Annotated in this window: 57 protein-coding genes and 2 pseudogenes (2 of these 59 only partly in view); 34 read left to right on the top strand and 25 right to left on the bottom strand. The window is 60.2% G+C overall.

Translation table 11 applies throughout. The features are described 5' to 3' along the window. From JJD66_RS15470 to lptF, 9 genes are all read right to left on the bottom strand, one after another. On the bottom strand, positions 1-1122 hold the 5' portion of the coding sequence (locus JJD66_RS15470; protein WP_200648521.1) for a multicopper oxidase family protein. 261 nt of this gene lie to the left of the window's left edge; only the first 1122 of its 1383 coding nucleotides appear in the window; its start codon is at positions 1120-1122; its stop codon lies off the left edge, out of view. A 225-nt stretch (positions 1123-1347) separates the two neighbouring features. Then, the gene (pdxJ, locus tag JJD66_RS15465) at positions 1348-2091 is read right to left on the bottom strand and encodes a pyridoxine 5'-phosphate synthase (protein WP_003188860.1); all 744 of its coding nucleotides are present in this window, start codon (positions 2089-2091) and stop codon (positions 1348-1350) included. 51 nt (positions 2092-2142) lie between these two features. Beyond that, a complete protein-coding gene (gene recO, locus JJD66_RS15460) occupies positions 2143-2829 on the bottom strand; it encodes a DNA repair protein RecO (RefSeq protein WP_200648520.1) in 687 nt (228 codons plus the stop codon). A gap of 155 nt (positions 2830-2984) precedes the next feature. Beyond that, on the bottom strand, positions 2985-3887 hold the full coding sequence (era, locus tag JJD66_RS15455) for a GTPase Era (RefSeq protein WP_005785147.1): 903 nt from the start codon (positions 3885-3887) through the stop codon (positions 2985-2987). After that, positions 3880-4569 (bottom strand): ribonuclease III, encoded by a 690-nt coding sequence (gene rnc, locus JJD66_RS15450; RefSeq protein ID WP_003188856.1) that lies wholly within the window; start codon positions 4567-4569, stop codon positions 3880-3882. The genes era and rnc overlap by 8 nt, the downstream gene beginning before the upstream one ends. Positions 4570-4713: 144 nt before the next feature. Then, entirely contained in the window at positions 4714-5568 is an 855-nt protein-coding gene (gene lepB, locus JJD66_RS15445; protein WP_200648519.1) for a signal peptidase I, read from the bottom strand. A 5-nt stretch (positions 5569-5573) separates the two neighbouring features. Further along, positions 5574-7373, bottom strand: coding sequence for a translation elongation factor 4 (lepA, locus tag JJD66_RS15440; protein ID WP_032877619.1), 1800 nt, complete (start codon positions 7371-7373; stop codon positions 5574-5576). Positions 7374-7630: 257 nt separating this feature from the next. Next, positions 7631-8710, bottom strand: a complete 1080-nt coding sequence (gene lptG / locus JJD66_RS15435) for an LPS export ABC transporter permease LptG (protein ID WP_105225871.1) — start codon at positions 8708-8710, stop codon at positions 7631-7633. Continuing rightward, a complete protein-coding gene (gene lptF, locus JJD66_RS15430; protein WP_034128657.1) occupies positions 8703-9821 on the bottom strand; it encodes an LPS export ABC transporter permease LptF in 1119 nt (372 codons plus the stop codon). Before lptF ends, lptG begins: the two co-directional genes overlap by 8 nt. Positions 9822-10105: 284 nt before the next feature. On the opposite strand from lptF, the gene JJD66_RS15425 reads away from it, so the two are divergent. From JJD66_RS15425 to rlmF, 5 genes are all read left to right on the top strand, one after another. After that, positions 10106-11596 (top strand): leucyl aminopeptidase, encoded by a 1491-nt coding sequence (locus JJD66_RS15425; RefSeq protein WP_200648518.1) that lies wholly within the window; start codon positions 10106-10108, stop codon positions 11594-11596. Positions 11597-11647: 51 nt separating this feature from the next. Then, a complete protein-coding gene (locus JJD66_RS15420; RefSeq protein WP_198714872.1) occupies positions 11648-12076 on the top strand; it encodes a DNA polymerase III subunit chi in 429 nt (142 codons plus the stop codon). 7 nt (positions 12077-12083) lie between these two features. Continuing rightward, positions 12084-12458, top strand: coding sequence for a DNA polymerase III subunit chi (locus JJD66_RS15415; protein WP_200648517.1), 375 nt, complete (start codon positions 12084-12086; stop codon positions 12456-12458). A 210-nt stretch (positions 12459-12668) separates the two neighbouring features. Beyond that, positions 12669-15515: a valine--tRNA ligase gene (locus tag JJD66_RS15410; RefSeq protein ID WP_200648516.1), complete on the top strand. Its 2847-nt coding sequence runs from the start codon at positions 12669-12671 to the stop codon at positions 15513-15515. Between the two features lie 239 nt (positions 15516-15754). Then, the gene (gene rlmF / locus JJD66_RS15405; RefSeq protein WP_034128662.1) at positions 15755-16771 is read left to right on the top strand and encodes a 23S rRNA (adenine(1618)-N(6))-methyltransferase RlmF; all 1017 of its coding nucleotides are present in this window, start codon (positions 15755-15757) and stop codon (positions 16769-16771) included. Positions 16772-16955: 184 nt separating this feature from the next. Here rlmF and JJD66_RS15400 read toward each other — a convergent pair whose 3' ends face one another. Next, on the bottom strand, positions 16956-17237 hold the full coding sequence (locus JJD66_RS15400; RefSeq protein WP_003188840.1) for an HU family DNA-binding protein: 282 nt from the start codon (positions 17235-17237) through the stop codon (positions 16956-16958). Between the two features lie 396 nt (positions 17238-17633). Here JJD66_RS15400 and yejK point away from each other — a divergent pair, with 396 nt between their 5' ends. Both yejK and JJD66_RS15390 read left to right on the top strand, forming a co-directional pair. After that, positions 17634-18638 (top strand): nucleoid-associated protein YejK, encoded by a 1005-nt coding sequence (yejK, locus tag JJD66_RS15395; protein ID WP_003171997.1) that lies wholly within the window; start codon positions 17634-17636, stop codon positions 18636-18638. Further along, positions 18638-18988, top strand: a complete 351-nt coding sequence (locus JJD66_RS15390; protein WP_058409893.1) for a glutaredoxin family protein — start codon at positions 18638-18640, stop codon at positions 18986-18988. The genes yejK and JJD66_RS15390 overlap by 1 nt, the downstream gene beginning before the upstream one ends. Positions 18989-19124: 136 nt before the next feature. Here the strand turns inward: JJD66_RS15390 and JJD66_RS15385 are convergent, their stop codons facing one another. The 6 genes from JJD66_RS15385 to JJD66_RS15360 all read right to left on the bottom strand — a co-directional run bounded on the left by JJD66_RS15385 (position 19125) and on the right by JJD66_RS15360 (position 25280). Then, positions 19125-21365 carry a TonB-dependent receptor gene (locus JJD66_RS15385; RefSeq protein ID WP_200648515.1) on the bottom strand — a complete coding sequence of 747 codons (2241 nt, stop codon included), beginning with the start codon at positions 21363-21365 and terminating at the stop codon, positions 19125-19127. 155 nt (positions 21366-21520) lie between these two features. Continuing rightward, on the bottom strand, positions 21521-22498 hold the full coding sequence (locus tag JJD66_RS15380) for a FecR family protein (protein ID WP_198714876.1): 978 nt from the start codon (positions 22496-22498) through the stop codon (positions 21521-21523). Continuing rightward, the gene (locus JJD66_RS15375) at positions 22495-23073 is read right to left on the bottom strand and encodes an RNA polymerase sigma factor (RefSeq protein ID WP_105225865.1); all 579 of its coding nucleotides are present in this window, start codon (positions 23071-23073) and stop codon (positions 22495-22497) included. Before JJD66_RS15375 ends, JJD66_RS15380 begins: the two co-directional genes overlap by 4 nt. A gap of 7 nt (positions 23074-23080) precedes the next feature. Further along, entirely contained in the window at positions 23081-23407 is a 327-nt protein-coding gene (locus JJD66_RS15370) for a DUF3325 domain-containing protein (protein WP_105225864.1), read from the bottom strand. Continuing rightward, complete coding sequence (locus JJD66_RS15365) at positions 23407-24981, bottom strand: PepSY-associated TM helix domain-containing protein (protein ID WP_200648514.1); 1575 nt, start codon at positions 24979-24981, stop codon at positions 23407-23409. Before JJD66_RS15365 ends, JJD66_RS15370 begins: the two co-directional genes overlap by 1 nt. Next, positions 24978-25280, bottom strand: a complete 303-nt coding sequence (locus tag JJD66_RS15360; RefSeq protein ID WP_200648513.1) for a DUF3649 domain-containing protein — start codon at positions 25278-25280, stop codon at positions 24978-24980. Before JJD66_RS15360 ends, JJD66_RS15365 begins: the two co-directional genes overlap by 4 nt. A gap of 171 nt (positions 25281-25451) precedes the next feature. On the opposite strand from JJD66_RS15360, the gene JJD66_RS15355 reads away from it, so the two are divergent. From JJD66_RS15355 to fecA, 3 genes are all read left to right on the top strand, one after another. Further along, positions 25452-25940 carry a sigma-70 family RNA polymerase sigma factor gene (locus JJD66_RS15355; RefSeq protein ID WP_014717061.1) on the top strand — a complete coding sequence of 163 codons (489 nt, stop codon included), beginning with the start codon at positions 25452-25454 and terminating at the stop codon, positions 25938-25940. Beyond that, entirely contained in the window at positions 25937-26878 is a 942-nt protein-coding gene (locus JJD66_RS15350) for a FecR domain-containing protein (RefSeq protein WP_105225861.1), read from the top strand. Before JJD66_RS15355 ends, JJD66_RS15350 begins: the two co-directional genes overlap by 4 nt. A 91-nt stretch (positions 26879-26969) precedes the next feature. Next, entirely contained in the window at positions 26970-29306 is a 2337-nt protein-coding gene (gene fecA, locus JJD66_RS15345) for a TonB-dependent Fe(3+) dicitrate receptor FecA (RefSeq protein WP_198714880.1), read from the top strand. Between the two features lie 91 nt (positions 29307-29397). Here fecA and JJD66_RS15340 read toward each other — a convergent pair whose 3' ends face one another. Beyond that, complete coding sequence (locus JJD66_RS15340) at positions 29398-30270, bottom strand: LysR family transcriptional regulator (protein ID WP_127880860.1); 873 nt, start codon at positions 30268-30270, stop codon at positions 29398-29400. Positions 30271-30374: 104 nt separating this feature from the next. Here JJD66_RS15340 and JJD66_RS15335 point away from each other — a divergent pair, with 104 nt between their 5' ends. After that, a complete protein-coding gene (locus JJD66_RS15335) occupies positions 30375-31886 on the top strand; it encodes an MFS transporter (RefSeq protein ID WP_200648512.1) in 1512 nt (503 codons plus the stop codon). 54 nt (positions 31887-31940) lie between these two features. Here JJD66_RS15335 and JJD66_RS15330 read toward each other — a convergent pair whose 3' ends face one another. Together JJD66_RS15330 and JJD66_RS15325 are read right to left on the bottom strand one after the other, a co-directional pair. Further along, positions 31941-32351 carry an HPF/RaiA family ribosome-associated protein gene (locus tag JJD66_RS15330; protein ID WP_003188815.1) on the bottom strand — a complete coding sequence of 137 codons (411 nt, stop codon included), beginning with the start codon at positions 32349-32351 and terminating at the stop codon, positions 31941-31943. A gap of 213 nt (positions 32352-32564) precedes the next feature. Continuing rightward, the gene (locus JJD66_RS15325; protein WP_054897740.1) at positions 32565-33512 is read right to left on the bottom strand and encodes a LysR substrate-binding domain-containing protein; all 948 of its coding nucleotides are present in this window, start codon (positions 33510-33512) and stop codon (positions 32565-32567) included. A gap of 137 nt (positions 33513-33649) precedes the next feature. Here JJD66_RS15325 and JJD66_RS15320 point away from each other — a divergent pair, with 137 nt between their 5' ends. From JJD66_RS15320 to JJD66_RS15225, 20 genes and pseudogenes are all read left to right on the top strand, one after another. Further along, on the top strand, positions 33650-35026 hold the full coding sequence (locus JJD66_RS15320) for an L-serine ammonia-lyase (protein ID WP_054897739.1): 1377 nt from the start codon (positions 33650-33652) through the stop codon (positions 35024-35026). A gap of 61 nt (positions 35027-35087) precedes the next feature. Next, positions 35088-35762: pseudogene (locus JJD66_RS15315) on the top strand (aromatic amino acid transport family protein); the annotation flags it as partial. Positions 35763-35967: 205 nt separating this feature from the next. Continuing rightward, the gene (locus tag JJD66_RS15310; protein ID WP_200648511.1) at positions 35968-37356 is read left to right on the top strand and encodes a tyrosine-type recombinase/integrase; all 1389 of its coding nucleotides are present in this window, start codon (positions 35968-35970) and stop codon (positions 37354-37356) included. Further along, positions 37353-37652 carry a hypothetical protein gene (locus tag JJD66_RS15305; RefSeq protein ID WP_200648510.1) on the top strand — a complete coding sequence of 100 codons (300 nt, stop codon included), beginning with the start codon at positions 37353-37355 and terminating at the stop codon, positions 37650-37652. The genes JJD66_RS15310 and JJD66_RS15305 overlap by 4 nt, the downstream gene beginning before the upstream one ends. A gap of 240 nt (positions 37653-37892) precedes the next feature. After that, positions 37893-38240 (top strand): hypothetical protein, encoded by a 348-nt coding sequence (locus tag JJD66_RS15300; RefSeq protein ID WP_170059212.1) that lies wholly within the window; start codon positions 37893-37895, stop codon positions 38238-38240. A 51-nt stretch (positions 38241-38291) separates the two neighbouring features. Further along, on the top strand, positions 38292-38558 hold the full coding sequence (locus tag JJD66_RS15295; RefSeq protein ID WP_170059213.1) for a hypothetical protein: 267 nt from the start codon (positions 38292-38294) through the stop codon (positions 38556-38558). Positions 38559-38717: 159 nt separating this feature from the next. Beyond that, positions 38718-39047, top strand: coding sequence for a hypothetical protein (locus JJD66_RS15290; protein WP_170059214.1), 330 nt, complete (start codon positions 38718-38720; stop codon positions 39045-39047). Positions 39048-39411: 364 nt separating this feature from the next. Continuing rightward, entirely contained in the window at positions 39412-39792 is a 381-nt protein-coding gene (locus tag JJD66_RS15285; protein WP_200648509.1) for a Rha family transcriptional regulator, read from the top strand. Further along, on the top strand, positions 39746-40258 hold the full coding sequence (locus JJD66_RS15280; protein ID WP_200648508.1) for a hypothetical protein: 513 nt from the start codon (positions 39746-39748) through the stop codon (positions 40256-40258). Before JJD66_RS15285 ends, JJD66_RS15280 begins: the two co-directional genes overlap by 47 nt. A gap of 311 nt (positions 40259-40569) precedes the next feature. Continuing rightward, positions 40570-41109 (top strand): HNH endonuclease, encoded by a 540-nt coding sequence (locus JJD66_RS15275; protein ID WP_200648507.1) that lies wholly within the window; start codon positions 40570-40572, stop codon positions 41107-41109. A 149-nt stretch (positions 41110-41258) separates the two neighbouring features. Then, positions 41259-41480, top strand: a complete 222-nt coding sequence (locus tag JJD66_RS15270) for a hypothetical protein (protein ID WP_200648506.1) — start codon at positions 41259-41261, stop codon at positions 41478-41480. A 101-nt stretch (positions 41481-41581) separates the two neighbouring features. After that, entirely contained in the window at positions 41582-41800 is a 219-nt protein-coding gene (locus tag JJD66_RS15265; RefSeq protein ID WP_200648505.1) for a hypothetical protein, read from the top strand. Between the two features lie 97 nt (positions 41801-41897). Further along, positions 41898-42911 (top strand): hypothetical protein, encoded by a 1014-nt coding sequence (locus JJD66_RS15260; protein WP_200648504.1) that lies wholly within the window; start codon positions 41898-41900, stop codon positions 42909-42911. A gap of 90 nt (positions 42912-43001) precedes the next feature. Continuing rightward, positions 43002-43337: a hypothetical protein gene (locus JJD66_RS15255; RefSeq protein WP_200648503.1), complete on the top strand. Its 336-nt coding sequence runs from the start codon at positions 43002-43004 to the stop codon at positions 43335-43337. A 204-nt stretch (positions 43338-43541) separates the two neighbouring features. Next, positions 43542-43985, top strand: coding sequence for a hypothetical protein (locus JJD66_RS15250; RefSeq protein WP_200648502.1), 444 nt, complete (start codon positions 43542-43544; stop codon positions 43983-43985). 133 nt (positions 43986-44118) lie between these two features. Beyond that, on the top strand, positions 44119-45198 hold the full coding sequence (locus tag JJD66_RS15245; RefSeq protein WP_200648501.1) for a hypothetical protein: 1080 nt from the start codon (positions 44119-44121) through the stop codon (positions 45196-45198). 287 nt (positions 45199-45485) lie between these two features. Next, the gene (locus JJD66_RS15240; protein WP_200648500.1) at positions 45486-46085 is read left to right on the top strand and encodes an HNH endonuclease signature motif containing protein; all 600 of its coding nucleotides are present in this window, start codon (positions 45486-45488) and stop codon (positions 46083-46085) included. Positions 46086-47036: 951 nt separating this feature from the next. Beyond that, entirely contained in the window at positions 47037-47645 is a 609-nt protein-coding gene (locus JJD66_RS28490) for an HNH endonuclease signature motif containing protein (protein WP_200648499.1), read from the top strand. Positions 47646-48108: 463 nt separating this feature from the next. Next, a pseudogene (locus JJD66_RS15230) lies at positions 48109-48741 on the top strand (HAAAP family serine/threonine permease); the annotation flags it as partial. 277 nt (positions 48742-49018) lie between these two features. Next, positions 49019-49336, top strand: coding sequence for a DUF3509 domain-containing protein (locus JJD66_RS15225; protein ID WP_200648498.1), 318 nt, complete (start codon positions 49019-49021; stop codon positions 49334-49336). On the opposite strand, the gene JJD66_RS15220 is transcribed toward JJD66_RS15225, so the two are convergent. Beyond that, positions 49333-49821, bottom strand: a complete 489-nt coding sequence (locus tag JJD66_RS15220) for a phosphate-starvation-inducible protein PsiE (protein ID WP_200648497.1) — start codon at positions 49819-49821, stop codon at positions 49333-49335. The genes JJD66_RS15225 and JJD66_RS15220 overlap by 4 nt on opposite strands. Positions 49822-50107: 286 nt before the next feature. On the opposite strand from JJD66_RS15220, the gene JJD66_RS15215 reads away from it, so the two are divergent. Next, a complete protein-coding gene (locus tag JJD66_RS15215) occupies positions 50108-50368 on the top strand; it encodes a YebG family protein (RefSeq protein WP_003188807.1) in 261 nt (86 codons plus the stop codon). 55 nt (positions 50369-50423) lie between these two features. On the opposite strand, the gene JJD66_RS15210 is transcribed toward JJD66_RS15215, so the two are convergent. Beyond that, a complete protein-coding gene (locus JJD66_RS15210; protein WP_200648496.1) occupies positions 50424-51443 on the bottom strand; it encodes a Glu/Leu/Phe/Val dehydrogenase family protein in 1020 nt (339 codons plus the stop codon). 188 nt (positions 51444-51631) lie between these two features. Here JJD66_RS15210 and JJD66_RS15205 point away from each other — a divergent pair, with 188 nt between their 5' ends. After that, positions 51632-52435: a SirB1 family protein gene (locus JJD66_RS15205; protein WP_200648495.1), complete on the top strand. Its 804-nt coding sequence runs from the start codon at positions 51632-51634 to the stop codon at positions 52433-52435. A 99-nt stretch (positions 52436-52534) separates the two neighbouring features. On the opposite strand, the gene JJD66_RS15200 is transcribed toward JJD66_RS15205, so the two are convergent. The 4 genes from JJD66_RS15200 to hmgA all read right to left on the bottom strand — a co-directional run bounded on the left by JJD66_RS15200 (position 52535) and on the right by hmgA (position 57325). Further along, a complete protein-coding gene (locus JJD66_RS15200; protein ID WP_057976134.1) occupies positions 52535-53851 on the bottom strand; it encodes an MFS transporter in 1317 nt (438 codons plus the stop codon). 252 nt (positions 53852-54103) lie between these two features. Continuing rightward, entirely contained in the window at positions 54104-54739 is a 636-nt protein-coding gene (gene maiA, locus JJD66_RS15195; protein ID WP_198714884.1) for a maleylacetoacetate isomerase, read from the bottom strand. A 12-nt stretch (positions 54740-54751) separates the two neighbouring features. Continuing rightward, positions 54752-56038 carry a fumarylacetoacetase gene (fahA, locus tag JJD66_RS15190; protein ID WP_054921080.1) on the bottom strand — a complete coding sequence of 429 codons (1287 nt, stop codon included), beginning with the start codon at positions 56036-56038 and terminating at the stop codon, positions 54752-54754. 3 nt (positions 56039-56041) lie between these two features. Continuing rightward, the gene (gene hmgA, locus JJD66_RS15185; RefSeq protein ID WP_200648494.1) at positions 56042-57325 is read right to left on the bottom strand and encodes a homogentisate 1,2-dioxygenase; all 1284 of its coding nucleotides are present in this window, start codon (positions 57323-57325) and stop codon (positions 56042-56044) included. Positions 57326-57445: 120 nt separating this feature from the next. On the opposite strand from hmgA, the gene JJD66_RS15180 reads away from it, so the two are divergent. Next, positions 57446-57487: the start of an IclR family transcriptional regulator gene (locus JJD66_RS15180; protein ID WP_054897733.1), read on the top strand. The gene runs 738 nt beyond the window's last position; only the first 42 of its 780 coding nucleotides appear in the window; its start codon is at positions 57446-57448; its stop codon lies beyond the right edge, outside the window.

Here is a 57487-nt window from a genome sequence, read left to right as displayed (position 1 = left end):
CAGCTTGGCAATCGGGCGGTCGGCGCAGGTCTTGTCGGTGATATCCCAGGCCTGGCCGTTGATCTGCCACAGGCTGGGCGGCTTGCCGTTTTCGACATTGACCGACACCGAGCCGACCCATTCGAAATTGAAGTTGAGTTTCTCGGCATTGGCCAGGTCTGGCTCGGCAACCGGGTTGGCCGGCAGTGCCGGTGGCCATGCGGTAGGCGCGTCAGTATTGGCGACAGAGCGGAAGGTGCCAAGGCGCACCGGGCCGTTGCGCAGCGACAGTTCTTCGCCCGCCGGTGGCGCCTTGATCGCCAGGCAAATGCGCATGCCCGGGCCCAGCCAATATTCCTTGCCCAACGGGCGCGGCTCGATGGGGTTACCGTCCAGGGCATAGATCTGCGCTTCGACGCCAGGAATATTGAGGCGATAAGTCAGGGTGTTGTCGAGGTTGAGCAGGCGCACGCGAGTGATTTGCCCGGCAGGTAGCTCGATGACTGGCTGGGGCACGCCATTGATAGTCGAGAGCCGCCCGGCCGTGCCGCCACGCGCCGCTTCACGGGGGATGCTGAACTCGACAAATGCGCCCTCTTCGTCGATGTGCCAGTTCTTCAGGCTCAAGGTGCGTTCGTACTGGAAACCGGTGGGTTCGCGCTCTTCCACGATCAACGGGCCGACGAGGCCACGGCCGAGTTCTTCGCTGCTGCTCACGTGAGGGTGATACCAGTAGCTGCCGGCATCAGGCACGCGGAATTTGTAGTCGAAGTATTCGCCAGGCAGCACCGGCAATTGCGAGACGTAGGGCACGCCGTCCATCTCCAGCGGCAGGCGGATGCCGTGCCAGTGGATGGTAGTGGCGACTGGCAGATGGTTGATAAAGCGCACCCTCAGCCATTCGCCTTGGCGCACCCGCAACTCGGTGCCCGGCGCCGATGGGCCGAACGCCCAGGCCTGGGTCTTGTGCCCTGGCACCAACTCTACGTCCAGGGGCGCAGCGATCAGCTCGTAATCGTGCCCCGCCTCGGACTCGGCGACTTTCCCCAGCCAGTAGCGGTAGCCACCGCCGGCACCGACGCCTACTACGGCCAGACCAGCAAGACCACCCAGGATTTGACGACGGGAGAAGGATCGGGACACAACAACCTCGCGTATCTGCCGCAGGCCAAGGGCCCGCAAAGGGCTGATACGATACACCTGCGTCGGCTAAACAGTAAGGCTTCGCATTGCCGCACATTGAAAACACCGAAGACTCATCGTGTGGGAGCTGGCTTGCCTGCGATTGCAGTGGGCCAGCTACGAATACGTAAACTGACGCTCCGCTATCGCAGGCAAGCCAGCTCCCACATTGATCTTCATTGTTTATCAGTGCTTGGCAGCGGCCAGAATCAGGGCTTTCATCTCGGCCACTGCGCCTTTGAAACCGACGAACAACGCGTGCGCCACCAGGGCGTGGCCGATATTCAGTTCGTTGATGCCCTTGATCGCAGCCACGGCTTCGACGTTGTGGTAATGCAAGCCATGGCCGGCATTGACGATCAAGCCTTCGTTGAGCCCGCAGTTCACGCCGTCGATGATGCGTTGCAGCTCGTCGGCCACTTCGGTCGGCGTGGTGGCATCGGCATAACGACCAGTGTGCAACTCGATCGCCGGGGCGCCGACACGGCGTGAGGCTTCGATCTGGCGTTCGTCGGCATCGATAAACAGCGAGACTTCGCTGCCGATCCGCGACAGGCGCTCCACCGCGGCCTTGATCCGTGCTTCCTGGCCGGCGACGTCGAGGCCGCCTTCGGTGGTCAGCTCCTGGCGGGTTTCCGGTACCAGGCAGATATGCGCCGGGCGGATGCGCTCGGCGAACGCCATCATTTCTTCGGTCACGCCCATTTCGAAGTTCATGCGGGTTTGCAGCACGTCCTTGAGCAGCAGTACATCGCGCTCCTGGATATGGCGGCGGTCTTCGCGCAGGTGCACGGTGATACCGTCGGCGCCCGCTTCTTCGGCGTCCAGCGCGGCCTTGACCGGGTCAGGGTAACGGGTGCCCCGGGCCTGGCGCAGGGTGGCGACGTGGTCGATGTTGACGCCAAGAAGAATGCGATTGCTGGTGGTCACGGAAGCGCTCCTGAAAAGGGAAAGAATCGGTGCACAGCATACACGGGGATGTCAGGGCTTTCGAAACAACTCGCGACTGACCAGCGGCCGCCCGCCCAGGTGCACGGCCAGGGCCTGGCGCATCAGGCGCTTGGCGGCGGACAGCGCACCGGGAGCGTGCCAGTCGGCTTCGCTCATGGCCAGCAGTTCGGTGCCCTGAAACAGGCCGGGCTGCAGCAGGTACACGCGCTCAAGCCCCGCGTCGACTTGCAGGCGATACATGCCATCGGCAGCGATGGGCTCGCCGTGCAAGTCGTTGGCCAGTTCGAAGCCGTAGCCAAGGTCGTCGAGCAAGCGCCATTCGAAAGCGCGCAGCAGCGGTTCCAGCGGACGGCCTTCAGCAAGGGCGAGCAAGGTAGCAGCGTAGTGATCGAAGACCGCCGGGTGCGGGTCTTCGGCGGGCAACAGGCGAATCAGCAGCTCATTGAGGTAAAGGCCGCTGAACAGCGCATCGCCATTCAGCCAGGCCGAGGTGCCAACGCTTTCCAGGCGGCCGACGTTTTTCAGCTCGCCCTTGCCGCGAAACTCCACGTCCAGCGCCACGAACGGCCGCGCCAAGGTGCCCGCCTTGCCCCGTGCGCTGCGCAAGACTGCGCGCAGTCGGCCTTGGGGGGTGAGGAAGTCCACCAACGCACTGGTTTCGCGGTAGGCGCGGCTGTGCAGGACGTAGGCGGGTTGGCTGGGGGGTGGGGCGGACATGAGGCTCTCTCGCAGAACGTGAAACAGCGCCGATCCAATGTGGGAGCGGGCTTGCCCGCGATGGCGGCGTCACAGTCAACATCTCTGCTGAATGTTACATCCTCATCGCGGGCAAGCCCGCTCCCACAAGGTTTTTGCAGTGTGTTCGAGACCCGTTACAGGTCGCCATAGCCCAGAGAGCGCAACGCACGCTCATCATCGGACCAGCCACCCTTAACCTTCACCCACAGGTTGAGCATGATCTTGGAGTCGAACAGCAGCTCCATGTCCTTGCGCGCTTCGGTGCCGATGCGCTTGATACGCTCGCCCTTGTCACCAATGATGATTTTCTTCTGGCCGTCACGTTCGACGAGGATCAGCGCATGAATATGCAAGGTCTTGCCCTGCTGCTTGAACTCTTCGATTTCGACGGTGATTTGGTAAGGCAGCTCGGCGCCCATCTGGCGCATGATTTTCTCGCGGACCAGTTCGGCGGCAAGGAAGCGGCTGCTGCGGTCGGTGATCTGGTCTTCCGGGAAGAAGTGCTCGTTTTCCGGCAGGTAACCGGCGATCACACGCTCCAGGGCTTCGAGGTTGTGGCCGTGCTGGGCCGAGATCGGCATGATCTGGGCGTTCGGCAGTTGTTCCTGCAACCAGGTCAGGTGCGGCATCAGCTCGGCTTTGTCTTCGATACGGTCGGTCTTGTTCAGCGCGACGATCAACGGGCCGGTCACGTATTGCACACGCTCAAGAACCATCTGGTCTTCATCGGTCCACTTGGTGCGGTCGACCACGAAGATCACCACGTCGACGTCTTTCAACGCGGCCGAGGCGGTCTTGTTCATGTAGCGGTTCAGGGCTTTCTCGCCACCTTTGTGCATGCCAGGGGTATCGACATACACCGCTTGCACGTTGCCTTCGGTCTTGATGCCCAGCATGTTGTGGCGGGTGGTCTGGGGCTTGCGCGAGGTGATCGCGAGCTTCTGGCCGAGGATGTGGTTGAGCAACGTGGACTTGCCCACGTTCGGGCGGCCGACGATGGCAACATAGCCACAGCGTGTTGCGGTTGAATCAGTCATGGCCATTCTCCACGCCCAGGGCAATCAGTGCTGCAGCGGCCGCTACCTGTTCGGCAATACGACGGCTCACACCCTGACCTCGGCTTTTTTCGTTCAATAAGGTGATTTCACATTCCACGAAGAACACCCGGCAATGGGGTTCGCCCTGGATATCCACCACTTCGTAGCGTGGCAGTTCGCAACCGCGGGACTGCAGGTACTCTTGCAGGCGAGTCTTGGGATCCTTGTTGGTATCTACCAGCGTCAGGCTTTCGATTTCCGAGGCCAGCCAGGCGACAACGCGCTCCTTGGCCGTCTCCATGCCTGCATCGAGGTAGATCGCACCGATCAAGGCTTCCAGCGCATCAGCCAGGATTGACTCGCGACGGAAACCGCCGCTTTTCAACTCACCGGAACCCAGCCGCAGGTACTCGCCCAGGCCAAAGCCTCGGGCCAGCACGGCCAGGGTCTCGCCTTTCACAAGGCGTGCGCGCAGGCGCGACAGCTGGCCTTCTCGCGCTTGGGGGAAGCGCTCGAACAGCGCCTCGCCGGCGGCGAAATTGAGGATAGCGTCACCGAGGAATTCCAGGCGCTCGTTATTGCGCCCTGCAAAGCTGCGGTGTGTGAGGGCAAGGACCATCAATTCCTGGTCCTTGAAGGTGTAGCCGAGCTGACGCTCGAGACGACTTAGAGAAACGGTCACGGTTTATCCATATCTAGTTGATGGCACCGGCGGCCATCGACGATTGACGCAGTGTTCAAATTCAAATCCTGATGGGTACCGGGCATCGGAAAATGTCCAAGCCCCAGAAAAGCATTCGGCGCTGTGTTCACAGCGCCGCTTGTATTACTTGATCAGCCCGACCCGCGAGAAGTTCGGCAGGTGGCTGAGCTTGGGTTCCGGCCAACTCATCCAGACCGCGAAGGCTTTGCCGACAATGTTCTCGTCGGGCACCATGCCCAGAAGGTCCTTGGGAATATTGGGGTCATCCCAGTAACGGCTGTCGTTGGAGTTGTCGCGGTTGTCGCCCATCATGAAGTAGTGCCCGGCAGGCACTTTCCACTGGCCATCCGGCATCGCGCGGTAGCGGCTCATTTCCTTGCGGATTTGGTGCTCCACCGCACCGAGTTTTTCCTGGTACAACTCGGCGCTGCCCAAGGTATTCGGCTCGGCGCCCAACAGCTTCTCGGCCACCGACTCACCATTGATGAACAGGCGCTTGTCGCTGGTGTAGCGCACCACGTCGCCCGGCAGGCCGACGACACGCTTGATGTAGTTGACGTTCGGGTCGCTTGGGTAGCGGAACACCATCACATCGCCGCGCTGCGGGTCACCCACCGGGATGACTTTCTTGTCGATCACCGGCAGGCGAATGCCGTAGGAAAACTTGTTCACCAGGATGAAGTCGCCCACGTCCAGGGTGGGTTTCATCGACCCCGAAGGGATCTGGAACGGCTCTACCAGAAACGAGCGCAGCACCAGCACGATGAACAACACCGGGAAGAACGACTTGCCGTACTCAACCACCAAGGGCTCTTTGTTCAGCTTCTCGACCACCACCGCATCGGGCTGGCTGACGCTGCCCTGATAGGAAGCGATGGCCGCCCGACGACGCGGGGCGAAGAACACCAGATCGAGCAACGCCAGGAGACCACAGACGGCAACGGCAATGACCAGCAACAGCGGGAAATTTAGTGACATAGGACCTAACTATCCAACCTGAGCACCGCAAGGAAGGCTTCTTGTGGAACTTCCACGTTGCCTACTTGCTTCATGCGTTTTTTACCAGCCTTTTGCTTCTCAAGCAGCTTGCGCTTACGGCTTACGTCACCGCCGTAGCATTTGGCCAGTACGTTCTTTCTGAGAGCCTTGACGGAAGTCCGTGCAATGATCTGCCCGCCGATGGCGGCCTGGATCGCGACGTCGAACATCTGGCGCGGAATCAGTTCTTTCATCTTCTCGGTCAGTTGGCGACCTTTGTAGTGCGCGTTGTCCTTGTGCACGATCAGTGCCAAGGCATCTACCTTGTCGCCGTTGATCAGCACATCCAGTTTCACCAGATTAGCCGATTGGTAACGATCGAAATGGTAGTCCAGCGAAGCATAGCCGCGACTGGTGGACTTGAGACGGTCGAAGAAGTCCAGGACCACTTCGTTCATCGGCATATCGTAGGTCACTTGTACCTGGGTACCGAGGAACAGCATGTCGCGCTGCACGCCACGTTTTTCGATGCACAGGGTAATGACGTTGCCCAAGTGTTCCTGCGGTACCAGGATATTGGCCCGCACGATCGGCTCGCGCATGTCTTCGATGGCCGACAGGTCCGGAAGCTTGGAGGGGTTGTCGACGTAAATCGTTTCACCGGTTTTGAGCAGCAACTCGAAAATAACGGTTGGCGCGGTGGTGATCAGGTCCAGGTCGTATTCGCGCTCGAGGCGCTCCTGGATGATCTCCATGTGCAGCATGCCCAAGAACCCGCAACGGAAGCCGAAGCCCAGGGCGTCGGAGCTTTCCGGGGTGTACTGCAACGACGAGTCGTTGAGGGTCAGTTTTTGCAGGGCTTCGCGGAAATCTTCGAAGTCATCGGAGCTGACCGGGAACAGGCCGGCGTAGACCTGTGGCTGGATGCGCTTGAAGCCGGGCAGCACGTCGACGTCTGGCGTGGAGCTCAGGGTCAGGGTGTCACCCACTGGTGCACCGTGAATATCCTTGATGCCAGCGATGATGAAGCCGACTTCACCGGCTTTCAGATCAGTGGTCGCGGTGTGTTTCGGGTTGAATACACCGACGCTGTCCACCAAGTGGATCTTGCCGGTGGACTTGACCAGGATCTTGTCGCCCTTCTTCACACGGCCGTGGCGCACGCGTACCAGGGAAACAACGCCCAGGTAGTTGTCGAACCAGGAGTCGATGATCAACGCTTGCAGCGGATCTTCGTAGTTGCCGGTCGGTGCGGGAATGGTGTGCACCAGGCGTTCGAGCACTTCGTCGACACCCAGGCCGGTCTTGGCGCTGCAGGTGACGGCGTCGGTGGCGTCGATGCCGATGATCTTCTCGATCTCTTCCTTGACGCGCTCAGGCTCGGCCTGGGGCAGGTCGATCTTGTTGAGCACGGGCATGACTTCCAGGCCCTGCTCGATCGCAGTGTAGCAGTTGGCAACCGACTGCGCCTCGACGCCCTGGCCGGCATCGACCACCAGCAACGCGCCTTCGCAGGCCGCCAGCGAACGGCTGACTTCGTAGGTGAAGTCAACGTGGCCTGGGGTGTCAATGAAGTTCAGTTGGTAAGTAATGCCGTCTTTGGCCTTGTAGTACAGCGTGACGCTGTGGGCCTTGATGGTGATCCCGCGCTCGCGTTCGAGGTCCATGGAATCCAGTACCTGGGCTTCCATTTCACGCTCGGCAAGGCCGCCGCACATCTGGATAAATCGATCGGCCAGCGTCGACTTGCCATGGTCAATGTGGGCGATGATGGAGAAATTGCGGATATGACTCAAATCACTCACGGATCAACACTCAAAAAGGCTGCAGGCAGATTGCCCGCTGAAAAATAGCCGGGAATTGTACCTGATGCTCAGGCCAGACGTCATCTTTGCTGACCAATACAAAAAAGCCCCACTTTAATGGGGCTTAAAACTGTAGGAGCGAGCTCGCTCGCGAAAATCGCCAACGATAACGCGCTTATTCTGGATAAACGCGGCGTTTCGCAGACTTTCGCGAGCAAGCTCGCTCCTACAGTGAGTGGCATTTCGCGAGCGCGGCTTCAACCCGCCCGGCGCAGCAGCCAGAACCCGGCCACGGCGCAGATGGCCGTCGGCACCAGTACTGCAAACAGCGGCGAGAAACCGAATACCAGGCTTGATGGCCCGAGCAAATCCTGGGCGATGCGGAAGGTGAAGCCCACCAGCACACCGGTGAATACCCGCTGGCCCAGGGTCACGGAGCGCAACGGCCCGAAAATGAAGGAGATCGCCATCAACACCAAGGCCGCGGTAACCACCGGCTGCAAGACTTTTACCCAGAACGCCAGCCAGTAGCGGCCATTGTTCAAACCCTGCTCCTTGAGGTAGTGGATATAGCTCCACAAACCGGAGATCGGCAGGGCTTCCGGCACCATGACCACGGTGTTGAGCAATTCCGGCTTGAGGGCGATATCCCACTGCTCGGTCGGCACATTGACCACTTCGGTGCTGGACTGGGTGCCCTGGCCCACGTTACGGAAGTGCGTGGTGGTGACGTCGCTCAGTTGCCATTGCTCGCCACTGTACTGCGCGCGCTTGGCGAAGCTGGACGACAACATGTGCCGTTCTTTGTCGAAGGTGTAGCGGGTCACCCCGATCAACAGGCCACCCGGCTGCACGGCGTTGATGTGGATGAACTCGTCACCCTGGCGGTGCCACAGGCCGTGCTTGGCGCTTTGCGCATCGCCCGAACCCTGGGCCAGGGCGCGATTGGCCTGGGCGGTAGCTTCGGACGGTGGCGCAACGTATTCACCGATCAGCACGCTGCAGGCCATCAGCAGCAGCATCGGCTTCATCACCGCCCAGACGATACGGCCGATGGAAACCCCGGCGGCGCGCATGATGGTCAGCTCGCTGTTGCTGGCCAGGGTACCCAGGCCGATCAGACAGCCAATCAGCGCGGCCATTGGCATCATGTCGTAGAGGCGGCGCGGCGCGGTCAGTGCGACGTAGCTCAGCACGTCCGTGACTGTGTAAGTGTCAGTAACATTGCCCACTTCATCAATGAAGGCGAACAGCAAGGCCAGGCCGAGAATGATGCCCAGTACCGCCAGGATGGCGATCAGTACGCTAATGCCGATGTAGCGATCAAGCTTAGCCACGGGCCAACTCCTTCAGGCCACGACGGCTCTTCATTTTCAAACGGATAGGTTCCCAGTAGAGCAGCCCCAGGCCGATCATCAGGAAAACCCCGTGCACCCACCACAGGCCCAAGGCCGGTGGCAACTTGCCCTTCTCCAGGGAACCACGGGCAGAAATCAGGATGGTCAGGTAGGCCATGTACAGCAGGATCGCTGGCAGCAACTTGAGGAAACGCCCTTGGCGCGGGTTGACGCGCGACAGCGGCACCGCCATCAGGGTCACGATAAACACCAGCAGCGGCAGGGACAGGCGCCATTGCAACTCGGCGATGGAGCGCAACTCCGGGCTGCCGAACAGCGATGAGGTGGGCAGTGCGTCGCGGTCGGTGACCTCGTCACTGATCTCGGCCTTGGGCAGCATGACGCCATAGGTGTCGTACTTGATCGCCCGATAATCCGCCAGGCCAGGGCTGCCGTCGTAGCGGTAGCCGTTTTCCAGGATCAGGTAGCGATTGCCATCGGGGCGGATTTCCTGGCGACCGCTGTCGGCCACCAGGATCGAAATACCCCGATCCTTCTGGTTCTGACCGAGGTTCTTCTGGGAGATGAACACGCCGCCAAGGTTGGAGCGGTCGTCGGTCATGGTTTCGGTGTAGGTCACCCGCGAACCGTCGCTGAGCGACTGGAAGCGACCGGGCTCGAGGGTGTCGAACTCAGTCATCGCATCCTGCTTGTTCAGCAGCAGCTGGAACTGCATGGCCCCCTGGGGCGCCAGGCTCATGCTCAACCAGGCCACCACCAGGGCAACACCGGCGGCAGGCACCATGGTCATGGCCAGCAGGCGCTGCTGGCTCATGCCGGTGGCCGACAGCACGGTCATCTCGCTTTCCAGGTACAGCCGGCCATAGGCCAGCAATATGCCGAGAAACAGGCCAAGCGGCAGGATCAACTGGAGCATGCCGGGCATCCGGTAGCCCATGATCAGGAACAGTGAGCCCGGATCCAGGGCGCCAGCGGCGGCTTGGGCCAGGAACTTGACGAAACGACCACTCATGATGATGACCAGCAACACCGCACTCACGGCACTCAGGGTCAACAGGACTTCGCGGGACAGATAACGGAAGACAATCAAACCAGACACTCCAGGGTTGTCAGGCTAAGGCGGCCAAACAAGCAAGCATACCGAGTCGACCCGTTTACCACGGGCCGGCTAAAAAGATGGCGCATTATCCTGTGATTGACCGCGCCTGTCACGGAGCTTACTCATGCGCACGCACAAAGCGTGCGCCAAGGGTTGTCAGGCTCCGCTGGCGAGGTTCAAACTGCGGCCTTTGTCGCTGGCGGTTTACAACGCTGCCGAGCTTTAAAGCCGGAGTACAAGCTCCCGGCTCACAGACCTTGATAAGGGACCCGAAAATGGAATTGGTTGTAAAAAGCGTTAGCCCCGAAACGTTGAAAACCGCCACCCTCGTGGTCGCTGTCGGCGAAGGCCGCACACTCGGCGTCGCCGCCAAGCAACTGGACGAACTGAGCGGCGGCGCTATCAGCGCAGTGCTCAAGCGCGGCGACCTGGCCGGCAAGGTCGGTCAGAGCCTGTTGCTGCAGAGCCTGCCCAACCTTAAAGCCGAGCGCGTTTTGCTGGTGGGCGTGGGCAAGGATGCCGAACTGGGCGACCGTCCGTTTCGCAAGATCGTCAGCGGTATCCTCACCATCCTCAAGGGCCTGGGCGGCAGCGATGCGGTGCTGGCGCTCGATGAAATCGTGGTCAAGGGCCGCGACAGCTACGGCAAGACCCGCCTGCTGGCCGAGTCGCTGGTGGACGGCGGCTATATTTTCGACCAGTTCAAGAGCCAGAAAGCCGAACCCCGCGCCCTGAAGAAAATCACCCTGCTGACCATCAAGGCTGCCCAGGCTGAAGTCCAGCGCGCCGTCACCCACGCCCAGGCCATCGCCAACGGTATGTCGTTCACTCGCGACCTGGGCAACCTGCCGCCGAACATCTGCCACCCGACATTCCTGGGCGGACAGGCCAAGGCATTGGGCAAAGAGTTCAAGGGCCTGAAGGTTGAAGTGCTGGACGAGAAGAAGATCAAGGACCTCGGCATGGGCTCGTTCTATGCCGTGGGCCAGGGCAGCGACCAGCCGCCACGCCTGATCGTGATGCAATACAACGGCGGCAAGAAGTCCGAGAAGCCTTACGCCCTGGTAGGTAAAGGCATTACCTTCGATACCGGCGGCATCAGCCTCAAGCCCGGTGCGGGCATGGACGAGATGAAGTACGACATGGGCGGCGCCGCCAGCGTGTTCGGCACCCTGCGTGCCGTGCTGGAACTCAAGCTGCCGATCAACCTGGTGTGTATTTTGGCCTGTGCCGAGAACATGCCGAGCGGCGGCGCGGCTCGCCCAGGCGATATCGTCACCACCATGAGCGGCCAGACTGTGGAGATCCTCAACACCGACGCCGAAGGTCGCCTGGTGCTGTGCGACGCGCTGACCTACGCCGAGCGCTTCAAGCCCCAGGCGGTGATCGACATCGCGACCCTGACCGGTGCCTGCATCGTGGCCCTGGGCTCCCACACCTCGGGCCTGCTGGGCAACAACGACGAACTGATCGAGCAACTGCTCAGCGCCGGCAAGGCCGCCGACGACCGCGCCTGGCAACTGCCGCTGTTCGATGAGTACCAGGAACAGCTCGACAGCCCGTTCGCCGACATCGCCAACATTGGCGGCCCGAAAGCCGGCACTATCACGGCGGCCTGCTTCCTGTCGCGCTTTGCCAAGAACTTCAACTGGGCCCACCTGGACATCGCCGGCACGGCCTGGACCAGCGGCGGCAAGGACAAGGGTGCAACCGGCCGTCCGGTGCCCCTGCTGACCCAATACCTGCTGGATCGCGCCAAAGCCTGAAACTGAAGATGCCGGGGCGGCCATCCCGCCGCCCCGGTCTCAGGAACCGCAATGACCCAAGTCGACTTCTATATATTGCCCAGCGCCGATCCTCTCGCGCGCCTGGATTTTGCCTGCAAACTCACCGAAAAAGCCTGGCGCATGGGCCACCGCATCTACCTGCATTGCAGCGATGCCGCCCAACGCGATGAGCTGGATGCACGCCTGTGGCGCTTCAAGGGTGAAAGTTTCGTGCCCCACGGCCCCGCCGAATCCGAACCCGAAAGCCTGGTAGTCCTGGGTTTGGGGGAAAGTTGCGGCGATCACCATGACTTGCTGGTCAACCTTGACCTGAAAGTACCGGCCTTTGCCAAGGCATTCGCCCGTGTGGCGGAAGTGGTGGTGGAAGACCCGGCTATTCGTCAGGCTGCGCGGGAGAGTTTCCGTTTCTACCGTGAACAGGGCTATCCTCTGCAAGATCACCGGCTACAACGACTTTGAGTACATGATGGACACTCCCAACCCGCTGAAAAAAGACGAACACCTGCTGGACGACCTGGAGTCGATCCGTCAGTTGCTGGGTGATGACAACTTGCAACCGCCGCTGCTGACCGAGACGGTCGAGGGTGAGGTTCAGATTCCGCTGTTGTTCGACATGGTCGGCGGCAAGCCTGCCGCGCCGGCACCTGCGATTGCAGAACCCGCTCCAGCCGCCGAAAAAGCCCCCGACGCCCTGCTGCTGCACCTGGACAACGAACTGCGCGCCGCTGCGCAATTGATCATGCAGGATGTGATCGATGACTTTGCGCCGCATATCGAGGCCGAGATCAAGCGTCGGATGGATGCGCGGATGGAGCGGTTGCTCAGCCAATACCAGAACTGAAAGTGCCCCCCATCCTTGTGGGAGCTGGCTTGCCTGCGATGGCGGCGCATCAGTCGCCGAAGATGCTGACTGAGACACCGCCATCGCAGGCAAGCCAGCTCCCACATTAATTCTGCATCGGTCTTAACCGTCTTCGCCTCGCCCTGGCCCCTATCCCCCGTTATACTTGCCGGCTTTCCTGAATAAATGCCAACTAGGGTCCCGCCGCGCATGGATAAGACCTACCAGCCCCACGCTATCGAAACTTCCTGGTACAACACCTGGGAGTCCGAGAACTATTTCGCCCCACAAGGTGCGGGCGACTCGTACACCATCATGATTCCGCCACCGAACGTCACTGGCAGCCTGCACATGGGCCATGGCTTCAACAATGCGATCATGGATGCGTTGATCCGCTTCCGCCGCATGCAGGGTCGCGACACCCTGTGGCAACCGGGCACCGACCACGCCGGTATCGCCACCCAGATGCTGGTGGAACGCCAACTGGAAGCCACCGGCCAGAACCGTCACGACCTGGGTCGCGAGAAATTCCTGGAGAAAGTCTGGGAATGGAAAGACCAGTCCGGCGGCAATATCAGCCGTCAGATCCGTCGCCTGGGTTCGTCCGTAGACTGGAGCCGCGAGCGCTTCACCATGGACGACGGCCTGTCCGAAGCCGTTAAGGAAGCCTTCGTGCGCTTGCATGAAGACGGCCTGATCTACCGCGGCAAGCGCCTGGTCAACTGGGACACCAAGTTGCACACGGCCATTTCCGACCTTGAAGTGGAAAACCACGACGAAAAAGGCTTCCTGTGGAACCTCAAGTACCCGCTGGCCGACGGCGCCAAGACCGCTGAAGGCAATGATTACCTGATCGTCGCCACCACGCGTCCGGAAACCATGCTCGGCGATGCCGCCGTCGCCGTTAACCCGAACGACGAGCGCTACCAGGCGCTGATCGGCAAATTCGTCGAACTGCCACTGGTTGGCCGCCGTATCCAGATCATCGCGGATGACTACTGCGACCCTGAGTTCGGCACCGGCTGCGTGAAAATCACCCCGGCCCACGATTTCAATGACTACGAAGTCGGCAAGCGCCATAACCTGCCGCTGCTGAACATCTTCGACAAAAATGCCGCCGTATTGCCGGCCTGCCAGGTGTTCAACCTGGACGGCACGCTCAACGACAGCATTGACGGCAAGATCCCGGCCGAATACGCAGGCCTCGACCGTTTTGAAGCGCGCAAACAAATCGTTGCCGCCTTCGACGCTGCCGGTTTGCTGGTCAGCGTTGACGACCACGGCCTGAAAGTGCCGAAGGGCGACCGCTCCGGCACCGTGATCGAGCCGTGGCTGACCGACCAGTGGTACGTGTCCACCAAGCCGCTGGCAGAACCTGCGATTGCCGCCGTGGAAGATGGCCGCATACAGTTCGTGCCCAAACAGTACGAAAACATGTATTTCTCGTGGATGCGCGACATCCAGGACTGGTGCATCAGCCGTCAGCTGTGGTGGGGCCATCGTATTCCGGCGTGGTACGACGAATCGGGCAAGGTCTATGTAGGCCGCGACGAAGCCGAAGTGCGTGCCAAGCACAACCTCGGCGCGGACATCGCGCTGCAACAGGACAACGACGTACTGGACACCTGGTTCAGTTCGGGCCTGTGGACCTTCTCGACCCTGGGCTGGCCGCAGCAGACCGAGTTCCTGAAGAAATTCCACTCCACCGACGTGCTGGTCACCGGCTTCGACATCATTTTCTTCTGGGTTGCCCGGATGATCATGCTCACCATGCACCTGGTGAAGAACGAAGACGGCACCCCGCAGGTACCGTTCAAGACCGTGTACGTACACGGCCTGGTACGCGACGGCCAGGGCCAGAAGATGTCCAAGTCCAAGGGCAACGTCCTGGACCCGCTGGACATCATCGACGGCATCGACCTGGAAACCCTGGTGCAGAAACGCACCTCGGGCCTGATGCAGCCGAAGTTGGCGAAGAAGATCGAAAAGCAGACCCGCGACGAGTTCGCCGACGGCATCGCCAGCTACGGCACCGACGCCCTGCGCTTCACCTTCTGCTCGCTGGCCTCCACCGGTCGCGACATCAAGTTCGACATGGGCCGCGTCGAAGGCTATCGCAACTTCTGCAACAAGATCTGGAACGCGGCGCGCTACGTGCTGGACAAAGGCGAAGACTGCGGCCAGAACGGCGAAGCCTATGAGCTGAGCCTGGCTGATCGCTGGATCATCTCGCAGCTGCAACGCACCGAAGCCGAAGTGACCCGCCAGCTCGACCAGTTCCGTTTCGACCTGGCCGCCCAGGCCCTGTACGAGTTCATCTGGAACCAGTATTGCGACTGGTACCTGGAATTGTCCAAGCCGGTGCTGTGGGACGAGAACGCCCCGGTCGAACGCCAGCGCGGCACCCGTCGCACCCTGGTGCGCGTGCTCGAAGTGGCATTGCGCCTGGCGCATCCGTTCATGCCGTTCATCACCGAAGAAATCTGGCAGCGCCTGGCGCCGCTGGCCGGTATTGAAGGCAAGACCATCATGCTGCAACCTTGGCCAGTGGCCAACGAAGCGCGCATCGATGAGGCCGCCGAAAGCGATATCGAATGGCTCAAGACCCTGATGCTCGGCACGCGCAACATCCGCGCCGAGATGAACATCGGGCCGGGCAAGCCATTGGCCGTGTTCGTCAAGAATGCCAGTGCCGAAGACCAGCGCCGTCTCAGCGAGAACGATGCGCTGCTCAAGAAGCTGGCCAAGCTGGAGTCGATCACCGTATTGGCTGCCGATGCCGAAGCACCGCTGTCTGCCACCGCGCTGGTCGGTGACATGGAAGTACTGGTGCCCATGGCCGGCCTGATCGACAAGGGCGCTGAACTGGCCCGTCTCGACAAGGAAATCGCACGCCTGCAAGGCGAAGTGCAGCGGGTGGGCGGCAAGCTGTCCAACGCGGCATTCGTCGACAAGGCGCCGGCAGAGGTGATCGAGAAAGAACGCGCCAAGTTGGCCGAGGCTGAACAGGCCTTGGGCAAGCTGGCGGAGCAACATGCGCGAATTTCCAGCCTGTAAGGGGAAACCGTGTAGAGAAAGAGGCCTTCGGGCCTCTTTTTTTTGTCCAGGAAAACCACACCATTTCCCAATTAAAACCCTATCCCTGTAGGAGCTGGCTTGCCTGCGATACTGACGACTCGGTGTATCAGGCAGACCGAGGTGATGCTATCGCAGGCAAGCCAGCTCCCACATTTGACCGAGTTGTGTTCAGGAATGTGTGACAATGCCCACCACATTGAGCCAACACCAGAATCATCATGACCGCCCCCACTACGCCCAAACCACCGCGCAAGAAGCCTAAAACCGCCGCCACGGCCAAACCCGTCGCGCCGCGCAAAGAGGCCACACTGCACCCGCGCAACCGCCACACGGGCCGTTACGACTTCCCGGCGCTGATCAAGACCACGCCGGAACTGGCGCAGTTCGTGATCATCAACCCCTACGGCAAAGAGAGCATCGACTTCGCCAGCCCGGATGCGGTGCGGGTGTTCAACCGGGCACTGTTGAAGTCTTTCTACGGCATCCAGCATTGGGACATCCCTGCCGACTACCTGTGCCCACCGGTGCCGGGGCGTGCCGACTACGTGCACTTCCTCGCCGACCTACTGGCCAGCGTCAACGACGGCAAGATCCCGCGGGGCTCGATCGTCAAGGTGCTGGACATCGGTATGGGCGCCAACTGCGTGTACCCGCTGATTGGCTATATGGAGTATCGCTGGAACTTCCTGGGCTCGGAGGTCGACCCGATCGCCGTGTCCGCCGCCAAGGCCATCGTGCAGTCCAACGACCTGAGCAAGGTCATCCAGCTGCGCCAGCAACCCAACCCCAAGCAGATCCTGTTGGGCCTGCTGGAGCCGGGTGAGCGCTTTGACCTTACGATGTGCAACCCGCCGTTCCATGCATCCATGGACGAAGCCACCAAAGGCAGCGAGCGTAAATGGCGCGCCTTGGGCAAGGCCGACCCGAAACGCAAGTTGCCGGTGCTTAACTTCGGTGGTCAATCGGCCGAACTGTGGTGTGAAGGTGGCGAAGCGCGATTTGTGACGCAATTGATCGCCGAGAGCGCGCATTTTGCCCATAAAGTGCTGTGGTTCAGCACCCTGGTGTCCAAAGCGTCCAACCTGCCGGCGATCGAAACCGCGCTGAAAAAAGCCGGCGTGCTGGAAAGCCAGGTGGTGGAGATGTCCCAGGGGCAGAAGCAGAGCCGCTTTGTGGCCTGGACATTCCAGACCAAGAACGAGCAGCAGATCTGGCGCCAGCGCTGGGTTCGATAAGAATCATTGTGGCGAGGGAGCTTGCTCCCGCTGGGCAGCGCAGCGGCCCCAAAATCCTGGGAGCGCTGCGCACTCCAGCGGGAGCAAGCTCCCTCGCCACAATAACCGCGCTCTACACTCAAATCGCAGGCAATAAAAAACCGTGCCCGGATCACTCCGAAGCACGGTTTTTTTTTGCTGCGTCTTACTTGTTAACAGCGTCGGTCAGGCCTTTAGCCACAACCAGCTTGATAACTTTCTTGGCAGCGATTTCGATGGCAGCGCCAGTCGAAGGGTTACGGCCAGTACGGGCAGGACGCTCGGTCACTTTCAGTTTGCCAACGCCTGGCAGAGTGATTTCGCCGCCATTTTCCAGCTGATCAGCAACAACTTGGCTCAGTTGGTCCAGCAGAGCGCGCACGGTAGTTTTCGGTGCGTCTACTGCTTCAGCCAGGTCAGCGATCAGTTGGTCTTTAGTAATAGCCATTGTGGTGTTCCTTCCCTATCAAATTCATATGGATTGCAGAGTGCAGTGTCAGCCGTCGAGCCCGACCGTCATGGCCTGGCATCCCCGGCCATAACCACGGAGATCGGGGTTATAGATGCTTGAAACGGGGATTGGTTCGACCTGACAAATGCTGAATGCACGCTTAACGCCGAGACTTGGCGTAAGACGGGGCAAAACTAGCACAGAGACGGGGAAATATCCGCCTCAACATACCCATTTGGTCAGCTTTATCGCTCTAAACCGTGAAAAAAAGGCATATGGCCAGTGGGAGGGCGTGCAAAATGCCGTTCGGGGCACGTCTTGACCAATGGGTGCGGTACACTGGGCGACTTTTCGGGGAGGCCAACCGCTCCCCTTCAACCAGCCGAGAAGCCTATGCCGATCCGTCATTGCATCGTCCACCTGATCGACAAAAAACCCGACGGCACACCCGCAGTTCTTCACGCCCGCGACTCGGAGCTGTCCGAGTCCGCCGCCATCGAGAACATGCTTGCCGACCTCAACGAGAGCTACAACGCCAAACAAGGCAAGGCCTGGGGTTTCTTCCATGCCGAGTCCGGCGCGCACCCGTTCAGCGGTTGGTTGAAGGAATACTTTGACGGTGGCCAGGACTTCACCACCTTCAGCCGCACGGCGGTAGAGCACCTGCAAAAGCTGATGGAGGAATCCAACCTCTCCACCGGCGGCCATGTGCTGTTTGCCCATTACCAGCAAGGCATGACCGACTACCTGGCTATCGCCCTGCTGCACCACAGCGAAGGCGTGGCAGTGACCGACGAGCTGGACGTGACACCCTCGCGCCACCTAGACCTGGGCCAACTGCACCTGGCGGCGCGTATCAACGTCTCCGAGTGGCAGAACAACAAGCAGTCCAAGCAGTACATCTCCTTCATCAAAGGCAAGAACGGCAAGAAGGTCTCGGAGTACTTCCGCGACTTTATCGGCTGCCAGGAAGGCGTGGATGGCCCGGGCGAAACCCGCACCCTGCTCAAGGCGTTCAGCGATTTCGTTGAAAGCGAAGACCTGCCCGACGAGTCCGCCCGCGAAAAAACCAAGACCCTGGTGGACTACGCCAGCAGCCAGGCCAAGCTCGGCGAACCCATGGGCCTGGAAGAGCTCTCCGGGCTGATCGATGAGGATCGGCCAAAAGCCTTCTACGACCATATCCGCAACAAGGATTACGGCCTGTCGCCGGAGATTCCGGCCGACAAACGCACCCTCAACCAGTTCCGCCGCTTCACCGGGCGCGCCGAGGGCCTGTCCATCAGCTTTGAAGCGCACCTGCTGGGCGACAAGATCGAGTACGACGAAGCCGCCGGCACCTTGATCATCAAGGGCCTGCCGACTCAACTGACCGACCAGCTCAAGCGCCGTAACTGATGCTGGGCGGGGTGCTCAAGAAAGTCCTGCTGGTGTTGCTGGTGGTGGTTGCGATCCAGAACTGGGGCAAGGTGGAGCGGCTGTTCAACCCGTCCCAGGTGGCGCCCGAGCACGTACGTGCCTCTGCGCGGGTGGTGCTCTATGCCACCGAGTGGTGTGGGTACTGCAAGCAGATCCGGCGTTTTCTGGACCAGAAGGGTATCCCGTACCAGGCCGTCGATATAGAGAAGGATGCCGAGGCGCGCAAGGCGTATGAGGCACTGGGCGGTGGCGGGATTCCGTTTGTGGATGTAAACGGCACCTTGATTCGCGACTACGACCCCGAAGCAATCATGGCCGCATTGAAGTAACAGGCAATCAAATGTGGGAGCTGGCTTGCCTGCGATGGCGGTGTAACAGGTTCAATACCTGTGACTGACACACCGCTATCGCAGGCAAGCCAGCTCCCACACACGTCAGCTCTGCACATTGGGTTGTGTGGTGGCCTTAGAAGTTGGCTTCCAGAGACACCATCGCGGTGCGCTCTTCGCCGACGTTGTAATACGCCGTGCCCGCCCCCAGCCCGTTGACCGGCGCCGAGTTGAACGCCACGGTACGCGCCGAGCTCAAGTACTCTTTGTCGAACACGTTGAGCATCGAAAACCGCAGTGCCGCCGACTTGATGACCTTCTTATCCACCGGCAAATAAATACCCGCATTCAGGTCAAACACGGTACGGCCTTCGATCTTCTCCTTGTTGGTCAAATCGCCATAGAAGCTGCCGACATATTTGCCTGCAATGTTGCCGTAGAACCGCGAATCGTCATACCCGAACACCAGGTTGAACATGTTTTCCGGCACGTTGGCCAATTGCTTGCCCGAGGTTGGTAGCAGCACGTTCTTGCTGAGCAGGTCGTCCTTCTGCTCAGACTGGGTGTAGGTATAGGACGCGTAGTAATTGAAGTTGTGCGGCAACAGGCCGCTCCATTCCAGCTCCAGGCCTTTGTTATCGACAGTGCCGACGTTGAGCACCATGTAGTCACCGCTGGCGTCGGTGGTAGAGACCTGGCGATCCTTGAAGCTGATGTAGAACAGGGTCGCACTCAAGGCCATATCGTCTTCGGTGTAGCGCCAGCCCAGTTCCTGGTTCCAGCTCAACTCGGACTTGAGGCTGACGGAGTCGCCCTTGTTGTACAGCACGTAGTTGGGCGGCGTGCGCATATTGCGGGTGACGTTGTAGAACGCCTGGTTGCTTTCATCGACCTGGTACTTGGCGCTGAAGTTGGGCAGGAACTGGTGGTAGCGGGTGTTACGCTTTTCCGGCGTGTCGTACAGGCTGCCGAGGTTGTTGCCGTCACGCTCGACATATTGGTAGGCCACGCCGCCAACAAAACTCAGGTCCGGTGTGGCTTGCCAGTTGTCCTGTACCCAGAGCTTCTGCGCGGGAGTGACGGTGTAGTAGTGGCGGCCCTGGACCGTAGCGCCGTTTTTGTCGACCACCTGGCCGCCGCTGCTGTAATCGCCCCACACATCGTCGGGGGCACCTTCGTTGTTAATGCCGATAAAGGGCTGGGTCTGGCGCTGGCGTGCGCGTTCGTACCAGTAGCCATAGTCCAGGCTGTGTTCTTCGTTGATGTCCCACTTCATTTTCGCCGTGAAGCCAGGGCGCCAGGTCTCGGTCCACGAAGGGCGGTAATAGTTGGCCGATTGCAGGTTACTCAGGTCGTAGTTGCCGGCCTTGTCGGACCTGGGCCCCAGGTTGGAAGCCGTCTGGCCGCTGAAGCTGCCACCGTTGGCCCAGTAGTAATACGGCGTGAGCGTCAGCGACAAATTGTCCTGCAGTTGCCAGCGCTGGGTCAGCGTGGCGTTGACGCTTTCGAATGGGTTGCGGTTGAGCTTGTAGGACGCCGACAGCAAACCAGCCTTGTACACCGGGCTTTGCGCGTAATCCTTACGCCGTCCTTCGGTGCCGAACTGCGCCTTGCTAAGGCTGTTGTAGTTGTAGTTTTCCTGCTTGTTGTACTTGATCGTGGCCAATGTGGAGTTGCCGTTATCCCCTTCGAACAGGCTGCTCCACTCGATTTTGTCGCTGCGCAGAGTGCCCTTGCCGCGCCATTTGTCACCTTCCAGGTGGGATGCCGACACCCAGGTTTTCAGGCCCCCAAAGTCACCGGTGTTCGCTCGCACGAAGGTCTTGCGCAGGGCGTTGGCACCGACGATCTGTTTGGCGAAAACTCCGGCGTCCTTGCTCGGCCGGATGGTGATCATGCCAATGTTGCCGCCGCTGGAGCCGATGTGCGGGCCGTCGGCCTCGGAGGAACCTTGAGTGGCGAACACTTCGGCCAGGTTTTCCGGGTCGCCTAACTGATTGGAGTACACACTGTAGTTGCCAGAATCGTTGATCGGCACGCCGTCCACCGAGACGCCGACCTGGTCGGAACTCATGCCCCGCATGGTAAAACTGGTGCCACTGGTGCCGCTGGCGTCATCGCTGGAAACATTGATGCCCGGCGTGTACTTGAGCTTGTCGATGGCGTTGGCGGTGGCCGACATTTCGTCCATGGCTTGCTTGGTCACCGTCGAGCGTGCCTTGGCACTTTCTTCGAGAATCATGTGGCCGCTGCCAAGGGTTTGCTTGCCGGCGATGTTCACCGAGCCTACATCCTGGGCATCATCGGCCAAAACCAGCGGCGCAAAGCCGCCCAGGCCCGATGCGAGGAGCAGGGCATAAAGAGTGTTGTGGTTCACGTGTAGATCCCTTACTGACATTGTTGTGTTGTATGGGGCAGATGCGAGCTTCCTGACCACTTGTTCAGGAACCCAGGGATGATCCACGGCACGTGTAACCGTTTGGTGACAGGTTTTGGCGATTGCGATGAAGGTTCGATGAAGGCGCTGCAGGCCTAGCGCAGCACAATCATGCGGCCCAACAGGCTGTGCTGTTCAAAACCCAGCACCGCTTGCAAGGCGTTCAAGACCGCTACAGGGTCCTGGCTCGGAAAGCTGCCGCTGACGCGTTTGGCGGCCATGTCCTCGTTAAGCAGAAGAATTCGACCGGGGTAATAACGCCTCAGGTCCTCGACCACATCGGCCAGGGGGGCCTTGTAGTAGTTGAGCCAACCCTCGCGCCAAGCCAGGCGTGAGGCGCTGTCGACCCCATGCAAAGGGTCGGCAATACCGTCGGCGTAGGCCACTTGCTGGCCCGCTGTCAGCACCTGTTGCTGGCCCTGTTTGGAGGGCGTCACGCCCACACGGCCGGACAGCACAGTGACCTCGGCGCCGTCAGGTTGCAGGCGCACTTCAAACTGCGTGCCCAGTACTCGCGTTTCACCGCCGCTAGCCTCCACCACGAAGGGTTGGCCGGTGTGGGTCACACTGAAAAAACCTGCACCACGGCGCAATTGGATGTGCCGTTCGCCCTGGCTGAAATCCACGGCGATCGCACTGTCGGCGTCGAGGGTGACCTTGGATTGATCGGCCAGGGTGAAGGTCTTCACCTCCCCCGGCGCCGTCACATAATCGGCGCCCCACTCATCGAGCCAGCGTGACGGCTGCCAACCGACGCCCATCGACACCATCAGCAGCAAGCAGGCGGCAACGGCCAAGGCACCAGACCAACGCGCTACCCGGGGGCGTTTGGAGGCGTTGATCGTGTTGAGGTAGCCCTGCAAGGCGAGCGCGTCCTCATCGGCCAGTTGCCGCGCCGGTACTTCGCTTAATTCCCAGAGCACCTGGGCTTGGGAGTATGCCTCGACGTGTGCGGGATCTGCGCGTAACCAGCGGCTGAACGTGGCCTGGTCGCCGCTGCTGGGCTGGTCATGCAGCAGGCACAACCAATCGAGCGCGGCCTGTTCCTGGGCGGGCGTGGGCGTGACGTTCACGGGGCGTTCCCTGGCGTGCGTGGAGGCGATGGTTCGCGAAGGCTGGCCTTGCAGGCTTCGAGGGCGCGCATCATATGTTTTTCCACGGCGCTTTGGGACAGGCCCATGGCCTTGGCAATTTCGGCGTACTTGCGGCCGTGGATGCGGTTAAGCAGAAAAATCTGGCGAGTGCGTTCGGGCAAGCTGCGCAAGGCGGCTTCCACATGACGCAGATCATTGCCCGCCTCCAGCGCCGCCTGGGGTTCGCAGCCTTGGTGGTCGGATTGTTCCGGTAGCCAGCCTTCGCTGCTGCGCGCCCGTGCGCTTTCGCTGCGCAGGTGGTCGATGGCGATGTTGCCGGCGCAGCGCAGCAGGTAGGTGCTCAGCTCTTCGACCTGCACCAGCGGGCGACGCCAGAAGCGCAGGAACAGATCCTGCACCAGGTCGGCTGCCGTGGCGCGGCAACCCACACGGCGGCTGACCAACGCCTCCATTTGCGAGCGCTGGGACAAAAACACCTGCAGGAAATGCGCGCGTCCACCCGCTGCATCCGGGTGCGGAGTGTTCTGAGGAGATTGCGGTGGTTGGGTCCTCATGGCCGGCTCAAGAGAGGGCGAACGCCGCAACAGGGCTGGCCAAAAGAGCGAGCCCCGCGAGGCTCAAGGCCAGCCTCGGCCGATACGGCAACAGCAACACCAGTAGCAAGGCGCTGAGCATCAACACCGCGCACCACTCCACCAGGCCCTGACTCCAACCGGCGCCCAGCACCGACGGCCAGATCGACACGCCCAGCAGCAACCAACCGCCCACCCGCAACCCCAAGCGCCGAATGGGCGTGGGTTTGCTGTGCAGCAGTTCGCCGTGGTGACGGTCGGTGGACAAGCACAGTGCCATGAACCCGGCGTAGCACATCAATAGCGCCAGAAGCATCAGTTGGCCTGCTGCTTGAGTGTTAACCCGCGGGCACGCTCAGCCTTGGGTAGCGGCGCGCTGCGGTGGTGCATCTTCCAGGCTGCCCAGGCGAGGAACACGCCACTCGCCAGGCAGGTGAGGTCGAAGCCGGCCATGGCCCAGTCGCCACTTGGCACGGAGACGCCCAAGTGGTGCGAGGTGGTGATGGCGTTAAGCAATGGAATGGCGGCAAACAATAGCGCGCCGAGCCTCAGTTGCTCGACCCAGCCCTGGCGACCGCTCCGCAGCAAGGCGTGCAACAGGCTCAGGCCCCAGGCGATAAAGAACGCCTGCACTTCCCAGTCCGAACGCTCGGTGAAGCTCACCGGCAACAGGCGGTTGGCCCAGAAAAACGCTGCAATGGCGATCATCAATCCGGACATGCTGGCGATATTCAGCACCTCCACCAAACGCAGTTCAAAGGGCATCACCGAGGCCTTGGCGTGTTTGAGCTGGCGTTTACCCAGCCAGATCACCAAGCCTGTGCCGATCATCGCCGTGCCCGCCAGCCCGCAGATAAAGTACAGCCAGCGCAGCGCCGGACCGGCGAAATGGCCCATGTGCAAACCGTAGAAACTGCCACCAACGACCGCTGGCAACGATGGATCGGCACTGGCCCGCAACAGCTCGCCAGTGGTGCCGCTAAACGACAACGTACTGCCCGACGCATGCACTACGCTGTCGGAGCCGGCGCGGAACACATTGACCGAGGCGTTGACATCGCCGGGGTTGTTGACCGCCACACGGCCCACATGCCCGCCCGCCCACTGTTCCCGCGCCTGCTGGTACATCGGCATCAACGGCAGCAGTTTGCCCGGCTGGCCGAGGGCCGGCGCATTGTCAGTAGCGGGGAACAGCTCACTGAAAAACGCCCGGCTGTCTTCACCGTAGGACGCCACGATGGGCGCAGGCATGACCATGCTCATGAAAATCACCAGGCTGCTGTAGGTGATCATCAGGTGAAATGGCAGCACCAGCACACCCACCGCGTTATGCCCGTCCAGCCAGGAGCGCTGGCCTTTGCGCGGTCGGAAGGTGAAAAAGTCCTTGAAGATTTTCTTGTGGGTGATGATGCCGGTGATCAGCGCGACGAACATCACCATGGCAGCGATGGTCGACAGCCAGCGGCCCCACGGGTAAGGCATTTGCAGTTGGAAGTGGAAGCGATAGAAGAACTCGCCGCCCTTGCTTTCCCGGGCCTGCACCGGTTGGCCGGTGACGGGGTCGAGGACTTTCTGGATGAAAGTGCCGCGCTTGCCGGGCTCGACCTTGTCTTGCCACATCACCGACAAGCCGGGGTCGCGGCGGTTCGGCAAGGTAATGAACCAGCGTGCGGCGGCAGGCGCCTGCTGTTGCAGATAGTTTTGCGCGACGGCGAGGCTGCGCCCATCGTCCAGGGGATGGGCCTGCACTTCGGGCTGCATCCAGTGGGTTATTTCATCTTTGAAATAGGCCAGGGTGCCGGTCAGGAAAATCGCGAACAGCAGCCAGCCGAAGATCAAGCCTGCCCAGGTGTGCAGCCAGGCCATGGCCTTGCGAAAGCCCTCTTTCATGTGCGAGCCATCCAAAAACCGATGCCGGCCAGGGTGGCCAAGAGTGCGCTCGGCACCATCACCCCTGCCCAGGCGCGCCATGCCGTGCGGCAGGCAAAACACCAGAGCACCGCCAGCAGGTAGAACACAAAGGAACTCATCATGCCGGTGACCACCGCATCGGCACGGGAGGTGGGCAGCCAGAGCGCCAGGCAAATGGCGGCCAGGGAAGCCATCAGGTAACCGCCAATCACCGCCGCCAGCACGCGCGAGGTGACGGCGAGGCGGTAGGACAAGGGCAATGAGGTTTTGCTTTTCATGCGGCAGGCGCCTGGTTCATCAGCGCGCAATATTAATGATAAATATTCTCATAAGCAAAAGAGAACGGATGAATCACCTGCCTTGGCCGATTGCCGAACCTTGTCATGCGCCCTACAATGCGAACAATTCTTGTTCTCTAAAGCATGTCGAATGCTTGTGGAGTGATCGCGTTGCAGCCGTCCAACCCCGTCGAAGTGTTGTACAACGACCATCACCACTGGCTCACCGGCTGGTTGCGACGCAAGCTCGGCTGCCCGGAAAACGCCGCCGACCTGGCTCAGGACACCTTTATCCGCGTGCTCAGTGCCCGGGAAGCGCCAACGCTGATCGAGCCGCGCGCCTTCCTCACCACCGTGGCCAAGCGTGTGCTGTTCAACTTCTACCGCCGCCAGGACCTGGAGCGCGCCTACCTCGAGGCCTTGGCGCAGATGCCCGAACACGTGGCCCCGTCGGAAGAAGACCGCGCAATCATCCTGCAGACCCTGCTGGAACTGGACCAACTGCTCGACGGCTTGCCCAAGCAGGTCAAACGCGCCTTCCTGCTGGCCCAACTCGACGGCCTGACCTACGCGCAAATCGGCGCGCAACTGGGCATCTCCATCGCCACGGTCAAACGCCACCTGACCAAAGCGGCCATGCGCTGCTACTTCGCCCTATGAACGTCTCCAGCCAAGTCGCCGAACAAGCCGTGCACTGGTTGCTGGAAATGCAGCAAGGCGCGCTCAACCCACGCCAGCAGGCGGCCTGGCAGCAATGGTTGAATGCCCACAGCGAACACCAACGCGCGTGGGAGCAGATCCAGCGCGTCAACCAACGCCTGCGCGGCGTGCCCTCGCCCCTGGCCCACGCGGCGTTGAACGCGCCCACCTCCAGCAGCCGGCGTCAGGCGCTTAAATTGCTGTTGATTCTGGGTGCCGGTTCGGCCGCCGCCTGGAGCCTGCGCCAGCAACATATTCTGCCGCCGCTGACGGCTGACTATCGCAGCCCGGTGGGCCAGCGCCGCACAGTACAGCTGGCCGACGGCAGCCAGTTGCAGCTCAACACCGGCAGCGCGGTGGATGTGCATTTCGACGGCCAACAGCGCCTGGTGCGCCTGCTTGAAGGTGAAATCCTGCTCACCGCCCGTGCAGGCCAGACGCCGTTGCACGTGCTGACCGGCCAGGGCCTGCTCAGCAGCCAGGCAGCGCGCTTGACTGTGCGCCAGTTCAACGACCACACCCAACTGGCGGTACTGGCCGGCCAGGTCGAGGTGATGCCCAACCGCTACAACGGCCTGCCGCTGAGCGTCGACGCCGCGCACCAGGTCAATTTCACCCGCAAAGGCTGGGACACCCCGCGCCCTACCGACGCCAACAGCGGCGCCTGGGCCGACGGCATGCTGGTGGCCGCACACATGCGCCTGGAAGACTTCCTCAATGAATTGGGACGCTACCGTCGCGGCCAGCTCCATTGCGATCCACAAGTCGCCAACCTGCTGCTGTCCGGCAGTTACCCACTGGATGACAGCGAACGCATCCTCGACCTGCTGGAGATCAGCCTGCCGGTGAAAGTGCGGCGCTTTACCCGTTATTGGGTGACCGTGCAGGCCCGGGTCTGAATTTATTTTACTTTTGTGTGAGCCGTTTTCCGCACCTGGCGTGACAGAGAAGGAAAGCCACCTTGATCCTTCCTTCTCAGGACCGCCCTTCATGCCCCAGCACCCGACGCTTCTCGCCCGTACACTGCGCCAACTCCTGCTCGGTGCCAGCCTCAGCCTGACCACACTGCCGGCGGTGATGGCAGCCGACGCCAAGGCGTACCATATCGCCCCGACCACCCTGGAAGCGGCCCTGAATCAATTCGGTCGCGAAGCCGGCGTACTGGTGTCCTTCGGCTCCGCCGTGACGGCAGGGATGCAAAGCCCTGGGTTATCGGGCAGCTACAGCACTGCCGAGGGCTTGCAAAAACTGCTGGAAGGCACCGGCCTGCAAGCCCGCGCCGAGGGGGATAACGCCTACAGCCTGCAACCGGCCGGCGCCCCCGCCACCCTGGAGTTGCAGACCTCCAACGTGGTCGGCGACTGGCTCGGTGACGCGGCGCAAACCAATGTGTTCGAGCACCCCGGCGCCCGTGATGTGATCCGCCGCGAAGAATTCGAACGCCAGGGCGCCACCCAGGCCCGCGATGTGCTCAACCGCATCCCTGGCGTCAACGCCCCGGACAACAACGGCACCGGTAGCCACGACATGGCGCTGAACTTCGGCATTCGCGGGCTCAACCCGCGCCTGGCGTCGCGCTCTACGGTGCTGATGGATGGCATCCCGGTGCCCTTCGCGCCTTACGGCCAGCCGCAACTCTCCTTCGCGCCGATCAGCATGGGCAATATGGACGCGGTGGATGTAGTACGTGGCGGCGGTGCGGTGCGCTATGGGCCGCAAAACGTGGGCGGCATTGTCAACTTCGTCACCCGAGCCATCCCGGATGCGCCGACGGTCAAGGGTGGCTTGCAGACCGAGACCAGCCCCTCCTCCAGCCACGACGGCTTCAAGACCACCGGCAACCTGCTGGCCGGCGGCACCGCCGACAATGGCTTGGGCGGCGCGCTGCTGTACTCCGGCACCCGCGGCGGTGACTGGCGCGAAAACAGCAACACGCGCATCGACGACCTGATCCTCAAGGGCAAATACCAACTGGACGACGCCAACAGCTTCAACGCCATGGCGCAGTACTACGAAGGCCAGGCCGACATGCCGGGCGGTTTGAACGTCAAGGACTACAAGGCTGATCCGTACCAGTCCACCCGGCCCTATGACAAGTTCTGGGGCCGCCGCACGATGTTCAATGTGGGCTATCGCTACGAGCAGGACCGCCGCGAATTCACGGTCAACAGTTTCTTCACCAAGACCCTGCGCAGCGGCTACCTGGACCAAGGCAGCTTCCTGTCGCTGTCGCCACGGGAATATTGGGTACGTGGCCTGGAAACGCGCTTCGCCCAGGGCTTCGACCTCGGCCCCACCAGCCACGAAGTGGGTGTTGGCTACCGCTACATCAATGAAGCCGGCCACGAGCTGCGCTACCGCACGCCGATTGCCGTCAACCAGCAAATCCCCACCACCAACAGCCGCAACGACCGCGACACGCGCGGCGGCACCGAAGCCAATGCGTTCTTCATCGACGACCGCATCGACATCGGCAAGTGGACCATCACCCCAGGCATTCGCTACGAGATGATCGAGTCCCAGCAGACTAACAACCTGAGCAACGTCAAATACAAGGGCGACTACAACACCGCACTGCCAGCGCTGAACGTGCTCTATCACCTCACCGATGATTGGAACCTCTACGCCAACACCGAAGGCTCGTTCGGCAGCGTGCAGTACAGCCAGATGCCCAACCGTGTGAACAGCGGCGAAGTGAAACCGGAAAAAGCCCGCACCTGGGAACTCGGCACGCGCTATGACAACGGCAATCTGCGCGCAGAAATCGGTGCGTTCCTGATCAATTTCGACAACCAGTACGACAGCAACCAGACCAACGACACCGTGATCGCACGCGGTGAAACGCGTCACCAGGGCATCGAGTCGAGCATCAACTACGCCCTCGACGGCCTGAGCCCCGCACTGGCCGGCTTCGATGTGTACGCCACCTACGCCTATGTGGATGCGACCATTCGCGAAGACGGCCCGAACAAAGGCAACCGCGTGCCCTTCTCCTCCAAGCACAAAGGCACCCTCGGCGTGGGTTACACCGAAGGCCCTTGGAAGCTGAATGTGGACAGCAGCTACCAGAGCAGCCAGTTCGCCGACAACGCCAACACCCAGGCCGAAAGCGCCGACGGTGCCAATGGACGCATCCCCGGCTACATGCTGTTCAGCAGCCGCGCAGCCTATGACTTCGGCCCGCAGTTGTCGGATTTGAATGTGGCGGTGGGGGTGAAGAACATCTTCAACAAGCAGTACTACACCCGCTCGTTCGACGACAACAACAAGGGCAAGTACGTGGGTGAGCCGCGTACGGTGTATGTGCAGACTTCTATCGCGTTCTGACTGCAATCTGCAGACTGCAACACATCCAACTGTGGGAGGGGGCTTGCCCCCTCCCACAGTTGATTCTCGGTGTGTTTAGGATTGAATGGGGCTAACTACCCGCCAGGCAACTGGGGGTGGCCGCCACTAACGCGTCAATGGCACACCGCGTCTTGGCCGGCATATGCGCCGCCGTCGGCCAGATCACATGGATCGGCGCAGGTTGCTCACGGTAGCTGGGCAGCACGGCCTGCAACTGACCGCGCAGCGCATAGTGGGCAATCAACCAACTCGGCAACCAGGCCAGGCCTACGCCCGCGATCGCGGCATCGGCTACCGCCTGGAGGTCGTCCACGATCAACGGCGAAGCCAGGCGCGAGCGCTGCGCGGTATTGCTGCGGTAGGCAATGCCACGATGAGCGGCCAGGTCTTCGATACTGCCAATAGCACCCTTGCGCTGCAAATACGCAGGCGACGCTGCCAGCCCCATGGCCTGCTGCCCCAGTCGCCGTGCACTCAGGCGGTCGGTGTCGGGCAACGGGCCGATGCGCACGGCCATATCGAAGCCCTCCTGCACCAAGTCGATCATGCGGTCGGAAAAACAAAGGTCGATTTCCAGTTCCGGATAACGATCCAGCAAGGCCCACAACGCTGGCGCGGCATAGTGATGACCAAACGCCAGGGGCACGCTCACTCGCAAACGCCCGCGGGGTTGCTGGCGGCCGCTTTCCAGCACGGACTCGGCGGCCTCCAGCTCTGCCAATGCGCGCAGGCAATGCTCGTAGTAAGCCTGCCCGTCCTCGGTCAACCGCTGGCGCCGGGTGGAACGCTGTAACAGGCACGTGCCCAGGCGTGCTTCCAGGCGCGCCAGGCCCTTGCCCACCGCAGAACGCGTGAGGTTCAAGCGTTCTGCGGCTTCGGTGAGGTTGCCGCTTTCAACAATCTGCAGAAAGAGTTCGACACCATCAAAACGTGGGGTAGCCATGCTTAATTGTCGCCCTATATTCCCTTGTTCACGGAAAAACTATCGCCAATAAAGAACCTGATTCCCGAGAGAATAGCCCCTCCCGCTTTCGAAAGGAATCTCGTATGCCCCGCGCCGCCGCACTCTCGGCCCTCACTCCCCCGCGCACCGCCAGGAACGGCCTGGCCCTCACCGCCGTCTGCCTGGTGGCCCTGATGTTCGGCCTGGAAATCTCCAGCGTGCCGGTCATCCTGCCGACGCTGGAACAGGAACTGAGCACGGGCTTTCAAGACGCCCAATGGATCATGAATGCCTACACGCTGGCCTGCACCAGCGTGCTGATGGCGGCGGGGACCTTGGCGGATCGCTTCGGTCGTCGCCGTGTGCTGGTGGTGTGTCTGTGGCTGTTCGCCCTGGCCTCGCTGGCCTGTGGCTTGGCCAACGATGCGTCGACACTGATCGCGGCGCGTTTCGTCCAGGGCATTGGCGCCGGGGCCATGATGATTTGCCAATTTGCGATCTTGTCCCATCAGTTCCGCGAACCGGCGGCGCGTGCGCGGGCCTTTGCGATATGGGGCGTGATCGCTGGCGTGGGCCTGGGTTTCGGACCGATGGTGGGAGCCTTGATCCTGGCCGTGGCGGACTGGCGCTGGGTGTTCCTGGTGCACGTACCGCTGACCCTGTTCACCTTGGCGTTGTTGCATATCAGCGTGCAGGAGTCCCGCGACCCGGCCAACCATCGCCTCGACATCGCCGGCATGCTGACCATGACACTCACGGTGTTTGCGCTGGTTTATTTCATTACCCAGGGCAGCGAAATAGGCTTTGGCGCCCCGGCGATGCTCGGCTGGGCTGGCCTGTCGGTCTTCGGGCTGCTGCTGTTTATCTTGATTGAGCGGCGCAGCGCCCATCCGATGTTCGACTTCTCGGTGTTCCGCATCCAACGTTTCAATGGCGCGTTGATGGGCTCAATCGGCATGAACTTCAGCTTCTGGCCGTTCATGACTTACCTGCCGTTGTACTTCCAGGCGGGCCTGGGTTACGACACGCTGACCACAGGCGCCGCCTTGCTCGCCTACACCTTGCCGACTTTGCTGGTACCGCCGCTGGCCGAACGCCTGGCCCTACGCTTTGGCGCCGAACGCATCATTCCCCTGGGCCTGGGGGTAATGGGCGCAGGGTTCATGGGAATGGCCGCCGTTAATTACGCCGAACAACCCAGCACGGCGCTGGTGCTGTTCAGTTGCGTGATCGCCGGTATCGGACTGGCGTTGACCAATTCGCCGACCACCAACACCACCACCGGCGCCGTCTCGAATGACCGTGCAGGCATGGCCTCGGGCATCGACTTCAGCGCACGGCTGATCACCCTGGCGCTCAATATCGCGCTGATGGGCCTTGTGTTGTTGTTAGGGATCAGCCACAACCTGGCCCATGTGCTGCCTGACAGCACGGCAATGGAGTGGGCAAGCCTCAGCCAGCATATTGCCGCCGGCAAGTTGGATGCGCCGGGGCTGACCATTCTGGATGCGCAAACAGCACTGCGCAGCGGCGCCGGCTGGGCCATGCTGTTTGCAGGGTTGGGCGCCTGCGGCCTGGCGATGCTGAGCCGGCATTTCTTCCGACGCGAGCGCTGAACGAAAAACGGGCCTGCATATGCAGGCCCGTTTTCATTGGGGGAATGGAAAAAATCAGCCGTTAATGGCAGCGTTTTCGTTTTCCAGGAATTCCTCTTCCAAAGCGTCTTCGTTCACTTTGTTGATTGGCTGGTTTTTACCGGCAGCGCGCGGCTTGCCTTGCAGTTTGCCAAACAGATGTTCCAGTGCGTGGTCGAGCTTGACTGCGGCGCCATCGATCGCTTGCTCCAGCGTATCGGCTTTATGGCACACGGAAACTGGTTGATGGCCCTTTGGCCGTGCTTCCAGACGGCAACTCAAATCGTGAGGGCCGGGCTTGTCGCCGTTCTCGTCTCGCAGGTAGACCTCTACACGGGTCAGGTCTTCTTCGTAGCGTTCGAGCGTGCTCTCAATGGTAGTACGTACCCACTCCTCCAGTCGGATGCTGCTTTCAATATGGTTATCGCTATTGACTTGGATTTGCATAGTTCTTCCCTTATTTCAGCTAGCTCGCCAGAGGTCACAAACTGCAACACCGGGGTGGTGAAACCATGACCTCTTGATTACACAATTGAGCACCTGCTGAAACATTTCAACCCCTTTGAAAAGATAAATCCCACATTACAAATTAACCCTGACGACGAGCAAAAACGCTGGTAGGGTGGGGAGTTAGTTACAACTTCTTACGTTCTGTTTTCCTCACAATTGCCCCTCTCCCAACGGGTGCAAGCTGCGAAAAATCCCCGCTTCCTCCACCAGCCAGTCATGCACCGCACGCACGCCCGGATGGTTCAACGCGCCCGGCGCATACAGCAGCACGTAGCGTTTATGGTTGGGCACGGCCAGGCCGAACGGCACGATCAAGGTGCCGCGCTCCAGCTCATCGTTCAGCAAGGTGCGCCGCGCAATCGCCACGCCCATGCCGGCGATGGCGGCTTCGATGGTCAGGTGATTGCGGTTGAAGGTGTGCCCGCGCCGTACGTCGGCACCGTGGTAGCCGATGGCATTGAGGTAAAACTCCCATTCGGCATATTCATAACTCCCACGCCAGGCCGTGATGTCGTGCAGCAGCGGGAAATGGGCCAGGTCCGCCGGGCCATGCAAGGGTGGGCGGCCACGCAACAGGCTGGGGGCGCACACCGGGAATATCTGTTCATCCAACAGGGCTGTGGATAACAAGCCAGGGTAGCTGCCGTCGTTCAGGTCGATGGCCAGGTCAAAGTCGCCTTCATGCAGGGCAATGCTGCTGTCTTCGGCGACCATGCGCAGTTGAATGTCCGGAAAACGCTGCTGAAAACGTGGCAGACGCGGGGTCAGCCACTTGCCCAGAAACGAGGGGATTGAACGCAGGCGCAAGGTGCCGCTGATCATCCCGGCGTCCAGGCGCTGCAGTTCGGCATCGATGCTGCCATAAGCCTCCCCCACCACGGCCGCCAGGCGCTGCCCCTCGGCGCTGAGTTCAACGCCTCGCGCACGCCGATGAAACAGTCGAAAGCCCAGGCGCTCTTCTAGCTGGCGAATTTGTTGGCTCACCGCTCCCGGCGTGATGTGCAGTTCCTCGGCGCAGCGGGTGAACGATAGATGCCGCGCAGCGCAGGAAAACACATGCAGCCAGACATAGGTCTGGCCATGGAGGGGGCGAGTCATAGCGTTTAGTCCTGCTAAAGGGTGTCTTAGGATAATTCGTTGGTCAGTACTGATCCAGAGGCTCAGTATCGCGCCAATTCCGCCTGCTCTACAAAACATGGCAGCGATTTCTACTCCATTGCTTGTAAGGCTTTAGCATGGCTATCAGTGTTTTCGATCTATTCAAGGTGGGCATCGGCCCTTCCAGCTCCCACACCGTTGGCCCGATGCGCGCTGCCGCGACATTCGCCCAAGCCCTGACCGACCTGCATTTGCTCAGCCAAACCCGGCGCGTCGAAGTGCGCCTGTATGGCTCGCTGTCCGCTACCGGCGTCGGCCATGCCACCGACCGCGCCTGTGTCATGGGCTTGATGGGTGAATGGCCAGATCGCGTCGACCCCACCTCGATCAATGCGCGTATCCAGCAACTGCGCGAGTCCGGCCAATTGCTGCTGGCGGGCTCTCAGGCAATTGCTTTCAACTGGCACACCGACTTGCTGCTGCTGGACGAAAGCCTGCCGTACCACCCCAACGCCATGTCCTTGCACGCCTATGGCGACAGCGGCCTGCTGAGCGAACAAACCTATTACTCGGTGGGCGGTGGTTTCATCATCGAAGCCGCCGAAGCTGCATCAGGCATTGCGCCGACCAGCGACGTGCAATTGCCCTACGACTTTTCCAGTGCCGTAGAACTGCTGGCCTTGTGCAACAAGCACGGCCTGCGGGTATCCGAGCTGATGATGGCCAACGAACGGGCGTGGCGCAGCGATGAAGATATCCGCAGCGGCCTGCTGCATATCTGGTCGGTGATGCGCGAGTGCGTGGAACAGGGCCTGCGCGATGAAGGCATCCTGCCCGGTGGCCTGGATGTGCCCCGTCGCGCCGCGAAGTTGCATCGCAACCTGTTGGAAATCGGTAAGCCCAACGTGATCACCTCGACCTTGTCGGCGATGGAATGGGTCAACCTGTTCGCCCTCGCCGTCAACGAAGAAAACGCCGCTGGCGGGCGCATGGTCACCGCCCCGACCAATGGCGCGGCCGGAATTATCCCGGCAGTGCTGCATTACTACATGAAATTCAACGCCGACGCGTCTGACGACGACGTAGTCAATTTCTTCCTGGCCGCCGCTGCCGTCGGCATCCTCTGCAAGAAAAACGCCTCCATCTCCGGCGCCGAAGTCGGCTGCCAGGGCGAAGTGGGCTCGGCCTGTGCCATGGCCGCCGCAGGCCTGGCCGATATCCTCGGTGCCACCCCGGAGCAACTGGAAAACGCCGCCGAAATTGGCCTGGAACACAACCTCGGCCTGACCTGCGACCCGGTCGGTGGCCTGGTGCAGGTGCCGTGCATCGAGCGCAATGCCATTGCGGCGGTCAAGGCGATCAACGCCACGCAGATGGCCCTGCGCGGTGACGGCAAGCACTTCATTTCCCTCGACCGGGTGATCCGCACCATGCGCGATACCGGCGCCGATATGCATGACAAATACAAAGAAACTTCACGGGGCGGCCTGGCGGTCAGCTGGGTGGAGTGCTGATCGGAGCACTGCTACCCGCCCCAACGTGAGCCCGCGCAAAAATAATAACGAGGCAATACCGATGACTGATGTACGTACACCTGCTGCCGAAAATCCCGATGTCAGAGAAAACACAGTAACCACCGGCTGGACCAAACACGACACCACCTGGATGCTCGGCCTCTACGGCACTGCCATCGGCGCGGGCACCCTGTTCCTGCCGATCAATGCCGGCTTCGGTGGTTTCTGGCCGCTGATCGTGCTGGCACTGCTGGCCTTTCCGATGACCTTCTTCGCGCACCGTGGGCTGACGCGCTTTGTGCTGTCGGGCAAATCCGGCGACATCACCGAAGTGGTCGAGGAACACTTTGGTGTCGGCGCGGGCAAGTTGATCACCCTGCTGTACTTCTTTGCGATTTTCCCGATCCTGCTGGTGTACAGCGTCGCACTGACCAACACCCTGGGCAGTTTCATGGAGCACCAATTGCACATGGCGCCGCCGCCACGGGCGATTCTGTCGCTGGTGCTGATCCTCGGCCTGATGGCCATCGTGCGGTGTGGCCAGGGCGTGATCGTCAAGGCCATGAGCGTGCTGGTGTACCCCTTCGTTGCCGCCTTGCTGCTGCTGGCATTCAGCCTGATTCCCAACTGGAACGGAGCGTTCTTCGCCTCGGCCAGCGAAGGCATGCCGCTGCCGCTGTTCTTCAAGACGTTGTGGATGGCGATCCCGGTGATGGTGTTCTCGTTCAACCAGAGCTAACGACACACAGGCCCAATGACCATTGAGGCTTGACCACATGACCAGCACCAACACTGCCCACCCTGTCACAACCACTGTCACAACTCCTCTAAGCTCGCCTTACTACTACCGTAGGCATGGGGTCTACTACATGCGGTTACGTCCTGTAGGCTCCTTGAAGGGCCATGCGGTATCCTTGCGGACCACTGACAGGAGCCAAGCCATGACCACCTCACAGGACCTACGCAACGCCTTGAAGGGCTTCCACCTCGACAACCCTGGGGCGACCTGGGAGGAGATCCGTGAGGCTATCCGTTCGTTTGCTATTGAGGCCCTTGAGGCTGACCACAGCGGTGACCCTATGCAAAGCTATGGCATGGTCTATCAGGATCTTAAGGCCGACCTGAGAGGTCACGCTATGACAGCCTCTATGAGCCCCTTACAGAGCCATGGCCTGGATACTGCGATCACTGCTGTAGACGGTGCGTTAAGTCGCCTGAATGGAAACCTAAAGCCTCTCAATGGACTCCTTCGGGACCTCTCAGGTCCTCAAGCTGGTCTCCCTGGGGAGCCTGTGGGTTTGCGTCCCTGGGTCACTCAATCTGTAAAGGGATTCGACCCTAAAGGGATCATTGAGTCTTCCATTGAGTCTTCCATTGAGTCTTCCATTGAGTCTTCCATTGAGTCTTCCACTCAGACCCAGGCCCTAACGGTGGCCTTCAAGGACCTCTCTAAGGCCTACCTAAAGGAACACTCAGGCAACGTAAAGGCCACCACTCTAAAGGGGCTCAATGCGACCCTCAACGGGCTGAGCGCTGCCCTGGGCGATACCGACATGATGACCCACACGCGGGACGACATGACCACCTTAAAGTCTGACCTCAATGAGAGCAGGGCTAACGCCACTGTTAACAAGATGCTATCAACCCTACAGACGGTCCTTGAGTGGGCTGTGAATACAGGCACCATTGAGCGTCACTATGCCAAGGGTCTCAAGTTCAAACGTGATGCAGACTCAGACCGTAAGGCCTTCACTGAGGCCCAGGTAGTGGACGTGATGACCCAGGCCACAGAGGACCATAGCGAGACCTCGACGGTCATTCAGTTGGCAACCATCACCGGGGCCCGACTCAATGAGATCCTGACCTTGACCAAGGAGGATGTCCGTGAGGTGGCCGGTGTATTGGTGATCGACATCAATGAAGACCAGACCCACAAGTCTCTCAAGAACCGCTCAAGCGCTCGACTGGTCCCGCTCGTTGCTGCCCATGGGTTCAACCTTGAGGCCTTCCTTGAGGTGGTCGCTGGGTTGCCTGCTGGTGGTCGCTTGTTCCCTAACGTGACCCACAACACAGGGCGAGCCATTAACGCCAAGCTACGGACCTTCCACGGTCTGGATGACAAGGCCCTGGTCCTGCACTCCCTGCGCCACTCCCTGGCTACCGCTATGAAGTCTCAAGGGGTCAAGCTGGAACACGCACAGGCGATCCTGGGGCACTCCTCGGGCGTCATTACCTGGGACCTTTACGGACGTAGTGCAGTGGCTGACCTTGAGGCCCTGAGGGATGCCCTGGCCGTTGCCCACGGGATGACCCAGGCGGTGACCCAATGAGCCCGACTATCAGTGTGAGCGTGGTCCTGGGGCTGCTGGCCTATGCTGGCGCTGTTCATCTATGGCGGGCCTACAAGAAGCACCGAGACGCCTACCGCCAAGGCTACCTATTGAGGGTCCGCTATGAGGCTGCTGTAGACACGGTGCAACTCCTTAACCACTGGTACAGCCTTGAGCCCAAGGGACCCGAGGAGGACGCCTTAGCGGCTGAGGTCCTTGAGTTCCTGGCACAACGTGACGCTGAGACCCTGGCCCAAAGGGCGACCACTGAGGCAAAGCCTGGGAGCTGGACCTAACGGCACCACAAAGGGCGCTCCACGTTTCATTCTGAGGAACTGACAGGGGCATAGCCCTACAGAATCATCACAGCGTCACCCTTAAAGGCTCGATTGGTTCCCGTTGTGGGACTGGTCGGGCCTTTGTCGTTTAGGTCCCTGTGAGAAACTTTAGGTGTGTGAGTAAAACTCGTTGACAGTGTGTGAGGAGGCCTGTGCCTTGACGACTCCTAACCACACACCTCACAAGGTAGCCACACAATGACCACCACCACACAAACCCAAGCCGCTCCTAAATCCCCAGTCGCAACACTGCGCCCAGGCTTCACCGAGAACGCCACCCAGGCAACCCATGAGATTTATGGCATGCCCTCAGGCCTGACCTATGAGGTCTCCGTCAAGGACCACGCGGACAAGTTCTTTCTGTTCACCCACCTTGACGTGTGGCTGGCGACCGGCTGGCTTGTGACCTCTGTCTATGAGGCCCAAGGGTTGTACGTGATGCAGGTCCGCAAAGGTCGCCGTATCGGGACACTGGTCTCTGAGGGTGACGCCCCTCTGTGGCACCAAAGCTCCCGCGCTGACCATGCCCTCAAGAACTTCTGCTAACCCACACCGACCGCCAGGGCTCTCACAAGGGGCCCTCACAGGAGACGCGCAATGATCCTCACCACTGACAAGCTGACCATCACCCTGACTTGCAAGCTGACCCGTGATGGCTTCGCCTGGGTCGCCCAAGGTCCTAACCACGTTGGCCGTGATTCCATGGCCGTGACCGGGCACCTCGACAACCTGACCCGCCCCGAGAACGCTAAGCGCTGCCTTGAGCTGTTCCGTGAGACCCACCGTAAGGGTCACGCTGCCTTCACTATCGCCCCATGTGATTCCCTTCGGTCGGTCTTTGTGGCCGTTGAGGTGACGCCATGATGGCCTATGTGGGTTGGACCTTAGGGTCTATGGCGATCCTTGGCGGCGTCCTCTACCTGGGCGACCGAGTACAAAACCTGCTGACCACCCACTGACCACCTAAGAGGCCTGCTGTATGATGCGGGCCTTCTTGTTCTCACCGCCCAGGTATCCAACACCATGACCACCGACACCACCCTCCTGACAGACTCTGTGACCATCGCCAAGGCCACACCCAAGCGGCGACACGTTGACCTCAAGGTGAGCCTGCTGGCTGCCCTGACAGAGCTTGAAGGCCTGGGCCTGCTGGTCAAGACTGTGGACGGTGAGGGCCTGCACCAATGGCATGACCACAGAGGAACCCTTGAGGCCGCCGAGCGGGTCTATCTGGATTCACTGCGGCGCCCTGGCGTGACCCTGGACCTGGGCCGGATGGTCCTCACCGCGCTTGTCCTGAGAGCGAGACACCCAGGAGACACAGCGGCAATCGTTGAGGCCCTTAAAGGGTGACCCTAAGGCGCTCTGTGCTGAAATCTAAGAGAGACCCAGGGCCATAGGCCTGCACAATCAACACAGCGACACCATATTGAGAGCCCTGGGCGTGACTGCCTGGGGCTTTGCCGTTTCTGAGGGCCCAATAGATGACCGCGCGGGCCTACATGCGTGCGTGTATAGACAGATGGAAAGGGTCATTGAGAGACCTGGGATTAAAACCCCTCACCTATACAGGATAGACACCACGTCTCCCTGGCACCTCCTCAACGCTTGCCCTGTCGGTTCCCTCAATGGGTCCTGATGGGCTGCGCCTGGGAGGTCGGAACAGAAACCCTCACTAAGGCTACAGACAATCCAATCGACCCAGGAGACCACCAACATGACCGACCTCAAGACCATCACAATGACCAGCGTTGAAATTGCAGCCATGACCGGCAAGCAACACGGTCACATCCTGCGGGACGTTGATAGAGCTATCCAAGCCATTCAATCATCCCGGCTAAAGGCTGATGCAGCCCAGGGCACTCACTCCAAATCTGGAGAGTGTTCAATTAATACACAGTTCGGTGCGACCGAGGCCACGTATACGGATGGCCGGAACGCTGAGCGCCGTATGCTGATCCTCAATAAGCAAATGGTCTTCACCATCATCACCGGCTGCCCGCAAAACCACTCACAACCAACGGAGACCACCGACCCAGGAGACCACCACCATGACCCACCACACCACCACCGAACTACTCCACACCCTGGCCGATGAATTCGACCGGGCCGACTACCTGACAGGCCTTCGCCTTGTCCCTGAGAACCCTAAGCGAGGAACCGTGCCGACGATAATCAAGAACCCTTTCTGTGGTCACCTGGACATTCAGGACCGCTATGACCGCTGGTCTGAGGACATCCTTTCAGGAGTCGCAAGGCTGGACCACGGCGGGACCAAACAGCTACCCGTCAAGACCCTTTATGAACTGATCGAAGCGCTTGACGTTCTCTCAACGGAGACCATAGGCGCCCACCTGGGCCTGTCCGCAAGGATGGCGCGGCGTTATCTCAATGCCCTTGAGGTCGCAATGCAACCGCTTATGAGGTCCCGGCCTAAGTGGCTGAGGGCTGCTATGGGCGACCTTGAAGACCACGAGCGGGTCACCGTCCCGGCCACACAATCAGCACCTGACCAGATGGCACAGCTACGGCTGGACCTGGGCGCCGATGCGTTCGCGGATTAATGCGGACACAAGATAATAAACCCTAAGGACCGACCTCTAAGGGCACCGACTCAATGAGGACACAAGCTAAAGATCCTCTCTGAGACCCTTTGTGATGGGAGTTATTTGCTGACAAGCAATCCCACCTCTAAGAGACCTTTAAGACCCTCTGAGCTTAGAGCCTGGGTCTATCGACCACAGATTGACCAGCACCACTGAGCAACCTTTAAGGGACCACTGAGCAACCGCCCAGGGCCCACCACGCACCTCTAAGGCCCACACCATAGGGCAACCCAGGAGACCACCACACAGACACCAAGGAGACCACCACCATGCAGAACATTCAGATCGACGTTAAGACCCTTTCCGCTTCCCTCAAGGTTGACCCTCTGAGCCCTTCGGGCCTTGCGACCCTTGAAGGTCAACCCGTAGGCACCCAGCGCCCCGATGGCTATTGGTCATTCCAAGGGCTGGCAGTTCACCGGGTCGTGTATGCACTCACCACCGGCACCGACCCACAGGGCCTATACATCGACCACAAGGACGGTGACCCAGGCAACAACAAGGCCAGCAACCTACGAGCCGCCACCAATCGCCAGAACGCCCGCAACACCCCAGGCCGTGGCGCATTCTTCCCGAAAGGGGTCTACCTCAACGCCAAGACCGGGCGCGTGACTGGCTGTGTCGAAGGCTACAACCTGCGCAAAAGTTTCATCCTTGACCGTGACCATGACAGCACCCAGCTCAACGCAATGTGTCGTGCTGCCCTTGAGGCGATCCTTGAGGAACACGGCGAGTTCGCCAACCTGACCAGCTTTTACTGTCAGCTCCCGATAGAGGCCGTAATGGGTCCCGCCGAGGGCTGGCCGTGAGCCTGGGTCAATCCCGTGTGCCCTCACCTATAAGGGGAGATAAGTACCACCCTGGAACAAAACCCCTCACCAGATGAGGAAGGGACACACACCCGGACTAACCAAAAACTCACAGAAATTTTCACAGACCCGAAAGGAGAACCACCACCATGACCGCCCACACCGAACGCCGTACAGACACCACCGTATCCCTGGCCGTGGCCTTGCGCCTGAGCCACACCGACACCCTCAAGGCAATCTCTCAGGCCCTCCCTGAGCTGCCAGAAGGGACCGACACACTGACCCGTGCTGAGGCGATGGCCGTTGCCGAGCTGGTCGCCCCTGAGCGCTCCCTTGAGGTCTTCAACGCACTGCGCAAAGACGCCCAGTAAGGGACCCACAACCAACACAGGAGAACCACCACCATGACCGTACACACTGAAACCGCTATGACCTCCCTGGCTCAACGCATGATCGGCAAGGGCGACCAGCAATGAGCGCCTACCACGCACCCAAGGTGCCGACCATCCTGACCAAGACCCAGCGTTACCACCTGCATACGTGGCTGTCCCTGGACCTGCAAGGCCACACCCTGGAGGAAATCCGGGAACACTTTGAGGTGACCCAGGGTCGTCGCCGTGAGGCCAAGAAGGTACGCGAGGCGAAAGCCCGTGAGGCCCGAAAGGAAGCCCTCAAGGCCACTGAGGAATAGAAACCCTCACTAAGGTTACAGCACACCATCACCACCACCGAACTGTGAGGGCACAACCCGACACACTTTTATGATTAACACCAAGGAGACCACCACCATGACTACGGAGACCACCACCACCCAAGCACCGACTATCCTGACCGCTGAGGCATACGCCGACCTAAAGGCGAGCATCCGTGCCAGTGTCTTGACGATCCCGGCTCGACCGATTCCCGCTGACCTCAACGCTGATGACCTGCCCGCCTGGGTCGAATGGTTGACCAGCACAGAGGAACCGCTGAGCGAGCTGGTAGAGCGTTACAAGGCCCTGCCTACTGCCCAACACCTGAGCGCTGCCACCCTTGTGGGAACCATTGGGGCAAGCGTTGAGGTCAGCCGCCTTATGACGATGTGGGCTGACTTCTATGAGGCGAACCCTGAGGCCCTTAAAGGCCACGGTCTGAGCCGCGTTAAGACCATCCTTGACCAGCGCCGAGCAGCCGCCCGAGCGTTGCCTATTGGCCTGCCTCCTATTGAGGTCTGCCGTACCCTTTGGGCATTGGACCCTGAGAGCCCTACAGGCCTGCGCTCTGTCCGCACCGGGAAGGCCCTCAAGGGTGAGCCCCGTGCTAATGGGTCGGTCATTGTGTACCGCCCTGCCACTGGCGAGAAATTCAGCTTCGACCCGGCTGACATTGTGTTTGCCCTTGAGGATGACCTTGAAGGGATCGACCTAACCACGTTTGAGCGCGCCGAGCTGGCCCGTGCTGAACAACTCAAAGAGGACCGCGAATCAGTGACCACTATCACCGAGGCCGAACTACAGGCCATCAATGAAGAATTCCCACCGGCTGCCCGCCTTCCATTCATCGACATGCGCATTCGCTACAACAACCGCCGCTGTGAGTTCCGTACCTGGGACCCTGAGGCCAAGCGTGTGACCTTTGACGCTCCCGCTGTCCTGGCTGATATGCGGACCCGTATCGGCATCCGTACCGTTGAGCGCTTTGAGCGTCTGGTAGAACAAGGCATCGACCTTGCTGGCATCCTGTGTGCCCACCTGCGCATCCCACTGACCCACGGGTCCCTCATGTTCCAAGACCCTGACAACACCGCCAAGGGTCGTATCTGAGGGTCACCCTAAAGTAACCACACACCTGACCTTCCTGGGCTCCCTGTGAGCCTGGGCGGGACCTTATCGACTTCCCATAGGAGAACCACTATGACAACTGCAAGCATGACCGCAACCCACGCTATCGCCATCGCCCTGGGCGGTGAACACCGGACCGTCAAGGACCGCGCTGAGATCATCCTGAACAACCTTGAGGAGTCCGGCACCGTGACCAAATCCGAACACCTGGGCGGTTTCCGTTGGACCCTGACCAGCCCACACCCGGCCTTCCCTGGTGACGTAGTGGCCGAGCATGGTTTCTACCTCAACGCCTCAAAGGCCCGCTACGAAACCCTTCTGGTCTCCCCGGCGATTGGCTTAATGCTGGCCGCTGTGGTCCGTAAGCCTGGACACATGGCAAAGGTCGTAGCACTGACAGCACAGTGACCGAGCTTCAAGAGCCCTCAATGGGCATTCAATCCTGAGGCTGTATCTCAATCCCGTGTCACCTCACTAAGGAGAGATAGAGCCGTCCCGTTCAATGAGTCTGTGCCTTTCAACAGCACAGCACAGCGTGAGTCTGACCAACCATAGGCCAGCGGCGCGGGACACTCTGACCCTATCACCATCATTCAAAGGAGAAATTCCACCATGAAACTCAACATCGTTCGTCTGTCCGAAACCAAATACGAAGTCCAAGGCCAGGAGGTCAGCAAGGAGTTTGCCGAGGGCGTGATGCTGTCCGGCTTGTTCGCTGCCTGTGGTCGCAACATTGACCGCATGACCGAAATCTGTGACCAGTATGAGGCCGCTGGCTTGTCGCCTAAAGCCTTCGCTGAGGAGTACCGCAAGGTCTCTATCCAGCGCGCCGAGATCGCCCGCGAGGAAGCCAAGCGCCGTAAGGATGCTGAGTTCTTCTCTGAGCGTAACCGCCAAATGAGCGAGGCTTGCGACCCTCTGGCAATCGCCCGTAAGAAGGCTGAGCGTGAGGCCAAAGAGGCCAAGATCCGTGCCCATGGTCAATCTATCCGCGCTGCCCGTAGTGGTGGTGGCCGTGCCCTGATGGGCTATGACGAAAACGACACCTGGATTTAATCCTTGAGTCCCTGTGAGGGGTCCCCTGTGGGCCCTTCAAGGACCGTCAAGAACACCTGCAAGACAACCTATCGACCCTGACCACAAAGGCCCAGGGCGAGACCCTATTGATTCCCTAAAGGAGATCCATCAAATGTCTAAAGTAAACATGACCCAAACCACTGGCACCGTTAACCGCAACACCGACCACCGTGACGCCCGTGACCGTTTCGCTATGCCTGACCGTATGCACGTTGAGTCGGTCGTCGAGGGTTCCACCGTGGCCCGTTTCAGTGACAGCCGTGTGCGTCAAGGTGCTGCACCTAACGAGCTGGACTATGTGGCCTTCCTGCAAAACTGCATTAACGTCTACCTGAACAGCGACGACTGGCGCGAAGCTGCCGAGGAAAATATCTCCTGTGAGTTCCGCCCTGCTGGCACCGAGCCGACCGTTCAACAAGTCGCCTTGCTGGAAAGCCGCGACATCGAATTCGACCCACGCACCTCCCTGTATGACCGTTCGCAAGTGGTCACCAAGGGTAAGGCCATCGCTGGCGACTTCCTGTTCTCTGAGCCTTGCAGCACTGCCGCTCTGTTCTCGACCCGTCTGACCGTGCTGGACGCCAACGTCATTGGTGGCTTCACTTCCAACGGTGCCGAACAAACTGTGGTCAAGTTGCTGACTGACTTCCAAGTACAGTGCAATACAGTCGTGGCTAAGATCCTGGCTAAGACTGCCAACCTGCGTAAGGTCAAGGCCTCTATGCCTAAGGGCGCTCCTCGTGAAGTTGCGGAAGACCTCATAGACATCCTGGCCGTAAACGTAGACACCGCTTTCGGTTCGGGTCTGGATGACTTCACTTACATGCTCCCAATCAGCATGGGTCCTACTCTTGATCGCGCTGCACAACGTGCTGGCGTAGAGGACGTGTCTGAGTTGATCGGCGCGGGAGTGCAATATCATGGCGGGCCGAAAGGTCTGGTGTTCATGATCCCGAATGCCTTCGCAATGCTGTCTTTCCGTGAACAACGCGATGGCGACATTTGGACCACTCATGTGACCCGTGCCCCTGGCGTCCAAGGCTATGACATTGAGATCAGCGGCGTAGCTGACGTAGTGGCTAACGCTATGGTGCGCCTCAAGATTGAAAACCCTGAGGACACCTCTGAGCGCTTGCAAACCGAGACCGTGAAATACCCTGTCGTGACTCTTATCGAGTTGGAAGACAAGTAACACCCGAACAACCTACAGGGCCTTAGCGGGTCCTGTGGGCTTCGATAGACCCTCTGAGCCGTCTCTTTAAGGGATAAGGTTTCACCAAAACTCTAATCTCTTGGATTCACTCAAGGAGGCTTAGAGGGTCTATCGAAGCTCACACGCTTCACCTATCGCCCGTCGCTGGGCATTACCTCACAGAGTCTTTCTGATTGCTTCCTGTGCCACATCCAGAACCCTTGTCGTGGGTCTCTGTGCTGGACTGTGGGAGCGAACTCAGGGAGCAATCAAAAGGAGTCACGACAATGACACGCTACAGCTTAACGAACCCTCGACCCATTCCCCTCGACCTCTGCAAAGAAAACTTTGTGGTGGACCCTGAGAGCCTTTCGGGTCTCCGTTGGATTAATGGCGGTATCGCTGGGAGCCTTAACGATGGTGGCTATTGGAAAGTAAAGCTACACGACATCACCTATCCAGTTCACCGCATTGTGTGGACGCTGACCCATGGCCTTATTGGTCCCGGTCTGGTGGTAAACCATATTGACCAAGACCCAAGCAACAACCGTATAGGCAACCTTGAAGCAATCACCCAGGCCCTTAACCTACGTCACCAAGGCAAGAAAGGCCGGTCTATCTGGTATCCGGTAGGCATCACACAGAACGCTAAGGGAATGATCCGGGCATGTTACCGACCCTCTCAGGAGATCCGTGGGCCACTGGTGTCTATCTGCCCGAGCTTCAAGGCCGACCGTGATGACTCCTCAGAGAGGCTTAACGACATGTGCGCCAAGGCCCTGGCTGCGTTCATAGAGCGTGACGGGCCGGATAGTCCTACCGTTGCCAGCTTCTATAGCCACCTGCCCATTGAGGCGATCTTAGGTCCAACCGAGGGCTATCCCTAAACACCGTGGACCCTCTCGACCGATACGAATGTTAGGCCACGGGTCTGCATCGAATCGCAAAGGAGGTGCCATTGTGAAACGTGAAACCCTAAAGGTTGTCCTTGTGGCGACCCTCAAGACTAAAGCCTTCTGGCGCTTGGTCGGTACTGTGGCCCTACTGGCTGGCTTAACGATCCCTGACGGGCTCCTTGAGTTGGTCGCTGAGCTGGTCCGTGAGGTCCTGGCTGAGGTAGGCACTACCGTTGCCGCTGCTGTACTGACTGCCCCATGGGTCAACCTTGTGGCCGCTGTGTGATGACCTGACAGACCCTGAGCTGTGGCCCTTTGTGGTCACCTTAGGGTGTGTCAGATTGTCGTCACAGTGTCAGAGGCATGGCGTCAATATCTCAATCCCGGATTCCCTCACTAAGGAGAGAGAGGAGAGACCCCCCCCTATGGGTCCCTTAATGATTCCTCACTGAGCCTTACCTTAAAGGTATCTTTAGGTTCACACCTCACCCATGACTGAGAGAGACCCTTAAAGGCTCCTCTATGGTCTCCTCATTGGTTGGTGATTATTGCTGATAAGCATCACCTCCTTTAAGCTGTTCCCTTGCTGTCCCCTGTTAGGCCTTAGTGGCTTGACGTCTATCCCTATGCTCTCTCTTTGACTGTGGTGGTCAACAGATTGTGGTGGTCTGGTCTCCCTGTGGGAGCATGGCTGTGATAGTCGTCAAGACCAGTGAGTCTTATCAGACAGCTCACTATCTCCTTTAGAATCCCTGGGTCCCCTCATTGGCCCAGGACTCTTTTGTCTCAACCGTTACGCTATGGCCCGACCGCCTGACACGTAATGAACTCTCACAGACTCTTTTGGTTTGGACCTTATGGAACCTTGCGGCTGCCCTCGGTGGGCGTCTGTGGGTCTCAAGGAGGTCGGCCATAAGGTCCAAACCAAAAGGAACACCGACTATGAACACATCGAAACAAACCCTACCTAAACGCCTGGACCTTGAGGCACTGAGAGGTGCCCTACGGATTGACCTACAGAGCCCTACACGGTTGGCATGTGCCCGCACGGGTAAAGCTCGTGGGTCGATACGTAGCGATGGCTATGGGACAGTCATAGTCAATAAGGTGGCATACCCTGTACACCGTGTAGTGTTTGCTCTCCACAATGGTTATGACCCATACCCGTTACCAGTCCACCATAAGGACGCGGTGACCAAGGATAACCACCCTGAGCTGTTAGAGGCTGTCACCAATAAAGTCAACTCACAGCAGCGCTTAAAGAACCGTGACCTGTGCTTTCTTCCTCCCCTGGTGAGCATCAAGGCTAATGGTCTAATGCAGTGCCGAACACGGGCCCATAGTGACAGCCCTGGGAGGGGCCGCGATGTCTACCTAATGCCATGCCGATACGCGCATCTTGACGACTCCTCAGAGTGGCTTAACGCTGCCTCAGAGGCTGCCCATGCGTGGCTCACAGAGCGTAACGGACCAGACTCAGCCTCACTTGCTGGGTTCTATTGTCAGCTCCCGATAGAGGCCGTAATGGGCCCCGATGAAGGCTGGCCCTAAGTGTTACACTATAACGTCTTTGAGTTCTCCTTTGTGGGGACTTGAGGGCGTTAGCTCAATGTAATGTTATCCGGTAACGTCCGTCGAGGTTCCTTTAGGATCACCTTGGGGATTAAGGGTCAACCAAAAAATGACAGAAAAATGTCCGACCCCATGTCATAACTACCACCTGTGCGTGTACCCCCGGTGGGCACCCGTGTGCCTGAGCCTTATGGCGCCTGGGCGTGATCTTCATCGCGCCTGTGTGTCGTGTCGCGTAAAAGCCCTGGGATTCCCTGGAGGCTGAGCCCTTGAGGTTGACCATGAGGTGACCATGCTGTGTCCTCACTGAGCCCTTGAGGTGACCCACGGATGACCCTGAGACCATGAGTCATTGTCACAACACTGTGCCAACACTGTCACAAAGGTCCTTGACGGTGCCTGTAGGTCCTGGCTTAATGGGTCCTCTCCTGCTGTGCTGTAGTTCTCGTTCAACCATTCGCCGATCATCTCCGCCTTCGCCGTGGACCAGAAGCGCGTCTACGGCGCCCAGGCCGAGCGCAAAAGCAGCGGCATCCTGGCCACCGCCCACGGCATGATGGTGCTGACCGTGATGTTCTTCTGCTTTAGCTGCGTGCTGGCGCTGTCACCGGCTGACCTGGCCGCCGCCAAGGCGCAGAACATTTCGATCCTGTCGTACCTGGCCAACCACTTCCAGACGCCGGTGATTGCCTACGCCGCACCGTTGATCGCGCTGGTGGCGATTACCAAATCCTTCCTGGGTCACTACATTGGTGCCAGCGAAGGCTTCCAGGGGCTGATCGTCAAATCCCTGCGTGGGCGCAACCGTTCAATGTCGTCCAAATGGCTGGAACGCTGCACCGCGTTGTTCATGGTGCTGACCTGCTGGGCCGTGGCCACCTTCAACCCGAGCATCCTGGGCATGATCGAAACCATGGGCGGGCCGATCATCGCGTGCCTGCTGTTCCTGATGCCGATGTACGCCATCCGCCGAGTGCCATCTTTGCGCCAGTATTCAGGCCAGGCATCGAATGTATTTGTGGTGGTGATCGGGCTGATTGCGCTGTCTGCGATCGTTTTTTCCGTGATGCCCTGAATTAGCTCACTGATCTCCAAAAACAGCACAAAAAATGTGGGAGCGGGCTTGCTCGCGAATGCAGTCCTTCAGCCAAGTATTTGTTGGCTGATACACCGCAATCGCGGGCAAGCCCGCTCCCACAATTGAATATCTATGCCGGGTAAATCGCTGTACGGCACGCCCTTTGCTGTAGAACTTTTGAGGAAAACGGAATTTGGCCAGTGGTCAGGCAATGCGAACTAATCCCGACACCGGCCGTCAATGACTGCATGTTCTTATCAGGCGGTAACGCACCATGGACAATCCTTTTCAGATCATCACCGACACGTTCAGCCCCCAATACCGCGTCAACCTGAGCATCCAACGGCTGGACGGCAGCATCATGCTCACCCTCTCTGACGAGGCCGGCGTGGTGGCCAAGCGCATGATCAGCGCCGAACAGCGCAACGACCCGCAGCGCCTCAGGCGCCTGGTGCAAAGCATCCAGTTCGGCATCGCCATCGAGCAGGGCCATAGCGCCGTGGAAATTCTGGAACTGATGACGGACGGCGACAGCCACAAACTCCTGCAGCGACCGCCCGCCCGTACCCTACCCTTCAGCGTCGGGCTTTAAAGCTCGTCCTTCTCGGTCTCCAGGCTCGCCTCGCCCTTGCGACGCGGGCTTTCGACCTTCACCGAAGGGAACGCCGACGACGCGTAGCGCACCACCAGGATCGCAAACGCCAACAGCAAAATGCCGCCGCACAGGTAGATGATGCCCACGTCCGGCGGGTTGTGGTGCGACACGTTGGAGATCAGCAAACGCGTGAGCGCAGTGATCGCCACGTAGATCAGGAAGCGCACCGGCATGTGGTTGGTCTTGAAGTAAATTCCGACCATGGCGCCCAATTCCAGGTAGATGAACAACAGCAAGATGTCATCGATCTTGATGTGCCCGTTCTCCAGCATCCCCAGGAATTCCATCACCGCTGCCCAGGCGGTCACCGCACCAATGGCGAACAGCGCCAGGTAATGGAACGACTCGACAAACAGATTACCCAGCGACTCGGCCAGCCCGTGTACTTGCTGACGCAGCCTTTCGGCCCAATTGATTTTCACGATGATGCTTCCTTAGGTCGGATCGACCGGATAATGCGGGGTGGACGTGACGGTTGTTCTGCATGCAGAAAAAAGGCCAGCACTGCCATGAGATGATGGCTCGGTGGCATGAGGCACAGAAATCCGAGCCCTTACCAGAGTGAGCGTTTGCGCTGTAGCAAACCCCCATTTCCCAACTACATTAAAAACCTACTACCCAAACCCCGACGTTTGGCTTATCCTTTTAGCTGTATATAAATACAGTAGTCGCAAAAGACAACTATCGTGAAGGCATGTGAGGTGGTGAATGGCCGTCGAAGTGGTATACCGCAGCAGCCGAGATCTGGAGCGTTTGTTCATGGATAAAGCCGAAGCTGACCGTCATGACAAGATGCTTGAACTCGCTGAGTTGCTGGCAGAGGTGTTGCAAAAAGCCGTGCCGTCGTTGAGCGAGCAGCAGGTAGAAGAAGCCGGGATCTACATGGCGAAGAACCGCGATGTATTTGCCAAGGCGTTCAAGAGCCAACCGGACGCATTGTCCGAGTTGCTGAACCCGGCGGCGGAGTAAAACCCGAATTGAACAGGCCCTGAATCATGGATTCAGGGCCTTTTTAATGCCTGGCCTATTTGTACAGCAGGCGTTCGGCCAGCTCATCGGCCACCCGTGCGGGGGAGCGTTTTTCGGCTTGGGCGTGGGCGAAGATTTCGGTCAGGCGGCTGCCGATGTTCGACAGATGCGCGGTGATGCCTGGCAGGTCGGTGCCGGCGTGTTTGAGGGCGACGTAGATCAGCCCGCCAGAGTTGATCACATAGTCCGGTGCGTAGAGGATGCCGCGGCCTTCCAATTGGTCGGCGATGTCCAGGTTGGTCAGTTGTGCGCTGGCCGAACCCGCCACGGCGGCGCAACGCAACTGGCCGACGCTGTTACGGTTGAATACGGCGCCGACGCCGCACGGTGCGAGGATGTCGCAGGGCGTGCTGAGCAAGGCGTCGTTGGCAATCGGGTGGGCACCCAATTGCTCCATGGCCAGTTGCACCTTGCCGTGGTCGATGTCGCTGACCAGCAGCTCAGCACCGGCGGCGTGTAGTTGTTCGGCCAGGGCATAACCGACGTTGCCAAGGCCCTGCACCGCCACGCGCAGGCCCTCGAGGTTGTCGCTGCCCAGGCGCGCCATGGCGGTGGTGCGGATACCGGCGAACACCCCCATGGCGGCATGGGGCGCGGGGTCGCCGGCGGCGGTGGTGCTGGTGACAAAGCGGGTGTTCTGGGCGATGCAGTCCATGTCGGCGACCGAGGTACCGCTGTCGATCGAGGTGATGAAGCGGCCGTCGAGTTTTTCCACACAACGGCCAAACGCCTCGAACAGCGCCGCACGGCTTTCCACGTGCACGGGGCGAATGATCACCGCCGTGCCGCCGCCCACCGACAGCCCGGCCAGCGCTGCTTTGTAGCTCATGCCTTGCGCCAGGCGCGCGGCATCGGCCACGGCGGTTTCGTCGTTAGGGTAAGCCAGGTAACGACAGCCACCCAACGCTGGGCCCAGGCGACTGTTGTGGATGGCGATGATCGCCTTCAAGCCGGTCACCAGATCAACGCTCAGGTGCAGCGATTCAAGGCGGGTGCTGTGCATGAGCGCAAACATCAATGGGCTCCCGAATCACTTCTGGTAGTGGGCCAAGTATAGGCTTGCGGCAGAAAACTGTTGGATTGCGCGGGAATAAGCCGCGCGTTTTCGTGGGATCTACGACATAAGCGCGTGGGATTATCTCTCAAGATGCTGGACGAAAATTCGTAGCAAGGCTAAAACGGAGGCATACGCCGGAGAACTCGATGAATCCCCGCACCGCCTTTTTCGCCTGCCTGGACCGTTCACCCCCCGCGCTGTTTGAAGCCGCGCTGTGGATTGCTGCCGAGCATGACGCCAGCCTGCAGCCGGCGTTGATCCTGCACGACCTTGGCGCGCTACAACAACAGGTCAGCCTGGGCATGCCCCTGCTACCGGCGGATAAACTCGGCCAGCCGCTGCTGCGGCGCATGAATGACCTGGGGTTTGCCCAGGATGACCACACGCCGTTGCGCCCCGCCGCCGCGCTGCTGGACAAAGTGCTGCAACGCAAACGCGGGCAACCCTTGGCCATGGGCCTGATCGCACTGGAGATGGCACGGCGCCTGGATATCCCCCTGGTCGGCGTGAACTTCCCCGGGCATTTCCTGCTGCGGGTACCGGGAGCCGATCACCTGTTGGACCCTTGCGGCGGCCGGCGCCTGTACCCCAACGACTGTCGCGAGTTGCTGGCGCGCCAGTACGGGGCGAAGCTGAAATTGCAGGCCGATCACCTGCTGACCGCCGAGCCACGGGCCATCCTGCAACGGCTGTCGCGCAACCTGCGCCAACTCTACCTTGCCAACGACGAGCCACTGGCCGCCCTGGTGGACGCCGAGCGCGTACTGGAACTGGGCAACGCCAGCGCCTCCGACTACCTGGCGCGGGCCAGCCTGTATCAACGCCTGGACTGCCCCAGCGCCGAACGCTTCGACCTGGAACACGCCCTGCTGCTCAGCGACGACCCGATCCAGCGCCTGCGCCTGACCGAACGGCTAGGGCACCTGCCGCCCAACTCAGTGATGCACTGACCCCTGTAGGAGCGAGCTTGCTCGCGAAGAACGTCAACGATAACGCAGGCATCCTGGTTTAACGCGCTGTCCTTGCGGCCTTCGCGAGCAAGCTCGCTCCTACAGTGAAGGCGCCCGCACTTGAATAATCAGCAGCGCCGCAATCACCGCCGGAATCGCGCAGAAGAAGAAAATCTGCTCGACCGGTATATGCATCGCCAACAACAGGCTGCCAAACAGCGGCCCCAGAATTGACCCGAACCGCCCCACACCCAACGCCCAGCCCGTGCCGGTGGCGCGCACCTGCGCCGGGTAAAAGTTACTCGCGAAGGCATTGAGGGTCAGTTGCCCGCCGATGATGCAGAACCCTGCTGCAAACACGCAAGCCACCAGGTAGCGTGGGTTGTCGTGGTTCAAGCCCAGCAGGATGGTGCACAGCGCTGCCGCCGCCAGCACGCCGGACAGTAACCGCACTTTGCTTTTCAGACGGTCGGCAAACCAGGCCATGAGGATGGCGCCCAAGGTGCCGGCGAACAGGAACATGGAGGTGACCAGGTTGGCTTCGTTCAACGCCAGGCCGCTTTCGAGCAATAGCGACGGCAACCAACTGATCATGAAATACAGCAGGATCAGGCTGACAAAGAAAGTCGCCCAGATCAGCAGCGTCGGGCGCGCATAGCCGTTGCGAAACAGCTCCACCACCGTCAGTTTGCTGCCTTGCTCCTGCAAGTTTTCAGCTTCGGTCGCCGGTGGCGGTTGCCAATCGGGCAGCATCCGCGCCGTGACTTTGCGCAAACGCAGATACGGCGGCGCATCGCGCAACAGGCGTGGCAAGGATTCGGGCAACAGCCACACCAGGAACGGGAACAGCAGCAGCGGCGTCACACCACCCGCCAGGAACACCGCCTGCCAACCAAAACCATCGATAAACCCGGCCGCCACAAAGCCGCCTGCCGCGCCGCCGAACGAGAAGCCGCAGGCCGCCAGGGTCACCATCAAGGTGCGCATCCGCGGCGGCGAATATTCAGACATCAATGCCATGGCACTGGGCATCGCGCCGCCCATGCCAATGCCGCAGATAAACCGCGCCGCCATCAACGTGGTCAGAGAATTGGCGAACACCATCAGTACCGTGAGGCTGGCGTAGATCAGCACGCACGCCAACAGAATACGTCGCACGCCAAACCGATCCGCCAGCGGTGTCACCAGCAGCGAGCCCAGGGTGAGGCCCAGCAGGTTGGCGCTGAACACGGGGCCAAACGCGGACTTTTCCAGGCCCCAATCCTGGGCCAGCGCCGGCACTACATAGCCCAGCACCTGAGCGTCATAGCCATCGGTGACCAGTAGCAGTGCCAGCAGCAGGAGAATCAACCATTGGTAGCGCGACACCGGACGGGCGTCGAGTGCCGCACGAAAGCTGGCAATCTGATTGTGCATCGCAAGGTACCTTTATTTTTTATTAGGTTGGCGCGATCAAATGTGGCAGGGGTTTACCCCAATGCCAGTCCGTTAAGCGCGAATCCCCTGTGGGAGCGGGCTTGCCCGCGAAGGCGGTGTGTCAGTCACCGCATCTGCCAGTGCACTAACGCTTTCGCAGGCAAGCCGGCTCCCACATTTGATCTTCATGGCTGTGAGCATTGCGCTCGCTTAACTGAACGGCATTGGGGCCTCCCCCCTCCCACAGGGGTCCTAGGGGGTGTCAGGTTGATTGGCGGGGTGGGCCTGCACGAAGGCTGGATGTTGGGCCGCCAACGCCGCCACCCGCCCAATGCGTGGGTATGCCGCCAAGGGCACCTTGAAGCGCTCGGCCGCATACAACTGCGGGATCAGAAACGCATCGGCCAAGCCCGGCTGCTCGCCAAAGCAAAACCCTGTGTCGCCAATCAACTGCTCCACAGCGCCCAGGCCCTGGCTGATCCAGTGCCCGATCCACTCCAGCAATTGCGCCTCATCGTGCCCCCACTTGCGCAGCAAGTTCTGGGTGCTGGAGTTATGCAACGGGTGGATATCACAGGCGATGATCGACGCCACCGCCCGCTCATGAGCCCTGGCGACCAAATCCCTGGAGAACATCGGCACCTGTGGATAACGCTCTTCCAGGTACTCAATGATCGCCTGTGACTGGATCAGCAACGCCCCTTCATCAGTACGCAATGCCGGCACGCGCCCTTGGGGGTTGATCGCCAGGTATTCAGGCTGGCGGTTGGCGCCGCCTGCCGGCACCAGCAGGTTGACCGGCAGCGCGGTGAAATCCAGGCCTTTGAGGGCCAGGGCAATACGTACTCGATACGACGCGGTGGAACGGTAGTAAGTATAGAGTTCCATGGCCCTGCCCTCTCAGCGCGCCGCGACCACGGTACCGCGGCATTCGCCGAAGCCGATGGAGGCAAAGCCCTCGCGGCTGCAACGGGCACGCAGAATGATTTCGTCGCCGTCTTCAAGGAATTTACGTACCTCGCCAGAGGCCAATTCAATCGGCTTCTTGCCGCCTTCGGTAATTTCCAACAGGCTGCCGAACTGCCCCGGCTGCGGGCCAGACAATGTGCCCGAACCAAACAGGTCACCCGCCTGCAACTGGCAGCCATTGACGCTGTGGTGCGCCACCATTTGCGCCACGGTCCAGTACATATGCTCGGTGTTGCTCAGGGTCAGGCGATGGGCGGGCAGGTTTTGCTCACGCATCGAGGCCGTGGTGAGCAGCACTTGCAGTTCGATATCAAAGGCGCCCGCGTTCTGATCACGCTTATCCAACAGGTAAGGCAGCGGTTGCGGATCACCTTCAGGGCGCGGCGGCTGGGCTTTGCGGAAAGGCTCCAAGGCTTCGGCAGTCACCACCCACGGCGAGATGCTGGTGATAAAGCTTTTCGACAAGAACGGCCCCAGCGGCTGGTACTCCCAGGCCTGGATATCCCGCGCCGACCAGTCGTTGAGCAGGCAGAAACCGGCGATATGCTCGGCGGCATCACCAATGGCAATCGCATCGCCCATGGCATTGCCCTGGCCGATCCAGATGCCCAGCTCCAACTCATAGTCCAGGCGCGCGCATGGGCCAAAGGTCGGCTCGGACTGACCGGCTGGCAAGGTCTGGCCCTTAGGGCGTCGCACCTCTGTACCCGAGGGACGAATGGTCGAGGCACGGCCGTGGTAACCAATCGGCACGTACTTGTAGTTCGGCAACAGCGGGTTATCGGGGCGGAACAATTTGCCGACGTTCTGCGCGTGCTCGATGCCGACATAGAAGTCGGTGTAGTCATTGATTTTGGCCGGCAGGTGCATCTGGCAATCGGCGGCACGGTGCAGCACTTGCGCCTCGCGGGTTTGCAGCTTGCTGCCTTCGGCCAGCAGTTCCAGCAGGCGCTGGCGCAGGGCAACGCGAGGCCCACGGCCCAGTTCGAAAAACGCGTTTAACTGCCCGCCCGCAGTGGCTTCGACGGCGCGCCGGGCGTCACCGTCAAACTCATCCAGCGCGGCGTGCAGGTCGAGGATCATGTCGCCAATCGCCACGCCACTGCGCGGGGCCGAGCCGTTGATACTGAACACGCCCAGAGGCAGGTTTTGCAGGGGGAAATCCGCGTGACCGTTGGCCGAGGCCACCCAGCTGCGGGTCTGCGTTGGTTGAGTCATGGGTTATCTCCGGTTCGGGTTGAAGGTGGCGGGCAGCGCGGCCCAGCACGCGTCGTAAGCAGGTTGCAGTTGGGGGCACTCCAGGGCGAACTGGGTCGGACGCAGCGCTTGGCTGGTCTCGAACATGAAGGCCATGGTGTTATCGATCTTGTGCGGCGCCAGGTCCGCATTGATGGCCTTGGTGCAAGTTTCGCCATCCGGGCCGTGGGCGCTCATACAACTGTGCAGCGAGGCGCCGCCCGGCAGGAAGCCTTCGGCCTTGGCATCGTAGGCGCCCTGGATCAGGCCCATGTATTCGTTCATGAGGTTGCGATGGAACCACGGCGGCCGGAAGGTGTTCTCGGCCACCATCCAGCGCGGCGGGAAGATCACGAAGTCGAGGTTGGCCAGGCCGTGCACGCTGGTGGGCGAGGTCAGCACGGTGAAGATCGACGGATCCGGATGGTCAAAACTCACCGTGCCAATGGTGTTGAAGCGACGCAGGTCGTATTTGTACGGCACGTTATTACCGTGCCAGGCGACCACGTTGAGCGGTGAGTGATCCAGCTCGCAGGCCCACAGTTCGCCGAGGAATTTCTGTACCAGCGTGGTCGGTTGCTTGAGGTCTTCGTAACGGGCGACGGGCGTGAGGAAATCGCGCGGGTTAGCCAGGCCGTTGCTGCCAATCGGCCCCAGGTCAGGCAGGCGCAGCGGGGCGCCATGGTTTTCAGCGACGTAGCCGCGGGCTTGCGCGTCCAGCAGTTCGACACGGAACTTGAGGCCACGGGGCAGCACGACGATTTCCAGCGGCTCGACATCCAGCACGCCCAGTTCGGTGGCGATGCGCAAGCGCCCCTGCTCCGGCACGATCAGCAACTCGCCGTCGGCGTTGAAGAACACGCGCTCCATGGAACGATTGGCGCGGTAGTTATAAATGCTGATGCCCGAAGGTTTTTCCGACCCCGAGTTGGCAACCATGCCGACCAGTCCATCGATAAAGTCCGTGGGTTCACTCGGAATATCCAGCGGGTTCCAGCGCAGTCGGTTGGGCGTCACCGCCCCCAGCGGGCCACCGGCCAATTGCCGCGCAAGTTTGACGAACGCCGGGTGATTGGCGGACGGCTGGATGCGGTACAGCCAGGTGCGCCGGGCTTCGCTACGCGCCATGGTGAAGGCGGTGCCGGAAAACAGTTCGGTGTAGAGCCCGTAGGGGGCTTTTTGCGGCGAGTTCTGGCCGACCGGCAGCGCGCCAGGCAAGGCTTCGCTGGCGAATTCGTTGCCGAAACCCGACAGGTATTCGAGGTCCATGGATCTTCCTCTGTGCAGAAGTTGTTTTTATCGTAATCCAGTTACGCATAACGTAATTTGATCACTGTCGACCGTCAAGCTATAAAGACGCCCATTCATCTCTCGGATTCTCGCCCTTCCATGGAAAAGCCCCGCGACACCGGTAAACAGAAAGTCCGCTCG

Origin of the sequence: Pseudomonas sp. MF6751, from assembly GCF_016613265.1 — a bacterium.
Taxonomy (GTDB): domain Bacteria; phylum Pseudomonadota; class Gammaproteobacteria; order Pseudomonadales; family Pseudomonadaceae; genus Aquipseudomonas; species Aquipseudomonas fluorescens_BV.
This window is presented reverse-complemented; position numbering and strand designations above follow the sequence as displayed.

Coding starts and splice junctions, on each gene's coding strand:
- JJD66_RS15420 (WP_198714872.1), top strand. CDS start 11,648: ATGACCCAAGTCGACTTCTATATATTGCCCAGCGCCGATCCTCTCGCG.
- JJD66_RS15265 (WP_200648505.1), top strand. CDS start 41,582: ATGAGCGCCTACCACGCACCCAAGGTGCCGACCATCCTGACCAAGACC.
- JJD66_RS15410 (WP_200648516.1), top strand. CDS start 12,669: ATGGATAAGACCTACCAGCCCCACGCTATCGAAACTTCCTGGTACAAC.
- JJD66_RS15310 (WP_200648511.1), top strand. CDS start 35,968: ATGACCACCTCACAGGACCTACGCAACGCCTTGAAGGGCTTCCACCTC.
- JJD66_RS15300 (WP_170059212.1), top strand. CDS start 37,893: ATGACCACCACCACACAAACCCAAGCCGCTCCTAAATCCCCAGTCGCA.
- JJD66_RS15205 (WP_200648495.1), top strand. CDS start 51,632: ATGAATCCCCGCACCGCCTTTTTCGCCTGCCTGGACCGTTCACCCCCC.
- JJD66_RS15290 (WP_170059214.1), top strand. CDS start 38,718: ATGACCACCGACACCACCCTCCTGACAGACTCTGTGACCATCGCCAAG.
- JJD66_RS15390 (WP_058409893.1), top strand. CDS start 18,638: ATGCTGGGCGGGGTGCTCAAGAAAGTCCTGCTGGTGTTGCTGGTGGTG.
- JJD66_RS15305 (WP_200648510.1), top strand. CDS start 37,353: ATGAGCCCGACTATCAGTGTGAGCGTGGTCCTGGGGCTGCTGGCCTAT.
- JJD66_RS15365 (WP_200648514.1), bottom strand. CDS start 24,981: ATGAAAGAGGGCTTTCGCAAGGCCATGGCCTGGCTGCACACCTGGGCA.
- fecA (WP_198714880.1), top strand. CDS start 26,970: ATGCCCCAGCACCCGACGCTTCTCGCCCGTACACTGCGCCAACTCCTG.
- JJD66_RS15375 (WP_105225865.1), bottom strand. CDS start 23,073: ATGAGGACCCAACCACCGCAATCTCCTCAGAACACTCCGCACCCGGAT.
- JJD66_RS15225 (WP_200648498.1), top strand. CDS start 49,019: ATGGACAATCCTTTTCAGATCATCACCGACACGTTCAGCCCCCAATAC.
- JJD66_RS15245 (WP_200648501.1), top strand. CDS start 44,119: ATGTCTAAAGTAAACATGACCCAAACCACTGGCACCGTTAACCGCAAC.
- JJD66_RS15415 (WP_200648517.1), top strand. CDS start 12,084: ATGGACACTCCCAACCCGCTGAAAAAAGACGAACACCTGCTGGACGAC.
- JJD66_RS15275 (WP_200648507.1), top strand. CDS start 40,570: ATGCAGAACATTCAGATCGACGTTAAGACCCTTTCCGCTTCCCTCAAG.
- JJD66_RS15270 (WP_200648506.1), top strand. CDS start 41,259: ATGACCGCCCACACCGAACGCCGTACAGACACCACCGTATCCCTGGCC.
- recO (WP_200648520.1), bottom strand. CDS start 2,829: ATGTCCGCCCCACCCCCCAGCCAACCCGCCTACGTCCTGCACAGCCGC.
- JJD66_RS15210 (WP_200648496.1), bottom strand. CDS start 51,443: ATGTTTGCGCTCATGCACAGCACCCGCCTTGAATCGCTGCACCTGAGC.
- JJD66_RS15335 (WP_200648512.1), top strand. CDS start 30,375: ATGCCCCGCGCCGCCGCACTCTCGGCCCTCACTCCCCCGCGCACCGCC.
- JJD66_RS15340 (WP_127880860.1), bottom strand. CDS start 30,270: ATGGCTACCCCACGTTTTGATGGTGTCGAACTCTTTCTGCAGATTGTT.
- era (WP_005785147.1), bottom strand. CDS start 3,887: ATGACTGATTCAACCGCAACACGCTGTGGCTATGTTGCCATCGTCGGC.
- JJD66_RS15260 (WP_200648504.1), top strand. CDS start 41,898: ATGACTACGGAGACCACCACCACCCAAGCACCGACTATCCTGACCGCT.
- maiA (WP_198714884.1), bottom strand. CDS start 54,739: ATGGAACTCTATACTTACTACCGTTCCACCGCGTCGTATCGAGTACGT.
- JJD66_RS15250 (WP_200648502.1), top strand. CDS start 43,542: ATGAAACTCAACATCGTTCGTCTGTCCGAAACCAAATACGAAGTCCAA.
- JJD66_RS15295 (WP_170059213.1), top strand. CDS start 38,292: ATGATCCTCACCACTGACAAGCTGACCATCACCCTGACTTGCAAGCTG.
- JJD66_RS15240 (WP_200648500.1), top strand. CDS start 45,486: ATGACACGCTACAGCTTAACGAACCCTCGACCCATTCCCCTCGACCTC.
- JJD66_RS15325 (WP_054897740.1), bottom strand. CDS start 33,512: ATGACTCGCCCCCTCCATGGCCAGACCTATGTCTGGCTGCATGTGTTT.
- JJD66_RS15215 (WP_003188807.1), top strand. CDS start 50,108: ATGGCCGTCGAAGTGGTATACCGCAGCAGCCGAGATCTGGAGCGTTTG.
- JJD66_RS15370 (WP_105225864.1), bottom strand. CDS start 23,407: ATGCTTCTGGCGCTATTGATGTGCTACGCCGGGTTCATGGCACTGTGC.
- JJD66_RS15425 (WP_200648518.1), top strand. CDS start 10,106: ATGGAATTGGTTGTAAAAAGCGTTAGCCCCGAAACGTTGAAAACCGCC.
- JJD66_RS28490 (WP_200648499.1), top strand. CDS start 47,037: ATGAACACATCGAAACAAACCCTACCTAAACGCCTGGACCTTGAGGCA.
- JJD66_RS15350 (WP_105225861.1), top strand. CDS start 25,937: ATGAACGTCTCCAGCCAAGTCGCCGAACAAGCCGTGCACTGGTTGCTG.
- lepB (WP_200648519.1), bottom strand. CDS start 5,568: ATGTCACTAAATTTCCCGCTGTTGCTGGTCATTGCCGTTGCCGTCTGT.
- JJD66_RS15400 (WP_003188840.1), bottom strand. CDS start 17,237: ATGGCTATTACTAAAGACCAACTGATCGCTGACCTGGCTGAAGCAGTA.
- hmgA (WP_200648494.1), bottom strand. CDS start 57,325: ATGGACCTCGAATACCTGTCGGGTTTCGGCAACGAATTCGCCAGCGAA.
- fahA (WP_054921080.1), bottom strand. CDS start 56,038: ATGACTCAACCAACGCAGACCCGCAGCTGGGTGGCCTCGGCCAACGGT.
- JJD66_RS15200 (WP_057976134.1), bottom strand. CDS start 53,851: ATGCACAATCAGATTGCCAGCTTTCGTGCGGCACTCGACGCCCGTCCG.
- yejK (WP_003171997.1), top strand. CDS start 17,634: ATGCCGATCCGTCATTGCATCGTCCACCTGATCGACAAAAAACCCGAC.
- JJD66_RS15320 (WP_054897739.1), top strand. CDS start 33,650: ATGGCTATCAGTGTTTTCGATCTATTCAAGGTGGGCATCGGCCCTTCC.
- rlmF (WP_034128662.1), top strand. CDS start 15,755: ATGACCGCCCCCACTACGCCCAAACCACCGCGCAAGAAGCCTAAAACC.
- JJD66_RS15285 (WP_200648509.1), top strand. CDS start 39,412: ATGACCGACCTCAAGACCATCACAATGACCAGCGTTGAAATTGCAGCC.
- JJD66_RS15255 (WP_200648503.1), top strand. CDS start 43,002: ATGACAACTGCAAGCATGACCGCAACCCACGCTATCGCCATCGCCCTG.
- JJD66_RS15280 (WP_200648508.1), top strand. CDS start 39,746: ATGACCCACCACACCACCACCGAACTACTCCACACCCTGGCCGATGAA.
- JJD66_RS15330 (WP_003188815.1), bottom strand. CDS start 32,351: ATGCAAATCCAAGTCAATAGCGATAACCATATTGAAAGCAGCATCCGA.
- JJD66_RS15360 (WP_200648513.1), bottom strand. CDS start 25,280: ATGAAAAGCAAAACCTCATTGCCCTTGTCCTACCGCCTCGCCGTCACC.